The organism is Mesorhizobium sp. CA14 (assembly GCF_020165195.1).
In the GTDB taxonomy this organism is placed as follows: Bacteria; Pseudomonadota; Alphaproteobacteria; order Rhizobiales; family Rhizobiaceae; genus Mesorhizobium.
This window is the reverse complement of record NZ_JAIUHR010000019.1, coordinates 55,121-112,181: the sequence shown is the minus strand read 5'-3', so window position 1 is coordinate 112,181 and position 57,061 is coordinate 55,121. Positions and strand designations below refer to the sequence as shown.

Sequence of the window (57,061 nt, the reverse complement as noted above, 5' to 3'; positions counted from 1 at the left end):
AGCACCAGCAGGCCGCTGACCAGCACGGCGCCGGCGATCGCCAGACCCGCCAGCGTTTCCATCACCGGGCTGGTGGCGGCTTCCAGTGTCGCGATGTTGTTGGCGCGGGTTTCGACGTCCGAAACCGCCTTGTGCATGCGCTTGCGCATCGCGGCTTCCAGATTGAAGGATTTGACGACACGCACGCCGATCGCCGTCTCCTGCATCACATGCACGATCTGGCCGAGCGAGATGAATTCCATCGCCGCGATCTTGCGGACGCGCTTCAGGATGCGGTTGACACCGTAGATGGCAATCGGCCCGGCGACGAAGCAGATCAGCGACAGCGCCGGCTGTTGCCAGACCATGACCCCGACCAGGACGATCAATGTCACCAGGTCGCGCACATAGGAGGTGACGACGAGGTCGAGCACGCTGCGCGCGGCCTGCGCATTGTTGGTCATGCGGGCGATCAATTCGGCCGACGAGGTCGAATGGTAGAATTCAATGCCTTGCGCCAGGATGCGATCGTAGATCTTGCGCTGCCGGTCGGCGATGATGGCGTTGCCGACGCGGCTCATGAAATAGGCCTGGACGAAGCTGGCAAAACCCTTGAGCAGGAAGATCGCCGCGACGCCCGCCGCGATCAGGTTGACGCGGTCGAGCCTCTTGAAGACGACGAATTCGTTGGTGATCTCGCGCAGGATCCAGGCGCTGGCGCCGGTCATGGCGGCCACCACCAGCATCGACACGATCGCGGCGCCATAGCCGAATTTATGCTCGTGGAAGGATTCCCTCACCAGCCTCGCGATGAGGCGCTGGTTTTCCGTGGAGCGGAAGAAGCGAAACAACGGCCGATCCTGTCTCTGGCTTGCCAAGAATTTCGGATTCGCCACGAGGACGAGAGGCGGCTTATAGAGCGAGTTGCGGCGCGATGGAACCTTTCGGCTGCCGGGGAAAGAAAAGGCTGCGCCAGGCAGTCTTTTCAGCCACGATGAGTGCCGATTCTTGGGAAAAGGGTGACGACAGATGGATTTCGACCTCATCGTGCGCGGCGGCACGCTGCCGGACGGCAGGATTGCCGATATCGGCATTGCAGGGGAAACCATCCGGGCGATCGAACCGAACTTGCCGGGCTCTTCACCGACCGAGATCGACGCGCGCGGCAACCTGGTCTCGCCGCCCTTTGTTGATCCGCATTTCCATATGGACGCCACGCTGTCCTACGGCATTCCGCGCATCAATGCGTCCGGCACCCTGCTCGAAGGCATCGCGCTATGGGGCGAGCTGAAGCCGCTTTTGACGCATGAGGCCGTGCGCGAGCGCGCGCTCGCCTATTGCGACTGGGCCGTGTCGATGGGCCTGCTCGCCATCCGCAGCCATGTCGACGTCTGCGACGATCGGCTGCTCGCGGTGGAAGCCCTGCTCGACGTGAAGAAAACCGTCGCGCCCTATATCGACCTGCAGCTGGTCGCGTTTCCGCAGGACGGCCTCTATCGCTCGCCGACCGCGTTGAAGAATACCATTCGCGCGCTCGACATGGGTGTCGACATCGTCGGCGGCATCCCGCATTTCGAGCGCACCATGGCTGACGGCACGTGCTCGGTGACGGAGCTTTGCGAGATCGCCGCCAAACGCGGGCTGATGGTCGACATGCATTGCGACGAGACCGACGATCCGCTGTCGCGCCATATCGAGCAGCTGGCCTTCGAGACGCAACGGCTCGGCCTGCAGGGCAGGGTGGCCGGCTCGCACCTCACCTCCATGCATTCGATGGACAATTACTACGTCTCGAAGCTTTTGCCGCTCATCGCCGAGGCCGGCGTTTCGGCAATCCCCAACCCGCTGATCAACATCATGCTGCAGGGACGCCACGATACCTTCCCGAAACGGCGCGGCCTGACCCGGGTGAAGGAGATGCAGGCGCTCGGCATCCGCGTCGGCTGGGGCCAGGATTGCGTGCTTGACCCTTGGTATTCGCTGGGCACCGCCGACATGCTTGACGTCGCCTTCATGGGCCTGCATGTCGCGCAGATGTCGAGCCCGGCCGACATGGCGCGCTGCTTCGATATGGTGACCAATGTCAATGCCGCCATCATGGGGCTCGACCATCTGGGGCTGGCCGTCGGCAAGCGGGCGAGCCTGGTCGTGCTCGACGCGGGCAATGCGATCGAGGCCGTGCGTCTGCGTCCCGAACGTCTCTCCGTCATCGCCAGGGGCAAGGTAGTGGCCGAGCGGACGAAACAGGAAACGCGGCTGTCGATCGCGGGACGGCCGTCGCAGGTGAACCGGCGGCATAGGGCGGGCTAGAACCAGCCGATTTCCGTCGCTGGTCTTACCGGCTGGCCGATTTTCCCTCGTCAAACCGGCCGCTTGCCGCTAGGGAGCGGCATGGCTTCGCTCGCCCGCAATTTCACGATCAGGAACATGCTGCTCGCCGGCATCCTGTTGATGCTGGCTGGCGACTTCATGTTCGCGCTGAACGATGCGATGGGCAAATGGCTGGTCGCGAGCTTCTCCGTCGGGCAGGTGGTGTTGATCCGCTCGATCGGCGCCTTCGTCGTGCTCGGCCCGATGATCGCCAACCAGGGCACGGGCAGGCTGTTTCACATGGACCGGCCGCTTTTGCAGTTCCTGCGCGTCGTGGCCACCACCACCGATACCGGGCTTTTCTATGCCGCGGTCGTCTACCTGCCGCTCGCCGACGTGATGAGCTTCTACATGGCGGGGCCGATCTATGTCGCGGCGCTGTCGCACCTCCTGCTCGGCGAAAAGGTCGGCTGGCGCCGCTGGCTGGCGATCCTTGTCGGCTTCTGCGGCGTGCTGATCATCCTGAAGCCCTCTTCGGCGGCCTTCTCGCTGTCTTCGGCCTTCGCGCTGGTGGGCAGCATCGCCTTCGGCTTCGCCATCATCCTCGGCCGCCTGCTGCGCGGCACCAGCGATACGACTTTGGTCACCTGGCAGACGATCGGCACGCTGATTGTCGGCGGCCTGTTCACAATCGGCGCCTGGAACACTCCCTCGGCGCTCGATTTCGGCGCCATGCTTCTGCTCGGCGTCGTCTCCTGCGCCGCGCATCTGATGATCACAAGGGCGCTGAAGCTGGCGCCGGCGTCAACCTTGGCGCCGCTGCATTACAGCCTGCTCCTGTGGGCGGTGGTCTTCGGCCTGGTCTTCTTCGGCGATGTGCCCAGCCCGCGCATCCTTGTCGGTGCGGCCATCGTCGTGCTTGCCGGCATGTTCATCTTCCACCGCCAGAAGGTGGTGGAGACAGAGGTGCCGCCGGAGAACGTGCCGAAGGGCGTGAATTAGGATTCAGGCCTGCGTTCAGCCCTCTCGCACGGCGGCGAGATGCGGCGAAAATTCCGCCGTCTCCATCAATGCCTTGCAGCGGGCGAAGCGGCCGTCGGCATAGGCGCGGAAATCGTTGGCCGGATTATCGTTGGCGAGCTGGATCAGGCCCCAGAGCGTCCATAAGAGGTCGCACATCGCCTTGTAGATGACGACGCGGCCGCGCTCGGCCGGCCTCGCCTCGCCGCCGAAATAAGCGCGCATCAGTTCTTCGTCCTGGTCCGCATCGAACTTGCCCTCGACCGAGAGGTCGCCGAGATCCCACAGCGGATCGTTCATGCCGGAATATTCCCAGTCGACGATCCACATCCGCTCGCCGGTGTCGAGGAAGTTTTCGCACAGCGGATCGCAATGGCAGGCGGCGAGCGGGATAGGGTGCGCGGCAAGCGCCGCGCGCACCGCGCCTGCCTCGCGCACCACATCGTGATAGCCGGAAGGCAGCGCCACGTCCTTGGTCGACAAGACCTTCAGATAGTCGTCGATCATCGCGAAGAGTTCGAAGCGGAAGGGAAACATGGCGCCGGAAGAGTGGAGCTTCCGGAATGCCTGGCCCGCACGCGCGGGGCTGCCCGGCCGCGCCTTGAATTTCTCCGGCGACATCGTCTCGGCGCCGGCGATAAAGCGCGTCGCCATCAGGCCGGACGCGGGATCGGCATAAAGCACCTCGGGGCTGACTCCGGCCCTGGCCGCTTCGCGCGCCGCCACCGCCTCGTTTGCGCGGTTGATATATTCTTCCGTACCCTTGCCGGGAATACGCAGACACACTTCGCCGGCCCTGTAGACCTTGTTGGTCAGGCCGGCCAAACGCTCCAGCGGCCCGTCATAGCCTGCCAGCGCCGGAATGGTGGCCAACGCGGCGCGCGCCTCGTCCATCGTCATCCCCTTTACCATCACAGGATGTTTTATAGCGGAACGGTTCCACAGTTTTTGCCGCTTGGCTACCATTGCGGGTACGAATCGGCGCGGGAGCAGAAATGGCGGACGGCAAGCACAACAACGCGCTAAGCGCGGCCTATGCCGCCAAGCGGCCGGAGGAAGTGGCCGCGGTTTATGACAGTTGGGCCGAGACCTATGACGCCGACATGTCGGCATCCGGCTATCGCCACCCGACGATCTGCCTGGCGCTGCTTACCCGCCACCTGCCGCGCGGCGCCGAACCCTTGCTCGATGCCGGCGCCGGCACCGGCCTGATCGGCGAATGGCTGGCCATCACCGGCTATCCGAGGGTCGAGGCGCTCGACATCTCGCAAGGCATGCTGGACAAGGCCGGCGCCAAGGGCGTCTACACTGCGCTGCATCGCCTGGCGATGGGCGATGCTCTGCCGTTCGCCGACGGCACCTATGCCGGCATCGTCTCGGCCGGCGTCTTCACCTCCGGCCATGTCGGGGTCGAGGGCCTGGACGAGCTGATACGCATCTGCCGCCGAGGCGGCGTCATCGTGCTGACGGTGAAGAACACGTTGTGGGACGCCGGTTTCGCCGGGCGGATCGCCGAGCTGCAAGCGCGTGGGACGATAAGCCGCCTCGAAGAGACACGGCCTTATGCCTCTATGCCCGGCGAGGGTGACCCTGTGCCGAGCCGTTGTCTTGCGCTGCGCGTCAGCTGACCCGCGCTGCGCGGATCAGGCTTTTATCTTCGTCCCGGCCGGATCGTACAGCGCCTCGAGATGGATTTTTGCCGGCGTACGTTCCATCGCCACGACAAGCTCATAGTCGCCTGAGGCGAGGAACTCGTCGCTGACGCCGTCGGCATTGCGGACATAGCCATAGCCGATGTTCTTCTCCACCGTATAGCCGTAGCCGCCGCTGGTCAGGTAGCCGACGGGCTCGCCATTGCGCAGGATCGTCTCGCGCCCGACCAGCACGATTTCCGGGTCGCCAACCGTGAAGCCTGCAAAGCGTTTCGCCGGCGCCTTGCCGGCCGCTTTCTCCAGCGCACTCCGCCCGACGAAGTCGGTGTTCTTGCGAAGCTTCACCGCCCAGCCGAGGCCCGCTTCCAGGGGCGTGTCGTTCGGCGTGATGTCGGAACCCCAGGCGCGGTAGCCCTTTTCCAGCCTGAGCGACTCCAGCGCCCGGTAGCCGACCGGGCGGATGCCATGCGCCTTGCCCGCCGCCATCAGCGCATCGAAAACCTCGCCGGTAGCGGCGATCGGCACATGCAGCTCCCAGCCGAGCTCGCCGACATAGGTGACGCGCAGCGCCTTCACGCTATGGCCGGCAATCTGGATTTCGCGGGCATGGCCGAACGGGAAGGCGGCGTTCGAGACGTCGGCCTCCGTCACCGCCTGCAACACGTCGCGGGCGCGCGGTCCCATCAGCGACAGCGTGCCGGAATCCTCGGTGACGTCGGTCAGCCTGGCGTCGAGGCCGGAGCCGATATGGTCGTTTATCCAGGACAGGTCATGCGTGCGGAAGCCGGTGCCGGTGACGATGTAGAACCGGTCTTCGCCGAGTCGCGACACGGTGAGGTCCGCCTCGATGCCGCCGCGCGTGTTGAGAAGCTGCGTGTAGGTCAACCGGCCGACTGGCTTGTTGACGTCGTTGGCGCAGACCCAGTCGAGCGCCTTCAGCGCATCCCCACCGGTCAGCTCGTATTTGGCGAAGGAGGACTGGTCGAAGATGCCGACCTTCTCGCGCACATGACGGTGCTCGTCGCCGACCGGACCGAACCAGTTCTGGCGGCCCATCGAATAGACGTCCTCGGCGGCTGCGCCATCAGGCGCGAACCAGTTCGGCCGTTCCCAGCCGAGCTTGGAGCCGAACACGGCGCGATGCGTCTTCAGCCGCTCATAGAGCGGCGAGACGATGCGCGGCCGCCCGGACAGATATTCCTCATGCGGGAAGCCGATCGTGTAATGCTTGCCATAGGCTTCGAGCGTGCGGTCGCGGACCCAGTCGCGGTCGCGATGCAGGCTTGAAAAACGCCTTATGTCGACAACCCACAAGTCGAGCGGCGCCTCGCCGTCGACCACCCATTGCGCGAGCACCCAGCCGGCGCCGCCGCCCGACGCGATGCCGAAGGCGTTGAAGCCGGCGCCGACGAACATGTTGGAACATTCCGGCGCCACGCCGAGGATGAAATTGCCGTCCGGCGTGAAGCTTTCCGGTCCGTTGATCATCTGCTTGACGCCGGCGATTTGCAGAGCTGGAACGCGCGCGATCGCCTGCGTCATATGCTGTTCGAAATGATCGTAGTCGTTGTCGAACAGGCGGAATTCCCAGTCGTTGGGAACGTCGCCGCCGGGAAGTCCGGTCGCCCAGGCCTGCGGGTTCGGCTCATAGCCGCCCATCACCAGCCCGCCGACCTCTTCCTTGAAATACGTGCGGCGGTCGGGGTCGCGGATCGTCGGCGCATCGCTGGCAAGCCCTTCGATCTTCTCGGTGATGATGTATTGGTGCTTGACCGGCTGCAGCGGCACGTTGATGCCGGCCATCGCGCCGACCTGCCGCGCCCATTGCCCGGCGCAGTTCACCACTTTCTCGCAGGCGATGTCGCCTTTCGAAGTCTTCACCGCCGTGATGCGGCCGTCCTTCATCGTGAAGCCGGTGACGCGCACGTCCTCGAACAGTTTTGCGCCATGCATGCGCGCGCCCTTGGCCAGCGACTGAGCGATGTCTGAGGGGCTTGCCTGCCCGTCGGTCGGCAGCCACGAGGCGCCGACCAGGTCGCTGGTCTCCATCAGCGGCCACATGCGCTTCACCTCAGCCGGCGACAGAAGCTGCATGTCCATGCCGAAGCTTTTGGCCGTGGTCGCCAGCCGCTTGAACTCGGTCCAGCGGTCGGCGTTCGTCGCCAGCCGCAGGCACCCGGTCATCTTCCAGCCGGTCGCCAGGCCGGTCTCGGCCTCAAGCCCCTTGTAGAGCTCGACCGAATATTTGAGCACGCGCGTGATCGAGGCCGACGAGCGCAACTGCCCGACAAGGCCGGCGGCGTGCCAGGTCGAGCCGGAAGTCAGCTTGCCCTGCTCGAGCAGCACCACATCGGCCTTGTGGTCGCGCACCAGATGATAGGCGGTGGAACAGCCGATGATGCCGCCGCCGATGACGACGATTTCGGCATGGCTGGGCAAGGTCATGACTTGGTCCCGTATTTCGTCCGGTAGTTCTCCAGCGCCGCGTCGAGCCGGACGAGGTTTTCCTCGGTATAGGCGACATAGTCGATGCCGGGCGCGTCGAGATAAAGCTCGGAGACCATGCTCCACATCGCTTCGCGCAGCAGCGAGGCGCATTGCATGGCGGCATGCGAGCGGCGGATTTCGCCGTCCGGCTCCTTCATGAAATAGGCTGTCATGAAGGCGAAGGATTCGTCATCGCTCAAGCCGGCATTGGAGGCGGCGCCGGCAAGATCGAACATCGCGGTGTTGAAGCCGGCATATTCGAAGTCGATCAGCCACAGCCGCTTGCCGTCGTCGAGGATATTGGCCGGCAAAAGATCGTTGTGGCCGAAGACGATCGGCAGCAGCTTCTGCGCCCGCTCGAGTTCGTCGGCCAAAGCCAGATAGTGTGGCAGCTCGCTCCTCTTGCGGCTGCCGCCCTCCTCCAGCGTGCGTGCATAGTCGCGAATGACGTGGAACACCCAGAACATGAAGCCGGCGCCGGAGACATACTTCGGCATTTCGCGATGAAAGCCGCGCAGCAGCGCGGCCACGCGCCCGAGATTGGCGCGCACATCCTCTCCCAGGAAAGTCTTGGCGTCCAAGAATTCCGTCACCAGGATGCCGGGCTCGGCATAGTGCACGGCCGGCGCGAAGCTCGCTGCATGCGCGGCCCGCGCCGTCATCACCTCGCGCTCGCGAAAGACATGGTGGAACGGGAAGTCCTGGCCGAAACGCACGACATGCCGCCCGGCCGCATCGGTGACGACATAATTGGCGTTGCTGAGGCCGCCCGGCAGCGGCTCGATCTCGATGCTGCCGTTCCAGCACGGCAAGGCGCGGATGCGGTCTTCGGCACTCACGGCTTCGCTCCGGCCTCAGCCGGTCCCGGGGGACAACGACGATGGGACAAAATAAAAAAGCCTCGTCGGTGCGAGACGCCAGGATCGGTATCCCGCACCGCACCGACGAGCCCCTTGGCCAGGTATGATATCCCGGCATCCGCCCCCGCGGATTCGATAAAAGCTCGCGCCCGGCTGGTTCCAGGCGATCTGGTCACTAGGTTGCGGCTCTGCCATCACCCTCCCGCGGCAGTTCCGAGCCTGTCACAAGGTCAATGTCGTGCCAGCGCGGCAGCGCTGTCAATCCAAAAGCTGTGACCTTTTTTGGGTGTTTTGCCCGAAAATATAAGCGACTCCTTTCAAAGCGTTGCCAAAGCTTTAAAATCGGTCAAAATTCCCGGAAGCCTCGATGATCCATTCGAAACGGCACGGCGAAATCCTGCGGCTCCTCAACGAGGAGGGCACGATCACCATAGCCAGCCTTGCCGAGCGGCTCGGCGTCTCGCTGGAAACCGTGCGGCGCGACGTCAAGCCGCTCGCCGATGACGGCTCGGTGCTGAAGATGCACGGCGCCGTCGGCCTTTCCTCGATCGTGGGCGAGGCGCCGTTCGAGCGGCGCATGCGCGAGAATGCGGAAGCCAAGCGCCTGATCGCCAGGATGGTCGCGGCCACTATCCGCGATGGCGAGGCGATCATGCTCGACACCGGCACGACCACCTCCTTCCTGGCGCGAGAGCTGCTCGGCCATCGCCGGCTGACGGTGGTCACCAATTCCTCCGACATCGCCCGCACGCTGGCGACAGTGAACGGCAACAAAGTCTATATGGCCGGCGGCGAGCTGCGCAGCGATTCAGGCGCGGCTTTCGGCATTTCGGCGATCGAGTTCGTCAGCCGTTTTTCGGTCGATCATGCGGTGATCTCGATCGGCGCGGTCGATGCCGCCGCCGGCCTGACCGACTACGAGCTGGAGGAGGCGGAGTTCGCCCGCATGGTGCTGTCGCGCGGCCAGCGCTCGCTGGTCGTCACCGACCATACCAAGTTCGGCCGCCAGGGCCTGGTGCGGGTCTGCGGCTTCGACGGCTTTTCCGAGCTCGCCACCGACCAGCCGCCGCCGCCCGACATAACCACCGCGCTGAGCCATGCCGGCGCGCGCTTGACCATTGCGACGGCCTGACCGGGAGGGGAAGCAGCTACCCGAACACCAGCGATTGGTGCGCCGCAACCCCGGCCATCGCGCCGCCTGACACCGCGAAGGCGATGTTGTGCATCAAACGCGCGGCGTCTCCGGCCGCGAAGATGCCGGGCACCGATGTCTGCTGTTTGTCGTCGACGACGATCGCCCGGCCGAGCGGACCTTCGTTGAAGGCGCAGCCAAGCTGTTCGGCAAGCGGACTTGCCATCACGTTGCGCGGCGCGGTGAACAGCGCCCGCACGCTTGTACTGCGATTCCCGTCCAGCCTGACGACCAGACCGCCTGAGCCGTCGTCCTGCACTTCGCTCACCTTGGCGGGCTCGAACCGGATGTTGCGCTTCTCCAATATCCGCGCCTGGTCAGCGTCCGGTTCGAACAGCCCGTCGGCGAACAGCGTGACGTCGCCCCAGTCGGAGATCAGCTCTGCCTGGTGCAGCGACATCGGTCCGGTCGCCAGCACGCCGAGCGGCCCGCCAGCCACCTCGTAGCCGTGGCAATAGGGGCAATGCAGCACCGTCTTGCCCCAGTGCACGGCCAGTCCTGGAACGTCCGGGAGGATGTCCCGGACGCCGGTGGCGACCACCAGCCGCGTCGCGCCGAAACCCTCGCCATTGTCCATCTCGACCTCGAAGCCGGTGGCGGCGATTGCCGCTCGCTCGGCGCGGCCCTCGATCACCGTGACAGCGGGATAGGCGAGCAGTTGTGCCTTGGCCTCGCCGAGAATGTCCGACGGCGCCCGACCGTCCTGGCCGAAGAATCCATGCGAATGTTCCGCAAAACGGTTCCGCGGCTGCCCGGCATCGATCACCAGCACGTTGCGTCGCCCCCGCGCCGCATACATGGCGGCGGAGAGGCCGGCAAAGCTGCCGCCGACGACGATGACATCATACTGCATGGCTGGATACTCCAATCAGGTCGTAACGGCGGCGGAAATCGGCCGTCAGGTCGGCCAGCGTGATATGGCTGAGCCGCTCAATGAGCAGCCTTTCCGCCTCCAGGCGAAAATCGTCGAGCACGGCGATCACCGCCTGCTCGACCAGGCATCCGGGGCTTTCCGGCTCGGTGCTGAACGGCAACAGCGTCTCGCCGAGCGCTGCGCTGATCTCGGCCAGCGAAATCCTGTCCGGCGCGCGGCCGAGCTGCCATCCGCCGCCATGGCCGCGCGACGAGGTGACGATGCCGGCCTCGCGCAGCCCGGCGATGGTGCGGCGCACCACCACCGGATTGGTGTGGATGAAGCCGGCAAGCTCTTCAGAGGTCAGCGCCCGGTCCGGCGCGTCGGCCATGTGGACCAGGATATGCAGGGTCGAGGACAATCGGCTGTTGCGTTTCATGTAACTTAGTTAGTTACGATTCGCGAGGTTGTCAAGTTTGCACTTGCCCACTTCACAGCACCGCATTGGCCGGTGTTTAGTCCGGCCATGGCCTTCACCATCCGCCAATTGCAGTTTTTTGTCGCCGTCGCCGAGCTGGGCACCGTCTCGGGCGCCGCGCAGAACCTTTCGATTTCGCAATCCTCGGTCACCGAGGCGATCAAGGAATTGGAGAGCGACCTCGGCGTCGAGCTGTTCGAGCGCCATTCGCGCGGCCTCAACATCACCCACAAGGGCCACCAGTTCCTGCGCCACGCGACCAAGATCCTGGCCGATGTGTCGGATGCGCGCCGTTCTTTCTCCAGCGAGCAGGCCGCCGCCGGCGGGCGGCTGCAGCTCGGCGTCACCTCGCTGGTCGCCGGCTATGTTCTGTCCGATCTGCTCGCCCGTTACCGCCGCGCCTATCCCGGCGTCGAGGTGTCCGCCATCGAGGACAATGGCGACTATCTCGAGCACCTTCTGGTCGGCGGCAAGCTCGACATCGCCGTCATGGTCACGTCCAACTTGCGCGACCGCACCGCGCTGCAGTCGGAGATACTGGAAGTCTCGGCCTACAGGCTATGGATTCCGCTCAGCCACCGGCTCGTCAGCGCCGACATCATCTCTATCGGCGATATCGCCTCCGAACCGCTGATCATGCTCACCGTCGACGAAATCGAAGAAAACACCGGCAAGCTGCTGTCGGCGATCGGCGCCCGGCCGCATGTAGCCTTCCGCACGCGTTCGGTGGAAGCGGTGCGCAGCCTGGTCGCCACCGGCGCCGGCGTGGCGCTGCTGCCCGACCTTGTCTACCGGCCCTGGTCGCTGGAAGGCGACCGCATCGAATCGCGCGACATTTCCGGTTCGCTGCCGGTGGTCCAGGTCGGCACCGTCTGGCGCCGCGGCTCCGGCCTGCCGCAGGCCGCGCGCGACTTCATTGGCCTTGCGCAATCGCAGCGTATGACGCGGCAGCGGCTTTGAAATCTATCGGAAAAATCGATATCGACTTTCTGATAAATGAATTTGCGAAACCGGATTTTTCACAGCACCTTTCGCTCAGGGAACAAAGCCGCGCCCTGAGAGCGCTGCCCCTAGCAATGGGAGATCGATGATGAATGCATTCCTGAAGTCATGCACGGCGTTGACGGTTGCGCTGACCTTCTCGGGTCAGGCCATCGCCCAGGTCAAGGAGCTCGGCAAGGGCGAGGGCGAGGTCAACATCGTTGCCTGGCCGGGCTATATCGAGCGCGGCGAGACCGACAAGAACTACGACTGGGTTACGGCTTTCGAGAAGGAAAGCGGCTGCAAGGTCAATGTCAAGACCGCCAACACCTCGGACGAGATGGTCTCGCTGATGAACGAAGGCGGCTTCGACCTGGTCACCGCTTCGGGCGATGCTTCGCTGCGCCTCGTCGCCGGCAAGCGCGTGCAGCCGATCAACACCGATCTCATCCCGAGCTGGAAGACCGTCGACGAGCGGCTCAAGGACGCGCGCTGGTTCACCGTCGACAAGGTGCATTACGGCGTTCCCTATCAGTGGGGCCCGAACATCCTGATGTACAACACCGACGTCTTCAAGGAAGCGCCCAAGAGCTGGAATGTCGTCTTCGAGGAGATGAAGCTGCCCGACGGCAAGTCGAACAAGGGTCGCGTCCAGGCCTATGATGGTGCCATCCACATCGCCGACGCGGCCAACTATCTGATGTTCCACAAGCCGGAACTCGGCATCAAGGATCCCTACGAACTCAATGAGGACCAGTACAAGGCGGCGCTCGATCTCTTGCGCACGCAGCGCACGCTGGTCGGCCGCTATTGGCACGATGCCGCGATCCAGGTCGACGACTTCCAGAACGAAGGCGTGGTTGCTTCCGGCTCCTGGCCTTATCAGGTGAACACGCTGGTCGCCGCCAAGAAGCCGGTCGCCTCGACCGTGCCGCAGGAGGGCGTCACCGGTTGGGCCGACACCACCATGATGGAAGCCGACGCCGCCCATCCGAACTGCGCCTATATGTGGCTCGAGCATTCCCTGTCGCCGAAGGTCCAGGGCGACGTCTCGGCCTGGTTCGGCTCGCTGCCGGTCGTGCCCGCCGCCTGCAAGGGCAACGAGCTGCTCGGCGACGAAGGCTGCAAGACCAACGGCTACGAGAATTTCGACAAGATCAAGTTCTGGAAGACGCCGGTATCGAAATGCGCCAGCCAGAACGACCAGTGCGTTCCCTATTACCGCTGGGTGTCGGATTATATCGGCATCATCGGCGGACGGTGAGCTCCCTTACCCTCCTCCTTGTGGGGAGGGTCGACGCGAAGCGTCGGGGTGGGGGTCAGCATGGACGTTGGCGCTCCAACCACCCCCACCCGCGGCTTTGCCGCGACCTCCCCCATCGAGGGGGAGGTAGGGCGCCGTGCGAACTCGCCTTCGTTTAACCGGCAACTGAACTGACTGGGCCCATGACCTCTGCCGTTTCCTTCAAACAAGTCTCGCGCCATTTCGGCAGCGTGCGCGCGGTCGACGCGGTCGATCTCGACATCGCGCCTGGCGAATTCTTCGCCATGCTGGGACCATCCGGTTCCGGCAAAACGACGTGTCTCAGGCTGATTGCCGGCTTCGAGCAGCCGACGGCGGGCTCAATCTCGATCTTCGGCGAGCGCGCCGAGGGCGTTCCGCCCTACCGCCGCAACGTCAACACCGTGTTCCAGGATTACGCGCTGTTCCCGCATCTCAACGTGCTCGACAACGTGGCTTACGGCCTGATGGTCAAGGGCGTCGGCAGGACCGAGCGGCTGAAAGCTGCGGAGGAGGCGCTGTCGCTGGTGCGCCTGCCGGGCTATGGCGCGCGCCGTCCCGGCCAGCTCTCCGGCGGCCAGCGCCAGCGCGTCGCGCTCGCCCGCGCGCTGGTCAACCAGCCCAAGGTGCTTTTGCTCGACGAGCCGCTCGGCGCGCTCGACCTCAAGCTACGCGAGAACATGCAGGAGGAATTGAAGTCGCTGCAGAAGGTGCTCGGCATCACCTTCGTCTTCGTCACCCACGACCAGGGGGAGGCGCTGTCCATGGCCGACCGCGTCGCCGTCTTCAACGACGGCAGGATCATGCAGGTCGGCACGCCGGAGGATATCTACCAGCGCCCGAACACGCGCTTCGTCGCCGATTTCGTCGGCTCGTCCAACGTGCTGCCGCCGGATTTCGTCCAGCGCTATTCTGGCCAGCACCGCTGGGGAAGCCTGCGCCCGGAGTCGATCCGCGTTTCAAGCGCGGCAAGCGGAGACGGCGTTGCCGCCCGCCTGGTCGGCACGAATTATCTCGGCGCCACGACCAGGCTCGCGCTGGACGCTGAGGGGCTGAGACTGCATGCGGTGGTGCCGGCGGGAACGGCGCTGCCGGCGGAGGGTGAAGCGGTGGTGCTGACCTTCAACCGCGACAGCCTGCATCTGATGGACGAGCCGGCATGACCGTGCTTAGGACGATGGCCAATCGCGCGGAGGAGGCGCTCTACGGCGCCCCCCTATGTCCTGCCGGACATCTCCCCCTCAAGGGGGGAGATCAGCTGTTTCGGCGCCGGCTCCCTCTTTCCAGCGCCGACAATTGGCGAAACCAGCCGCGACATCCAATCTCCCCCCTTGAGGGGGAGATGTCCGGCAGGACAGAGAGGGGGGCGAAGGATCGCGGCCTCGGTTCGTACACGGTGGCGCCATGACCGTCGCCGCCCTCAATTCCAACCCCACACCCGCCATACTCCCCGGCAGCGGCGGCATGCGCGGCGCGTTCTCCGACCTCTTCTGGCGCCGCCCGAAACTCCTGCTGCTGCTCATGCTGCTGCCGCCGCTTCTATGGTTGGGCATTGTCTATATCGGCTCGCTCTTTGCGCTGCTCCTGCAAAGCTTCTTCTCGATCGACGAGTTCTCCGGCCTTATCAACCGTGAGTTCACGCTGAAGACCTATGGCGACCTCTTCCAGGCCGCCAATCTCGACATCATCCTGCGCACGGTGACGATGGCGGCGCTGGTCACGCTTGGTTCGGCGATCATCGCTTTCCCCATCGCCTATTATGCTGCGCGCTATGCGCGCGGCCGCTGGAAGGCGCTGTTCTATCTCGGCGTCATGCTGCCGCTGTGGTCGAGCTACCTGGTCAAGATCTACGCCTGGAAGCTGATCCTCGCCAAGGAAGGCATCCTCACCTGGCTGCTCGCCAAGCTGAACCTTCTGTGGCTGCTCGACGCCTGGCTGTCGCTGCCGATCGTCGGCGGCAACTCGCTGTCGGTCTCCTTCACCGGCACCTTCATCGTCTTCGTCTATGTCTGGCTGCCTTTCATGATCCTCCCCGTTCAGGCCGCGCTCGAGCGCGTGCCCGGCAATCTGGTCGAGGCTTCGTCCGATCTCGGCGCCTCGCCGGGACAGACCTTCCGCAACGTGCTGTTCCCGCTGGCGCTGCCCGGTATCGTCGCCGGGTCGATCTTCACCTTCTCGCTGACGCTCGGCGACTACATCATCCCGCAGATCATCGGCACCTCGCGGCTCTTCATCGGCCAGGCCGTCTATTCGCAGCAGGGCACCGCCGGCAACATTCCTTTGGCCGCCGCCTTCACCGTGGTGCCCATCGTCATCATGGGCTTCTATCTCTGGGGCGCCAAGCGCATGGGGGCTTTCGATGCGCTTTGACCGTGGTCAATCCGCTCCGCTCGGCCTGAAGATCGCCGCCGCCTGTGGCCTGCTCTTCCTGCACCTGCCGATCCTGCTGATCTTCGTCTACGCCTTCACGACGGAAGAGAAGAGTTTTGTGTGGCCGCCGCCGGGGCTCACCACGCAATGGTTCGCCGTCACCTGGAACCGCCCGGACGTCTGGGATGCGCTGTCGCTGTCGGTCCGCGTCGCCGCCATCTCCACGGCGATCGCGCTGGTGCTCGGCACGCTCTGCGCCGCGGCCGTCTCGCAGACGCGCTTCTTCGGCCGCGAGGCCATCTCTCTGCTGGTCATCCTGCCGATAGCGCTGCCCGGCATCATCACCGGCATCGCCCTGCGCTCGGCCTTCGCGCTCGCCGACATCCCGTTCTCGTTCTGGACCATAGTGCTCGGTCACGCGACCTTTTGTGTGGTCGTCGTCTACAACAATGCCGTCGCCCGCTTCCGCCGGACCTCGGGCTCGATGATCGAGGCCTCGATGGATCTCGGCGCCGACGGTTTCCAGACCTTTCAGCATGTCGTGCTGCCGAACATCGCGACCGCGCTCCTTGCGGGCGGGATGCTTGCCTTCGCGCTGTCCTTCGACGAGGTCATCGTCACCACCTTCACCGCCGGCCAGCAGCAGACCGTGCCGATCTGGATGCTGGAGGAGCTCATCCGCCCGCGCCAGCGCCCGGTCACCAATGTCGTGGCGATGGTCGTCGTGCTGGTGACGCTGCTGCCGATCCTCTTTGCCTATTACCTGACCCGCGACGGCGACCAGATCGCCGGGAGTGGAAAATGAAAAACAGCGAATAGGGAGTAGCGAATAGCGAATAGCGAATAGGGAAATCGATGGCCAAACCCTACTCGCTATTCGCTACTCCCTATTCGCTCCTGTTAAGGGAGAAATCCAATGGACACCCAAATGCTGATCGGCTCGAAATTCGAGAAGGGCACCGAAACCGAGGAGCCTATTCTCAATCCGAAGACCGGCGCGACCATCCTCAATCTGCCGGAGGCAAGTCCGGCTCAGATCGAAGCCGCTGTCAGTGCCGCCGAACAAGCGTTCGTCGGTTGGTCGCGCACGACGCCGGCGCAGCGCTCGGGCTACCTGCTCAAGATCGCCGACCGCATCGAGGCCGAAGCGAAGGAGTTCGCCGCGCTCGAGGCGCTGAATTGCGGCAAGCCGATCAACGCCGTGCTCAATGACGAGATTCCGGCGATCGTCGACTGCTATCGCTTCTTCGCCGGTGCGGTACGCTCGATGCCAGGTCAGGTCGCGGGCGAATACCTGCCTGGTCACACCTCGATGGTGCGGCGCGACCCGATCGGCATCGTCGCCTCCATCGCGCCCTGGAATTATCCGCTGATGATGATGGCCTGGAAGCTGGCGCCGGCGATCGGCGGCGGCAACACAGTGGTCTTCAAGCCGTCGGAGCAGACGCCGCTGACGACGCTGAAACTGGCGAGGATCCTTTCCGAGATCCTGCCCGAGGGCGTCGTCAATGTCGTGCTCGGCCGCGGCGACAGCGTCGGCAACACGCTGATCAACCATGCCAAGGTCAACATGATCTCGATCACCGGCGATGTCGCCACCGGCAAGAAGGTGCTGCAGGCGGCCGCCAAGTCGGTCAAGCGCACGCATCTGGAGCTGGGCGGCAAGGCGCCGGTCATCGTCTTCGACGACGCCGATCTCGGCGCCGTGGTCAACGGCCTGCGCGCCTTCGGCTACTACAATGCCGGCCAGGATTGCACCGCGGCCTGCCGCATCTATGCCGGTAAGAAGATCTACGACAAGCTGGTCGCCGACCTCTCTTCCGCCGTCTCGACCATCAAATACAACCAGCCGGACGACACCGAGAACGAGATCGGCCCGCTGATCTCGCGCCGGCAGCGCGACCGCGTGTCGAGCTTCGTCGAGCGCGCTTCCGAACTGAAGCATATCGAGATCACCACCGGCGGCAAGCCGGGCGAGGGCTCCGGCTTCTATTACCAGCCGACCGTCGTCGCCGGGGCGCTGCAGGAAGACGAGATCGTGCGCCGCGAGGTGTTCGGCCCGGTCGTCTCGGTCACCCGCTTCTCGGATGTCGACGAAGCGGTGAACTGGGCGAACGACAGCGATTACGGCCTGGCCTCGTCGGTGTGGACCAAGGACGTCTCGCGCGCCATGGCGACGGCCGCACGCCTGCAATATGGCTGCACCTGGATCAACACCCACTTCATGCTGACCAACGAAATGCCGCATGGCGGCCTGAAGCAATCCGGCTACGGCAAGGACATGTCGCTCTACGCGCTGGAAGACTACACCGCCGTTCGCCACGTGATGGTGGCGCACGGCTAGGCGCCTTTACCTTCCTCTTGTGGGAAGGTCGGATTGCCAGCCGGATTGCGAAGAGCAATTCGGAGGCAATCCGACCCCGGCGCGACGGTCCCCTGTGTCGGCGGAAGCAGCGTAAAAACTAAGCGGCCGTCCTGCCGATCTCCGATGTCGCGGGCTTGATGTTCTGGTTGACCCGGAAGACGTTGAGGGGATCATAGGTGCGCTTCACCTGGCTCAGCCGCTCGTAGTTTGCGCCATAGCTCGCCCGCACGCGTGCTTCTCCTTCGTCGTCCATCATGAAATTCACGTAGCCGCCTTCGCCATTATGGGGATGGATGCTCGCCCAGTAATTCTTGGCCCATTTGGTGAGGTCGGAGGCCTTGGCTGGATCGGGATCGATGCCGGCGATGACCATTGACCAGGTTGCGTCGCGCGCGTTCCATGCCGTCTCGTTCTTGCCGACGCGGCGAACGGCGCCGTCGATCGGGTAAAGATGCATGAGCGACAATTCGCTCGGCGCCGCGGCGGCCTGCGCGATATGGGTCGCGATGGCTTCATCGGGAAGCGACTTGACGAAATCGCCCTTCCAATACCATTGCAGGCCTTTCGGAAGCAGCGGATCGAACAACGCCTGCAAGGCAGGGAACGGCATGACGCCCATCCAGTTGAAGATCGGCGGCGGCAGATTGTCGAGCAGCGGCGCCATGGCCTTGCGGCCATCCTCCTCGGTGCCGTTGTAGCAGGAAATGATGGCGCAGGCGCGCTTGCCCCAATATTCGCGCGGGAAGGGATCGGTCGAGGGAACGGTTTTCAAGCCGACAAAGGCGCCAAGATCTTCCGGCGCCTCCGGCAGGTAGTCGCGATAGGTCTGCATCACGGCCAGGGCATCCTTGGCCTCCCAGAACACCGGGCCGCCGAAGATCATGTTCACAGGATGGGCCTGGAACAGGAAGCTGGTCACGACGCCGAAATTCCCGCCGCCGCCGCGCAGCGCCCAGAACAGGTCGGGGTTCTCGGCTTTGCTGGTTGTCACCACGCTGCCGTCGGCCAGCACCAGATCGGCTTCGACCAGATTGTCGATGGTGAGACCGTATCTGCGCGTGAGATAGCCCGTCCCTCCGCCGAGTGTTAGGCCGGCAACGCCCGTGGTCGAGACGATCCCGGACGGGACAGCCAGTCCGAAAGGATGGGTGGCATGGTCCACGTCGCCCGACGTGCAGCCGGGCGCGACCCTCACGGTGCGCGTTTTCGCATCGACATGGACACCCTTCATCGTCGACAGGTCGATGACAAGCCCGTTGTCGCATATCCCCAATCCGGCACCGTTGTGCCCACCGCCGCGCACGGCGATCAGCAGGTCGTTGTCGCGCGCATATTTCACAGCGGTGATCACGTCGGCGACATCGGCGCAGCGCGCAATCAGCAGCGGTCGCTTTTCGATCATGCCGTTATAGACCTTGCGGGCCTCGTCATACCCGGCATCGTCACGCAGGATCACCTCCCCGCGCAGGCTTTCACGCAGTTTTGCATGGGTTTCGTCGGTCATCGGTTTGCTCCCTTGATTGCGCCCATTGCCATACGGCGTCGGCGCGACGCATTTGTTGCTTCGTTATGCCGCCTCGACGGGCGGGTGCGTTGGATGATGCAGGAACAGCACGTTGCACCAATCCGGCGCGCGCCGCTTCGCCCGAAAGGACCAGCGGGGCATGGCCCGGGAGAGCCATGAACAAGGCAGCCAAGGCCGCCGGGACCTGGCCGTGCTCAGATGCTCGGTCCCTGGCTTTGTCGATCCGATGATGACGAGCGGCCACACTCCTCGCAGCCACTCGCCCCTTCGTGCTCGCCGGCGGCCTCTCAGTCCCGGCTCTTCGACTGTGCAGCTATTCCACGATCCGAAAGATCTGCCACTGGCTGGTGCCCGACACCACATAGGGCTCCAATTCCTTGCCCCATTTGGCATGCGCGTCGAGCTTGGCGATCTTGGCGAAGAACGCTTCCAACTGGGCCAGGCTTTCGACCTCGTGATGGGCCTCGATCGTCGCCTCTCGCGCGCCGATTGAACCGGTCATAAGCCGGAATTTCATGTCGGCGAGCCCGACCTGAGAGCCGATCTCACGCTCCCATTTGCGCATCAGCTCAAGCGCGGTCTGCTTGTGACCGAACTTGGCGTCGATCTGCCATCTGGCGCTGAACATGTTCTTTCTCCTCCCTGACTTGCGGTTAATTATTCGTCCCAGGCCTGCACGACGGTCTGCCGCGCGATCCGCCCGTTCTTCAGCTCCACCATCGCCGCGCAGTACACCTTCGTGCCGTCCGGATAGGCGCAGGCCTGCATGAATGCGAGGTTGTCCCCCTCGGCGACGGTGGTATCCACCTTGTGGGTCATCGCACGGCTGCAGATGTCGTCCCAGAAGGTGCTGATCGCCGCGCGGCCGCGGATCTCGCGCGGCTTGCTCGGCGGATTGTTGCGATCGATCACGCGCACCAGCGCATCGTCGGTGTAGAAGCTCGATAGCAGCTTGCCGTCACGGCCCTCGATCGCCTTCTTGATCGCGGCGCCGTCCACGTTTCCTGTCTTGGTCAGCATGTCATCCTCCATGTGCCCATCATCTTGGGCGGTTGATGTGCGAAAGTGCCGCCCGGCGCTTGGTGCCGGGCAGGAATTGTTTCATTGCGACTTGGCTTTGACCGCCGCGAACAGGTTGTCGGTCTGCTTCTTGAAGGTCGCCAGATCGACCTGGCTTCCGTTGAGCATCGTCGACCAGGGGCGCACGATCGCCGCCATCGCGATGGCTTCCTTGATCTCCTCGTCGCTCGCGCCGTTCGCCTTGGCCGCCAGCGTGTGGAAATAGATGCAGTATTGGCAGGGGATCTGCGAGGCGACCGCGAGCCCCATCAGCTCCTTGGTCTTGCCATTGAGAGCGGTGTTCGGATTGAGCTGCACGCCTTTGATTTCGGCCCAGGCGCCGGCGACCGCCACGTCGGGCAAGGTCTTGAACATGTCCGGCACCGTGCCGAGCGTGGCCTGGATGTCCTTGTAGGCGGCGGTGGCCGAAGCGTCTTCGGCCTCCGCCGGGGTGATGGCCAGCAATGCGCCCGCGGCAAATGCCAGCAGTCCGATCTTGAGATTCAGTCTCATCATTTCATCCTCCATTCGCAGTGCCTTCGTGGTTGCATCGCCTGGCCTGCATGGGAAGAATTGATACCTCTTAGGGCGCCTCGACCGCTTCGCCCGAAAGCGCCATGGCTCTCATGGCCCGTCCGGGCCAGCATGTCTGGCCGAGAATGCCGCTGCCGCCGCACGCGACGGCAGATCGAGCTTGAGCAGTATGTTGGCGACATGGCGCTTGACCGTGTGCTCGCTGAGGCTGAGTTCGGCCGCGATGGCCGCATTGCTCTTGCCGTCGGCGATCAGGCTCACCACCTCGCTTTCGCGAGCCGTCAGCGCCGTCGGCTCGGCCGGCTTGGGCTTGGGACGGCAGGCCGGCTCCAGATGCTGTTCGGCCGACACCTGCACCAGCGCCAGCGGCTCGTCCAACTCGTCGAGGCTGATGCGCCCGGCATCGGTGAAATGCAGCCCGGAACCCGCGGCCAGGTCTGCAACCAGTCGTGAGCAGAGGATGTGGCCGCGTTCGGCATGAGCGGCAAGCTGGATTGTCACACGCGCCGTCAGCCCCGCCGGCGGTCCGCGTACCTCGATCTCGCCGACATGCGCCCCTTGCGCGCTCGCCACGCCGATCTCCTGGGCCGCCTCGCGCAGCAGCGCCGCGCAGCGTATGGCCCGGGCCGGGCCGTCGAAGCGCGAGATCATCAGTTCGCCTTGCGTTCCGGCGACGCGCCCGCCATGGCGGCCGACCAGCAATCGCCAGTTCTCCTGGAAGCGCAGGCTGCGTTCGCTCCACAAGCGATCGCCGAGCCGCGCGGTGTCGTAGATGCGCGTGACCAGCAGCGCGGCGAGCACGCGCTCTACATCGGCCACTGCCGGTTCCCCGGTCAGGAATTCCTCGATCAGGTCGGCCACGCGGTCGACGTCGCCGGTCCAGATCGGGTGATCGCGTCCCGAGATCTCGACCAGCCGGGCGCCGGGGATCTTCCTGGCCAGGAAGCGGCTGGCGTCAGGGTCGACGCGGGCGTCGTTGCGGCGATGGATCAGGAATGTCGGCACCCTGATCGTCGCCAGCATGTCGCGCACGTCGATATCGGCGTTCATGCGGGCAAGGGCTGCCGCGGCGGTCGGGCTGGCCGACAGCCGCTCGAACCGGGCCCACCACTGGGTGAAGTGGGTGTCGTCCACCCGGCCGGGCGCGAAGTTCGGCAGGGTCGCACCGGTTCCCCAGGACGTTTCCGCCGTCTCGATGAAAGCTTCCAGCCGCTCCGGCGGCATCACCCATCTGTGGAAATGCGCATAGCCGCCATAAAGCACCAGGGCCCGCGTCCGCTGCGGATAGGTGGCGGCAAACAGCATCGCCATCGGCGCGCCTTCCGAGGCGCCGAGGATCGCCGCCCGGCCGCTGCCGGCGGCATCCATCACCGCGCGCACGTCGTCCATGCGCGTCTCGAGGCTGGGCAGGTGGCGAGTGTCGACACGGTCGGAGAGCCCGGTGCCGCGTTTGTCGAACAGGATCAGCCGCGAGAAGGCCGAGAGCCGCTTCAGCAGCCGGCTGTAGCCTTCGTCTTCCCAGTGCAGGTCGAGATTGGAGATGAAACCCGGTACGAAGACCAGATCGAACGATCCTTGGCCGACCACCTGATAGGCGATCCGCACATCCCCGCTCCGGGCGTATCTGGTCTCGATCGGCCTCACGAGTTCTTCCGCCCGGCCCGACGATTTCCAATCGTCGACCATAGCAGAGCCGCGCCGATACGGCAGCTTAAATTTTAGCAGAAAGAAATATAAGGCCGCCGGTCGCTACGCTATTTTCGCGAAGCGGCGATATCAGCCGGGAAGGCGGTGAGCCCAAGCTTCATGTCGGCCTCCGCAGGGCTGATCGGCCGCTTGATCTTGGCCGAGGCGGCGATCACGAGGTCATCGAAATTCTCGGTGCCGGCGTCGAGCATCTCGAAGAGCTGGCGCCGCATCCGGGGCTCCCAGAACTTGTTGATATGCTCGGCAACGCCGGCAATGCCTTCCTCGCGCGGCTTCGAATGGAAGAAGGCGGCGATCTGGTTGGCCATGCGCACCAGCTTTTCCGCGGTGCTGGTGACGTGTTCTTCGTCATGCGACATGCTTGGCAACTCCAGAAGTCACCCGTTCGGGGTGGGTGAAAATATCGAAATCGTCCCCGCGCACCAGCGCTACCAGCGTCATGCCGGCGGCGTCGGCCGTGCGGATGGCGAGCGCGGTCGGCGCCGAAACCGCCATGATGATCGAGGCGCCGATGGCGGCGGTCTTCTGCACCATCTCCACCGAGACGCGCGAGGTCACCACGACGGCGCCGCTCGCGCCGTCGATGCCGGCCTTGGCCAGCGCGCCGGCCAGCTTGTCCAGCGCATTGTGGCGGCCGACATCCTCGCGCGCCATCACGATGCCTTTGCCGGGAACGTAAAAGCCTGCGGCGTGCACCGCGCCGGTTTCAGCGTGCAGCGGCTGCTGCTTCGACAGCAGGCGGACGGCGCTTGTTATGTCTTCCGACTGAAGTGTGAGTCGCGACGCACCGACGGCGTCGACGGAGCGCATCGCCTCCTCGATGGATTCGATGCCGCACAAGCCGCAGCCGACCGGCCCGGCCAGCCTGCGCCGCCGCGCCTGGAAGCGCGTGTTGGCCTTGTCTTTCAGCCTGATCTGGATATCGATGCCGGCACCGAGATCCTCGACATCGATCGCCTCGATCTCTTTTGGGTCGGCGATGATGCCTTCGGTGAGCGAGAATCCGAGCGCGAAATCCTCGAAATCGGCGGGGCTCGCCATCATCACCGCATGCGTGGTGCCGGCAAAGGAGAACGCCACCGGCGTCTCTTCCGGCACCATGCGGTTCGCGGCCGCAGTGCCACCGGCGCGATGCGCCAGCCGCGAAATTTGCGTCGTGGCTTTGCGCCGCGCGGTCAAGAACTACTCCGCCGCCGCCAGCGGGGCGATGCGCCGGCTCTGCTTGGCCTGCTCGTTATAATCCTTCTGCCAGTCGGTCGGGCCGTTGGACGGCGCCACCTGCACGGCGGTGACCTTGTATTCCGGACAGTTGGTAGCCCAGTCGGAGAAGTCGGTGGTGATCACGTTGGCCTGTGTGTCGGGGTGGTGGAAGGTCGTGTAGACGACGCCTGGCGAGACGCGGTCGGTGATCAGCGCGCGCAGCGTCGTTTCGCCCGAACGGCTTGCGAGCCGCACCCAATCGCCATCGTGCACACCGCGGACTTCGGCGTCGTGCGGATGGATCTCCAGCCGGTCCTCGGCATGCCATGCGACGTTTTCGGTGCGCCTTGTCTGCGCGCCGACATTGTATTGCGACAGGATACGGCCGGTGGTGAGCAGCAGCGGATAGCGCGGACCGGTCCGCTCGTCCGTCGCCACATATTCGGTGCGGATGAACTTGCCCTTGCCGCGCACGAAGCCGTCGACATGCATGATCGGCGTGCCGAGCGGCGCCTTCTCGTTGCACGGCCACTGCACCGAGCCGACGCGGTCGAGCAGCTCGAACGAGACGCCGGCGAAGCTCGGCGTCGTCTGGGCGATCTCGTCCATGATCTGCGACGGATGGGTATAGTTCCAGTCGAGCCCGATGGCGCGGGCAAGCTCCTGCGTCGCTTCCCAGTCGGCATAGCGCGCCTTCGGCTCAATGACCTTGCGCACCATGTTGATGCGGCGCTCGGCATTGGTGAAGGTGCCGTCCTTCTCGAGGAAGGTCGAACCCGGCAGGAAGACGTGCGCGTAGTTCGCCGTCTCGTTGAGGAAGAGGTCGTGCACGACCACGCATTCCATCGCGGCGAGGCCGCCGGCGACATGCTTGGTGTCGGGATCGGACTGCAGGATGTCCTCGCCCTGGATGTAGATGCCCTTGAACGAACCGTCGACGGCGGCGTCCAGCATGTTGGGGATGCGCAGGCCCGGCTCGTCGTCCAGCTTCACGCCCCACAGGCTCTCATAGATGTCGCGCACCGCTTCGCCCGAGATGTGGCGGTAGCCCGGCAATTCATGCGGGAACGATCCCATGTCGCAGGAGCCCTGCACGTTGTTCTGCCCGCGCAGCGGGTTCACGCCGACGCCCTGCCGGCCGATATTGCCGGTGGCCATGGCAAGATTGGCGATGGCGATCACCGTGGTCGAGCCCTGGCTGTGCTCGGTCACGCCGAGGCCGTAATAGATCGCGCCGTTGCCGCCCTTGGCATAGAGGCGCGCGGCGCCCCGGATAGCTTCCGGGTCGACGCCAGACAGCTTGCCGACGGTCTCCGGGCTGTTTTCCGGCAGGGCGACGAAGGACGCCCAATCCTGGAATTCGGCCCAGTCGCAGCGTTCGCGCACGAAGGCTTCGTTATAGAGGCCCTCGGTAACGATGACATGCGCCAGCGCCGTCAGCACCGCCACGTTGGTGCCGGGCTTCAAGGGCAGGTGGTAGTCCGCCTCGACATGCGCCGATTTGACCATCTCGGTGCGGCGCGGATCGATCACGATCAGCTTGGCGCCCTGGCGCAGCCGCTTCTTCAGCCGCGAGGCGAAGACGGGATGGGCCGAAGCCGGATTGGCGCCGATGATGACGGCGACATCGGTGAACTCTACCGAATCGAAATCCTGCGTGCCGGCCGAGGTGCCGTAGGTCTGGCCGAGCCCGTAGCCGGTCGGCGAATGGCAGACGCGCGCGCAGGTGTCGACATTGTTGTTGCGGAAGCCTTGGCGCACCAGCTTCTGGACGAGATAGGTCTCCTCATTCGTGCAGCGCGAGGAGGTGATGCCGCCGATCGCGGTGCGACCATACTGATACTGGATGCGGCGGAATTCCTTCGCCGTATGGGCGATCGCCTCTTCCCAGCTCACTTCGCGCCACGGATCGGAAATCTTCTCGCGGATCATCGGCGACAGGATGCGGTCCTTGTGCGTGGCATAGCCATAGGCGAAACGGCCCTTGACGCAGGAATGGCCGTGGTTTGCCTTGCCGTCCTTGTAGGGCATCATGCGGATGACCTCGTGATCCTTCACCTCGGCCTTGAACGAGCAGCCGACGCCGCAATAGGCGCAGGTGGTGACGGCCGAGCGCTCCGGCATGCCCTTTTCGAGCACGGTCTTCTCGCGCAGCGCGTCCGTCGGGCAGGCCTGCACGCAGGCGCCGCAGGAGACGCATTCGGAAGCGATGAAATCCTCATGCATGCCGGCGACCATGCGCGATTCGAAGCCGCGGCCCTCGATCGTCAGCGCGAAGGTGCCCTGCACCTCTTCGCAGGCGCGCACGCAGCGCGAGCAGACGATGCACTGCGCCGGGTCGTAGGTGAAATAGGGATTGGATTCGTCGCGGGCGATATAGTCGACGGCCAATGAGCCGTGGCCGGGCGCGACGCCGCCCTCTTGCTTGACATGGTTGCGGCCTTCGACGCCGTAACGGTTCTCTGTCAGGCCGACCGACTTTGCCACCGCGTCGAACTCGCTGGCGCCGGTTCCGGCCTTCTCGTTCCAGCCCGTCGGATGGTCGGAGACATAAAGTTCCATGACGCCGCGGCGGATGGCGTCGAGCCGCTCGGACTGCGTGCGTACCACCATGCCTTCGCCGACCGGGGTCGTGCAGGAGGCCGGCGTGCCGCCGCGCCCTTCGATCTCGACCAGGCAGACGCGGCAGGAGCCGAAGGAGTCCAGCATGTCGGTGGCGCAGAGCTTCGGGATCTCGACGCCGCCTTCCATCGCCGCGCGCATGATCGAGGTGCCTTCCGGCACGGTGATGCTTTGCCCGTCGACGGTCAGGGTCACCTGCTTCGTCGCTTTCGACTCCGGCGTTCCGTAGTCGATCTCTTCGATGAGCGTCGGGAAGTCGGCCTTGATGTTCATCTGCCAGCTCCTATTCAGCAGCCACGCGCGCCGGCGCAGGCTTGAAATCCTCGGGGAAATGCGTGATCGAGCTCATCACCGGGTAGGGCGTGAAGCCGCCCAGCGCGCAAAGCGATCCGAATTTCATCGTGTTGCAGAGGTCGGTGACCAAAGCGAGGTTCTTCTCCGCCTCGATGCCCGCGGCGACCTTGTCCAGAACCTCCACGCCGCGCGTCGAGCCGATGCGGCAGGGCGTGCATTTGCCGCAGCTTTCGATGGCGCAGAACTCCATGGCGAAGCGCGCCTGCTTCAGCATGTCGGCGCTGTCGTCGAACACGGTGATGCCGGCATGGCCGATCAGCCCGTCGCGCTTGGCGAATTCCTCGTAGTCGAACGGCGTGTCGAACAAGGCGCGTGGGAAATAGGCGCCGAGCGGACCGCCGACCTGGACCGCCTTCACCGGACGCCCCGAAGCCGTGCCGCCGCCGATCTCGTCGACGATCTCGCCTAGCGTCAGGCCGAAGGCCGTCTCGAACAGCCCGCCATGCTTGACGTTGCCGGCGATCTGGATCGGGATCGTGCCGCGCGAGCGGCCCATACCGAAATCCTTGTAGTAGGCGGCGCCCTTGTCCATGATGACAGGCACCGACGCCAAGCTGATCACGTTGTTGATCACCGTCGGCTTGCCGAACAACCCTTGAATTGCCGGCAGCGGCGGCTTGGCGCGCACCACGCCGCGCTTGCCTTCCAGGCTGTTGAGCAGCGAGGTTTCCTCGCCGCAGACATAGGCTCCGGCACCGACGCGGATTTCCATGTCGAAAGCGTTGGGCGAGCCCAGCACGTTGACGCCCAGCACGCCCGCCTTGCGGGCGATAGCGACGGCCTTGTTCATCGTCGCCACCGCATGCGGATATTCCGAGCGGATATAGACGAAGCCCTTGGTCGCGCCGGTGGCGATGCCGGCGATCGCCATGCCTTCGATCAGCACGAAGGGATCGCCTTCCATGATCATGCGGTCGGCGAAGGTGGCGCTGTCGCCCTCATCGGCGTTGCAGACGATGTATTTCTGCGCGCCTGCCGTATCCAGCACCGTCTTCCACTTGATCCCGGTCGGGAAGCCGGCGCCGCCGCGGCCGCGCAAACCGGATTCGGTTACCTGTTTCACGATGTCCGTGGGCGCCATCGCCACTGCATTCTGCAGGCCATTCAGGCCGCCATGCGATTTGTAGCTGTCGAGTGAAAGCGGATCGATGACGCCACAGCGCGCGAAAGTCAGCCGCGTCTGCTTGGCGAAGAAGGGGATCTTGTCGGGCGCGCCCAGCCAGCGTTTGTGGTGGCCGCCCTTGAGAAAGCCGCTGTCGAACAGGCTCTTGACGTCGGACGGCTTGACCGGCCCATAGGCAACGCGGCCCTCGGCCGTGGCCACCTCGACCATCGGTTCCAGGAAATAGGCGCCGCGCGAGCCGTTGCGCACGATCTTGGCCTCGACGCCGCGCTCCTTGAGCTCCTTCTCGATTGCCCTGGCGACCTTTTCTGCGCCGAGCGCCAGCGCGCCGGAATCTGCCGGGATATAGATGCGCGGGATCATGAACGTACCTCCGCGACGATCTCTTCGATCTTCTCGTCATCGAGCCGGCCGATGACTTCGCCGTCGAGCATCGCCGACGGCGAGCAGGCGCAAAGCCCGAGGCAGTAGACCGGCTCCAGTGTAACCGAACCGTCGCGCGTGGTCTCGTGGAAATCGATGCCGAGCAACTGCTTGACCTTGGCTGCGACGGCCTCCGAGCCCATCGACTGGCAGGCCTCGGCCTGGCAGAGCTTCAGCACGTGCCGGCCGGCAGGCTTGGCGCGGAAATCGTGATAGAAGCTGACCACGCCGTGCACCTCGGCCCGCGACAGGTTCAGCCCATCGGCGATCACCGGCAGCGCGTCCTTCGGAACGTGGCCGAACTCTTCCTGTATGCTGTGCAGGATCGGCAGCAACGGGCCTTCGAGGCCCTTCATCTCGTCAATGATCGCCGCCGTGCGCGACGCGATCTCGGTACTTGCGGCCTGCATGCTCACGCAGCGCCCTCCCTGGTCGTGGCGGCCAATGTATGTCACCCCAGCATATAGAGCGGTTTCGGGGCAACGACATGCATAGGGCGCAATATCGCTAAGTCCTTACGAAATCAGAGGAAACCTCCGAAATCAATAAAGCGCTCTCGTCGCTCGATAGAAATTTTCTATCAAGATCCGGCGGCTCGCATTGTCTAACCTAGCGGTGAGCGCGGAAATCGTCCGCCAGCGCCATCGCCTCCCCCAGAAGCGCCTGCACCAGCGGCGTGTGCGGCTCGCGCGGCGCCGCCACCAGCCCGACCGTATGGCTGGCGTCCGGCTCGACGATCGGTATCGCCCGGATCGGCTCGGAAAAGCCAAACGTTTCCGCAAGGTTGAGCGGCATGATCGACGACCATTTACCGGTACGGATATGCGAGAAGAGCACGATCATCGAATTGGATTCCAGCGTCGGCCGCACCTGCACGCCGGCTTCCGCCAGATGCTGGTCGATGATGCGGCGGTTCTGCATATCCGGCGTCAGCAGGCAGAGCGGCAATTGGCTGATCTCCGACCATGTCACTTTGTCGCGGTCGGAATAGGGGTTTCCGACCGCCGTGATCAGCTGATAGCGCTCGTCATAGAGCGGCACGCTGGTCACGCGCCCGAGCGGCTCGTTGTCGAGATAGGTAATGCCGGCATCGACGTCGAAATTGCCGAGCAGCGACAGCACTTCGATCGATGTGCGCGACAGCACCGAGAAGGTGACGCCCGGATGCTTTTCGCGGAATGGCGTCGTCAGCCGCGCCACCATGGCCAGCGCCGTCGGTATCGCGGCGATGCGGATGCGCCCGGACAGGCCGTGGCGCGCCGCCCGCATCTCCTCGCGCATTGTGCGGGAATCGCCGACGATGCGGCGCGCCCAGCCCAGCACCTGCTTGCCTTCCGGCGTCAGGCCCTGGAAGCGCGAGCCGCGCAGCACCAGCATGACGCCGAGCTGCTCCTCGAGCTGCTTGATGCCGGCCGACAAGGTCGGCTGGGTGACGCCGCAGACCTCCGCGGCCCGGCCGAAATGCTCCTCCTTGGCGAGAGCGATGAAGAATTCCAGCTTGTCGATCATGCCATCCGATCCGCAGCGTTCGGCCCAAGGTCGGGGAAATCGCCTTGCTTCGCAAGACACACGCGCAATCGGGTCTCGTCCACATTTTTGAGCCGGCTATCTGTTTTCCCGCGCCGCGCGTGGCGCTATGTGGGGTAGGGCGGAGGCAAGGAGGGACAAGATGCTGAGCTGGTTTCGCAAGCTGTTGCCGCGCGAGGATCGCTTCTTCGATCTGTTCGAGCGGCATTCGCGCACCGTGGTCGGCGGCGCCGAGGCCCTCGAGCAGCTTCTTCAAGGCAAGGACATCGACCGCTGGTGCCAGAAGATCATCGATCTCGAAAACGAGGCTGACGGCATCACCGCCGAGGTCCTGCTTGCCGTCAGGCGCTCCTTCATCACTCCCTTCGACCGCGGCGATATCAAGGACCTGATCCAGTCGATGGATGATGCCATCGACATGATGCACAAGACCGTCAAGACGGTGAAATTGTTCGAGCTGAGGGAGTTCGATCCGCTGATGCGGGAAATGGGCGAGGTCATCGTCCAGGCCGCCCGACTGGTCGCGGAGGCGATCCCGCTGCTCGGCAAGGTGGGCGCCAACGCAGCGCGCCTTAACGCCATCGCCGAGGAGGTCATGCGCGTCGAGGGCCGCGCCGACGATCTGCACGAGCAGGGCCTGAAGGATCTGTTCAGGCATCACGGCCGCGGCGACGCCATGGCTTATCTGATCGGCTCGGAGATCTATGGCCAGCTGGAAAAGGTGGTCGACCGTTTCGAGGATGTCGCCAATGAGATCAGCGGCATCGTCATCGAGAACGTTTAGGCGATGGAAGCCACGATCGCTTTTCCCCTGCTGATCGGCCTCGTTGCCGTGGCGCTGTTCTTCGATTTCCTCAACGGCCTGCACGATGCCGCCAACTCGATCGCGACCATCGTCTCCACCCGGGTTCTCAGGCCGCATTACGCGGTGTTCTGGGCGGCGTTCTTCAATTTCATCGCCTTCCTGTTCTTCGGTCTGCATGTCGCCGAGACTGTGGGAAAAGGCATCATCGATGCCAGCATCGTCACCCCGGCGGTGATTTTCTCGGCACTTGTCGGCGCCATCGTCTGGAACATCGTCACCTGGGTCGCCGGCATTCCGTCGAGCAGCTCGCATGCGCTGATCGGCGGGCTGGTCGGCGCCGGCGTCGCCAAGGCCGGAACCGGCGCCATCGTCTGGTCCGGGCTCGGCAAGACGGTCGCGGCCATCGTGCTCTCGCCGGCGACGGGATTCGTGCTGGCGCTTGTCCTCGTCCTCATCGTCTCCTGGCTGTTCGTGCGCCAGACGCCGTTCGCGGTCGACAACAGCTTTCGCGTGCTGCAGTTCTTTTCCGCCTCACTCTATTCGCTGGGGCATGGCGGCAACGACGCGCAGAAGACCATGGGCATCATCGCCGTGCTGCTCTTTTCGCAAGGCGCGCTCGGCCCGACTTTCTATGTGCCGCTTTGGGTGGTGCTGACCTGCCAGTCGGCGCTGGCGCTGGGCACGCTGCTCGGCGGCTGGCGCATCGTCCACACGATGGGATCGAAGATCACGCGGCTGAACCCGATGCAGGGTTTTTGCGCCGAGACCGGCGGCGCCATAACGCTTTTCGCTGCCACCTGGCTCGGTGTCCCGGTCTCGACGACGCACACCATCACAGGCGCCATCATCGGCGTGGGCGCCGCCCGCCGCGTCTCCGCCGTGCGCTGGGGCATCGCCGGCAACATCGTCGTCGCCTGGGTGATCACCTTGCCGGCGACGGCTGCGATCTCGGCATTGACCTATCTCGCTGCAAGGCTGGCCGGATGACGAGAACCCGGACCCCGCCTGAGAGTGGGCGCTATTTGCCCACCAGGTTCAGGATGTTGCCGTCGGGATCCTTGAACCAGGCCACCTTCATGCCGGAGCCGACGTGAATGTCGCCTTCGAGCGACAGGCCGGGCATATCATAGTGCTCGAAGCTGACGCCCTTCGACCGTAGCGATTTGACGATCGGCTCGATCCGGTCGCCTACCGCCCAGGTTGCGGCCGTCGCCTTGTTGGTGCCGGCAAATTGCGAATGGTAGACGTTGATAAGTGTGTCGCCGCTCTTATAGACGATCAGCTCGCCATCCATGTCGTCCACTTGGCTGAGGCCCAGAGTACCCTCGTAGAACGCCCTTGCCTTGGCGATGTCCTTCACCGCGAGATTGGCTGTCACATTGCTGTTTTCGAGCATGACCGTCTCCTTCTCCGGTTGTCGTGATGGCAGTGGAGATAGCGCGGGCGCGCCGTTTGGCTATGACCGGGTCTGCGCCGCGGCCGTGGCCAAATCCGACATCATCCTCCGCTTTACCGGGGCACGCCGGGCGAGCCGTTGCGCCACGGCTTGGTTCTGCCGGGAAACTGCACTATCTGGAACGCCAAACGCCGAGGAAAGATCATGACCGTTACCAAGGAATCCGTCATCGAGCGCCTGAAGACGGTGAACGGGCCGGACTTCACCGGCAATATCGTCGATCTCGGCATGGTGTCGGAGATATTCATTGCCGATTCCAAGGTGTTCTTCTCGATCACCGTTCCCGCCGCGCGCGCCCAGGAGCTGGAGCCGTTGCGCGCCGCCGCCGAGCGCGCGGTGAAGGCCATCCCCGGCGTCGCCAGCGCCGTCGTCGCGCTGACGGCGGAGAAGAAGGGCGGCGGCATGGAAGCGCCGGTTCCGCCGCGCCCGGCTCCTCCGCGGCCCGCCGCTCCGCAGCCTGCGCCGCCGCGCCCCGCGCCGCATGCACCCGCCTCGCAGAGCCATGGCAAGCGCGGCGTGCCCGGCATCGACGCCATCATCGCCGTCGCCTCCGGCAAGGGCGGCGTCGGCAAGTCGACCACCGCGGTCAACCTGGCGCTCGGCCTTGCCGCCAACGGGCTGAAGGTCGGCGTGCTCGATGCCGACATCTACGGCCCGTCCATGCCGCGGTTGCTCAACATCCACGGCCGGCCGCAGACCGTCGACGGCAAGGTGCTGAAGCCGATGCAGAATTACGGCCTCAAGGTGATGTCGATGGGCTTCCTCGTCGATGAGGAGACGCCGATGATCTGGCGCGGCCCGATGGTGATGTCGGCGCTGACGCAAATGCTGCGCGAGGTCGAATGGGGTCCGCTCGACGTGCTGGTGGTCGACATGCCGCCCGGCACCGGCGATGCCCAGCTCACCATGGCCCAGCAGGTACCGCTCGCCGGCGCCGTCATCGTCTCGACACCGCAGGATCTGGCGCTGATCGACGCCCGCAAGGGCCTCAACATGTTCAAGAAGGTCGACGTGCCGCTGCTCGGCATCGTCGAGAATATGAGCTATTTCCTCGCTCCCGACACCGGCAAGCGCTACGACATTTTCGGCCATGGCGGCGCGCGGCGCGAGGCCGAGCGTCTCGGCGTCACCTTCCTCGGCGAGGTGCCGCTGGAAATGGGCATCCGCGAAAGCTCGGACGCCGGCGCTCCGGTCGTCGCCTCGAAGCCGGAGGGCGCCGAGGCGAAGATCTATCGCGATATCGCAAGCAAGGTCTGGGATCGGGTCCAGGAGGAGCGAAGCGCTGCCGAAGCCGCGGTGCCAAGCATCGTGTTCGAATAATTCTCGGTCACGCGCCGACCTTCTCGCCGAATGTCGAGAAGAACTGCCCCGCCAATTTCTTCGATGTCGACTCGATCAGCCGGCTGCCGAGTTGCGCGATCTTGCCCCCGACCTCGGCCTTGGCGGCGTATTTGAGCATTGTCGAGTCCGCCCCGTCGGCAGTCAGCGTGACGTCGGCGCCGCCCTTGGCGAAACCGGCAACGCCGCCCTTGCCTTCGCCCTGGATGGTGTAGGAATGCGGCGGCTTGAGGTTTTTCAGCGTGACTTCGCCGTTGAAAGTCGCCTTGATCGGCCCGATCTTCAGCACCACGGTCGCCGCCATCCCCGTGTCCGAATTCTTCTCGAGGTGCTGGCAGCCGGGAATCGCCACTTTCAGGATCTCCGGATCGTTGAGGGCTTCCCACACTTTTTCGATGGGTGCGGCGATCCGCTCCTCGCCTTCGATCACCAAAGCCATCAAGACCTCCCGGATTGCTGATGCCGGTTGGTCGTAGCGCGCGGCCCGAAACAAGTCTATCGCACCAAAGTCCGGGTTCCGGCTGCGCCTGCCTCTTGCCTGCATGGACGCATTGTCCTATCGATTTGTCATACAAATACGGAGACCACCATGGCAGGCGCCCCCACCAAGAAGAAGAAATTTCGCTCGCAGGAGTGGTTCGACAATCCCGACAATCCGGGCATGACGGCGCTCTATCTCGAGCGCTACCTCAATTACGGCCTGACGCGCGCCGAGCTGATGTCGGGCAAGCCGCTGATCGGCATCGCGCAGACCGGTTCCGATCTTTCGCCCTGCAATCGGCATCACCTCGAGCTCGCCAAACGCGTGCGCGAAGGCATCGTCTCGATGGGCGGCATTCCCTTCGAGTTCCCGTGCCACCCGATCCAGGAGACCGGCAAACGCCCCACCGCCGCGCTCGACCGCAACCTTGCCTATCTCAGCCTAGTCGAGGTGCTCTACGGCTATCCGCTCGACGGCGTCGTGCTGACCGTCGGTTGCGATAAGACCACGCCGGCGCTGCTGATGGCGGCGGCTACCGTCAACATTCCGGCGATCGCGCTGTCGGTCGGCCCGATGCTCAATGGCTGGCACAAGGGCAAGCGCACCGGCTCTGGCACCATCGTCTGGGAATCCCGGCAAAGGCTCTCGGCCGGCGAGATCAACTATGACGAGTTCATGGACATCGTCGCCTCCTCGGCGCCGTCGACCGGCTATTGCAACACCATGGGCACCGCCACCACGATGAACTCGCTGGCCGAGGCGCTCGGCATGCAGCTGCCGGGCTCTGCCGCCATTCCCGCACCTTATCGCGAGCGCGGCCAGATTTCCTACGAGACGGGCAAGCGCATCGTCGAGATGGTGCATGAGGATCTGAAGCCGTCCGATATCATGACGCGCGAGGCGTTCGAGAACGCCATCGTCGTCAACTCTGCCATCGGCGGCTCCACCAACGCGCCGATCCACCTCAACGCCATCGCCCGTCATCTCGGCGTGCCGCTCGACAATGACGACTGGCAGAAGATCGGCCTCGACATCCCGCTGCTGGTCAATCTGCAGCCGACGGGCGAGTATCTCGGCGAGGATTATCACCATGCCGGCGGCGTGCCGGCGGTCGTCGCCGAATTGATGAAGGCCGGACTGCTGCCGCATCCCGGTGCGATCACCGCCAACGGCAGGACGATGGGCGACAATTGCAAGGATGCCGTCAACGAGAATCACGACGTGATCCGCAGCGCCGACAAGCCGCTCAAGGCCAATGCCGGCTTCATCAATCTGAAGGGCAATCTGTTCGATTCCGCCATCATGAAGACCAGCGGCATCTCGCCCGAATTCCGTGAGCGCTACCTCTCAAACCCGAACGACCCCGAGGCCTTCGAGGGCAACGCCATGGTCTTCGACGGGCCGGAGGATTATCACGCCCGGATCGACGATCCGGCGCAGGGCATCGACGAGCACACGATCCTGTTCATGCGCGGCGCCGGTCCGGTCGGCTATCCGGGCGGCGCCGAGGTGGTCAACATGCAGCCGCCGGCCTACCTCATCAAGAAGGGCATCCACGCTCTTGCCTGCATCGGTGACGGCCGCCAGTCCGGCACGTCGGGCTCCCCGTCGATCCTCAATGCTTCGCCCGAAGCCGCGATCGGCGGCGGGCTGGCGCTGCTCAAGAGCGGCGACCGCGTCCGCATCGACCTGAGGAAGGGCACGGCCAATATCCTCGTCAGCGACGAGGAGATCGCCAAGCGGCGCGCCGCGCTGCAGGCCAATGGCGGCTATCACTATCCCCAACACCAGACGCCTTGGCAGGAGATCCAGCGCGGTATGGTCGACCAGTTCTCGGCCGGCATGGTGCTGAAACCGGCGGTGAAATACCAGGACGTCGCCCATACTAGCGGCGTGCCGCGCGACAATCATTGAGCCTATATTCGGCCAATCAAAAGGGCGGCTTGCCGACGGCGGGCCGCCTTTTTTGTGGCCCTTGTTTCATATCCAAAGAACCCACAGATAAGCTCGACCTCGGCAGCTCACGAAGGGACAGATTATCGTGGCGAAACGGCGTTCTTCCCTCGGCTTTCTCGGCATGTTCGGCCGCTCCGGCGATCTGCGCCAGCTCGACGACGCGTTGCGTGCGGCCGACCTGCATCCGGCCCTGGTGCCCGAGGGTGTGAAGCTTACCATCGTCAATCTGATGAACGACCGCTGGCCGGATGAGCCGCCGGCAGGCGCCTATCAATCCGTGGCGCAGCTCTGCGGCTATTGCGTCGCCGGGCCACAGGTGTTCGAGCAGGCCAACGGCCGCGAGCCGACCTTGGAGGTCGAGCGCCGCATCGAGGCGGCGCTTGAGGCGGGCGACAGTTTCGATGCGCAGATCGTGCTGATGACGCTGCACGCCAAGCTGATCAACCCAGCGGTGGTTGAGCGATACGGACTGAGTGTGGAGTGAACCGCTGGATGGTATGCGTTGATAATTCAGGTGAGGCCGGCCTGCAAACGATGCCTTCCGAGAACCGGAGCGGAGCGTACTTAAAGTACGTGAGCACCGGAAGCACAGGAAGGCATCGTTTGCAGGCCGGCCTCACCTGAATATTAGCCGCCCATCTTGTTGCGCGGCAATTTGATCATCTCGCCGAAGCGGGCGCGCAATTTGTCGTCGAGCAGGCGCGAGACGTGGCGCGGGAAACGCTCGGCAAGCACGCGCTTCTTCTCCGCGATCGCCCGCGACAGGATGTCGGGCCGGCCCTTTTCGTTCCATTCCTTGGGCGAGAAACGGTCGCCGACGGCGGGATAGAAATATTCCGTCTGCATCAGCTTCAGTGTCTGATCGTTGCCGAGATAATGGCCGGGACCCTTGAGGCAGACCTCGGCGATCGTGTCGATCGACAGCGCGTCGTCGGTCACTTCGATGCCGCGCACGCAGCGCAGGCAGTGGCCGAGCATGTCGTTGTCGATGATCAGGCTTTCAAGGCAGAAGCCGAGCAGCGAGGCATGCATGCCCGCCGATTCATAAACGAGATTGAGGCCGGAGAGACCCGCCATCACATTGGTGATGCCCTTCTCGTAGCCGGCCTGGATGTCGGGCAGCTTCGAGTCCGACATGCCGGCAGCCGAGCCGCCGGGCAGGTCGTAATATTGCGCCATCTGCGCGCAGGCCGCGGTCAGCATTGCTTGCTCCGGCGAGCCGCCCGACATGGCGCCGGTCCTGAGGTCGGAAACGAACGGCCAGGTGCCGAAGATCGCAGGATGTCCAGGCTTGATGGCATTGACATAGACCAGGCCCATCAGCACTTCCGCCACCGCCTGCACGACGGCGCCGGCAATCGCGGCAGGTGCCGTGGCGCCCGCCTGGCCGGCGGAGAGCAGCAGGATCGGAATGCCGCCTTCGACGCAGGCCTCCAGCACGCCGCAGGCGTCCTCGGCGAACTTCATCGGCGGCACGACGAAGCAGTTCGAGTTCGACACGAACGGCCGCGCCCGGAAATTCTCCTCGCCGCCGGCGATCGCATAGAGCATTTCCAGCGCCGGCTTGACGTTCTCGCGCACGGTGAACGAGGTGCCGACATGCTTGGATGTCCCCATCACGCAGGCATAGAGCGTGTTGAAGTCCATATCGAGCGGGTCTGGAATGTCGCGCGGCACCATGGTGCGCTGGAAGAAATGGATGTTGTCCAGCCCGTCGACGAGACGGGCGGCGTCGTAGAGATCCTGCAGCAGCGATTCGCGATATTCGCGCTTCTCGACATCGACCAGATGCACCGCCGCGCCCGCCGTGCCGTAGTGCACGCGTTTGCCCTGGATCAGCATGTCGTGCTTCGGATCCTGGCCGTAGAGCGTGAAGTTGCGCGCGGCTTGTCTGATGGTATCCAGCACCAAGGCGCGCGGCAGCCGGACGCGGCCGTCGTCGCCATAGGTGGCGCCGACCCGGGTCAGCGCTTCGATGCAGGACGGGATGGCATTGGCGAAGCCGACCGTCTCCAGGAGCGTCAGCACCGCTTCGTGGACGCGTTCCTTGTCGTTCTGGCTCAATGGGCCATAGCTGCCGCCTTCAAGCCCCGGCCGCACCGGACGGATGTCGTCGGCCAAGGGCGCCGCCCGCATCGCGCGGCGCGCTTCGCGCCCGCCGGAACGCCGCGAACGCTGGTCCGACGACGATTCCTGCTTCTCGAGAGCCACTGACATGGAAGCACTCCACCTTTTGTCTTTATCTGCGAGGCGAGCGCGGCGGTTGGTCCACCATCGGCCTGCCTCGTCCCCTTCTGGCTCCGACTATGCCGCCGGCATTGGCACAGCCTATGGGCCAAGCAATCCCGTCGAATATGCCAGAATGCTAAAGCGGCAAATATGCGCCCAAACAGAAAGAGCCGGCGCGGCGCCGGCTCTTGTTCAGGAGATCTGTGGCGATCAGGCGGCCGCGGGCCTGCGGCCGGCGGCGGTGGCAAGTTCGCGGATGCCTGGCTCGATATGCTGCAGCGAGATCGAGGAGATGCCCAAGCGCATGAAACGAGAGGGCTTTTCGCTGCGGTCGAAGAACCGGTCGCCGGGTTCGATGATGACGCTGCGCGACGCGGCGGCTTCCGCCAGGCCGCGTGAATCCGTACCCCGCGGCCCTTCCAGCCAGAGCGATGTGCCGCCCGCCGAGTCGGTCGAGCGCCACTCTGGCAGGAAAGCGGAAATCGCATGGACCAGACGCTTGCGCCGCTCGTCAAATGCGGCGGAAAGCCTGCGCACCAGCGCCTCGTGGTGGCCGAGCGACAGGAACAGCGCAACGGCGCGCTGGTTGTTCGCCGGCGGGTGCCTCAGCATGAAGCGGCGCAGCGCGCGAAGCTCGGCGATCAGCCCGGCCGAGGCGACGATGTAGCCGAGCCGCAAGCCGGGAGCCAGCGTCTTCGACATCGAGCCGACATAGATGACGCGGCCCGAGCGGTCGAGGCTCTTCAGCGCCTGCTGCGGCGCCTCGTCCAGCAGCTGGCTGTCATAGCCGTCCTCGATGATGATCTGGTTGTTGCGGTTGGCGCGCGCCAGAAGATCCTGCCGCCGCTCCGCCGACAAGGGCACCATGGTCGGGCAGTGGTGGCTCGGCGTGACGAAGACGAAGCCGGAATCGCTGGGGATCGACGAGGTCACGATGCCCGACTGGTCGACCGGAACCGGCTGGATATCGGCGCCGGCCAGCCGGAAGATCGAGCGGGCATCGGGATAACCGGGATCTTCCATCGCCACTTTCGAGCCCTTGGTCATCAGCAGCGTGGCGAGCATATAAAGCGCGTTCTGCGCGCCCAGCGTCACGATGATCTCGTCCGGATTGGCGAAGATGCCGCGTCGCGGCAGGAGCCTGGCCTGGATCTGCTCGATCAGCAGCGGATCGTCGCGGTCCACCATGTCGGATGCCCAGTTGCGGATCTCGAGCACTGCCAGCGCCATGCGGTTGCACTCGCGCCATTCGGCGGTCGGAAACAGCGCCGGGTCGAACTGGCCGTAGACGAACGGGTAGGAGGACTTGATCCAGTTGTCGTGCTTGGCCGGCGGCGGCATGTCGCTTGCGGCGATCTGCCGGCGCGCCTTCCAGTCGATCTCGTTCTGCTGGTCGGGCGCCTTCTGGTGCGGCTTGGCGGGGGTGGCCAGAACGTCCGGATTGACAAAATGGCCGCGCCGCTCGCGCGCCACCAGGAAGCCCTGGTCGACCAGCTGCTGGAAGGCGAGCACCACCGTGCCGCGGGCAACCCCGAGTTTTTCCGCGAGAATTCGGCATGACGGGAGCGGCATCGAGGCGGCGATCTGTCGGTCGAGAATGGCCGCGACGATCGCTTGGCGGATCTGCGCCTGGAGGGTTTGGCCGGATTCAGCCGAAATCCGGAACAGGCCGGACCATATGGCCGTGTCATTGCGCTGTGGCATGGGAAATCTTCCTCGGACGGCCAGCTGTTTTCACTTGGCTGGACCAGTGGAGTGTATGGGTGGCATAAGGGGTTGCGCCAATCAATTTTTCTGATCGCTGGGATTTATGCCAGTGATCTATCAAGCGCGACGCGAAGCGTCGTCGCCGCGCGTTTAAGGCGCGATACGCAGCATCCAAGCGCGATGCGCAGCATCGTCGCGGCACTGTCCAAGGCGCGATGCGACAGCATCGTCGCCCTCCGCCCAGCGCCCTCCGCAACAAAATTCCCGCACTCACCATCCAACACCACCCCTCATCAAAGCGTGATGCAGTGCGGCAAAGCCGCGCTTGAACGAAATGGAAATCGGCTCAATAGAATGACGCGCCGACATGCGCCGGAAACATCCGGCCTGTTAAAATGGTCTAAAAACCCGCCAGGAGCCTGCCAGTGGACCAGTCATCCTTCGACAAGCAACTTGCCGCCTTGCGCGATCAGCGCGCGGCGGCCAAGGGCTCGATGCGCGAGGCTTTCGCCGCCGATCCCAAGCGCTTCGAGACATTCTCAGCCACCGATGCCGACCTTTTGCTCGACTGGTCGAAATGTGCCGTCGACGCAGATACGATGACGATGCTGGAGAAGCTCGCGGATGCGGCCGATCTCGCGGGACGCCGCGCCGCCATGTTCGAAGGCAAGAAGATCAACATCACCGAGAACCGCGCCGTACTGCACACCGCGCTGCGCAACCTGACCGGCAAGAGCGTGATCGTCGACGGCCAGGACACGAAAGCCGATGTGATCGCCGTGCTCGACGCCATGGGCGCCTTCGCCGACGCCGTCCGCTCCGGCAAGGCCGCCGGCGCCACCGGCAAGAAGATCACCGACATCGTCAACATCGGCATCGGCGGCTCGGACCTCGGCCCGGCGATGGTGACGCTGGCGCTCGCGCCCTATCATGACGGGCCGCGCGCGCATTTCGTCTCCAATGTCGACGGCGCCCATATCCATGACACGCTGAAGGGTTTGTCTGCTGAGACGACCCTGTTCATCATTGCCTCCAAGACCTTCACGACCGTCGAGACGATGACGAATGCGCAGACCGCGCGCGATTGGGTTCAGAAGGCGTTGGGCAAGGAAGCGGTCGGCAAGCATTTCGCCGCCGTCTCGACCGCCCTCGACCTGGTCGCGAAGTTCGGCATCGAGCAGGACCGTGTCTTCGGCTTCTGGGACTGGGTCGGCGGCCGCTATTCGGTCTGGAGCGCCATCGGCCTGCCGGTTATGATTTCCGTCGGCTCGCGCAACTTCCGCGCCTTCCTCGACGGCGCGCATGAGATGGACGAGCATTTCCGCTCGGCGCCGATGCAGAAGAACCTTCCGGCGCTTCTGGGGCTGATCGGCTGGTGGCATCGCGTCGTCTGCAATTATCCGGCCCGCGCCGTCATCCCTTACGACCAGCGCCTGTCGCGCCTGCCGGCCTATCTGCAGCAGCTCGATATGGAATCGAACGGCAAGAGCGTCACGCTGGACGGCGCCGCGGCCGCCACGCCGACCGGCCCGCTGGTCTGGGGCGAGCCCGGCACCAACGGCCAGCATGCCTTCTTCCAGCTGTTGCATCAGGGCACCGACTTCATTCCCGTCGAGTTCCTCGCCGCGGCGATAGGTCATGAGCCCGAGCTGAAACACCAGCATGATCTCTTGCTCGCCAACTGCCTGGCGCAGTCGGAGGCCTTCATGAAGGGCCGCACACTGGAAGAGGCGCGCGCGCAGATGCTGGCCAAGGGCATGAAGCCGGCCGATGTCGACCGCATCGCGCCGCATCGTGTCTTCTCCGGCAACCGCCCGTCGCTCACCATTCTCTACCGCAAGCTCGATCCGCGCACATTGGGCCGAATCATCGCGCTCTATGAGCATCGCGTCTTCGTCGAAGGCACGCTGTTCAACATCAATTCCTTCGACCAATGGGGCGTCGAACTCGGCAAGGAACTGGCGACGGGCCTGCTGCCTGTCGTTGAAGGCAAGGAGACTGCCGCAAAACGCGACGCCTCGACTGCCGGACTGGTGGCTCATATCCACCAACTGCGCGGCGTGGAGTAAACGGATTGGCGGATATCAAGGGAATATTGTTCGACAAGGACGGCACGCTTGTCGACTTCAACGCAACCTGGCTCGGCATAGCCGACTTCATGGCGATGGACGCCGCCGAGGGCGACCGCTGGAAAGCCGACCGGCTGCTTGCCGCCGCCGGCTTCGACTTCGTCACGAAACGCTTCAAGCCGGATTCGATCTTCGCCTCCGGTTCGAACATGGACGTCGTCGAGCTCTGGTTCCCGCGTCTGTCCGACGAGGATCAACTGCACGCCGTTTCCCGCTTCAACGAGATCACTTCGGCGCAAGGGTCGGCCATGGCGGTCGCGCTGCCGGGCGTAGTCGACTCGTTGCGGACCTTGCATAACCGGTCCTACCGGATGGGCGTCGCCACCAACGATTCCACCAGCGGCGCCGAAAAGACGCTCGCTACGCTCGGCATCGCGCAGCTCTTCGATGCCGCCTTCGGATACGACGCCGTGGCCAACTCCAAGCCGGCGCCCGACACGGTCGTCGCTTTCTGCGACCTGACCGGATTGAAGGCGAGTGAGATAGCCATGGTCGGCGACAACCGCCATGACCTGGAGATGGCGCGCGCCGGCGGCTGTGGCCTGGCGGTGGGCGTGCTCTCCGGAACCGGCACGCGCGATTCGCTGGCGCCGATGGCGGACGTCGTTCTGGACTCGGTCGCCGACCTGCCGGATTTCCTTGCCGCACGGGTGAACGTGCCGGCTGGTTAGACCGGTCGCGGTCTCAGGAAACGCCTCAATCCGGCATTCTCCGATGCGACTGCTTCTTGGCCCGATTGCCGCAGCTGTTCATCTCGCACCATCGTCGCGAACCGTTTTTCGTGCGATCTATGAAAAGCCAGCGGCAGTCGTGCGGCGGGCATTGTTTGAGACGCAATAATTCGTCGCCGCGAAGCAAATCGAGGGCCGACCACGCGATTGCCCCGGTGATGCGGTTGGCACCTCGAAAATGCAACGACACCGGCAATCCAGCGAGCGCGGCGGTTCTGAGTGCCTCGGCTGCGTATTTTCGAATGGTGTCGAGCGCGGCAGCAGGAGGTTCGCCGCCGTGAGCGATTGCCGAGCCGGCGTCGTTTACAGCGCGGCGAAGGGCGAGAACGTCTTTGACCAGAGCCTTGTGGTCGGCCGAAGGAAGGGCGAAATCATCGTCGATCAGGCCGCTTTGCCTCGACCATGCCAGAATGTCCGCCGCCGTCGCGAGATGGTCGACCTCCCGCTCGGTGCCCCGCCGACTGATCGTGTTGGCGAGGTCAAGCGCCAGGTTGCCGGCGATACGATGGGGAAATGACATCGGCGACGGCCTTCATTTCCTCGCCGGGTTGGCGCTGTTGCGTCCAAACAACGCCAATCCTGCCGCTACCAGCAACAGCGCGGCGCCGCCAATCTCGGCCGCTTCGACCTTTTCGCCGAAGAGCCAAACGCCCACGGCCAGGGCAACGATGGGCGAGATGAAGGCATAGAGCCCGGCGCGGGCGGTGCCCCATCGTTCAAGCAGGCGCAGATAGATCGTGTAGGCTACGATGGTTCCGAGGAGGGATAGGAACAACAGGCTAGCCGCAGCCGGAGCGACATCGATCCTTCCTGGCAGCGTCGCCGAAACCTCGCCCAAAAGAAACGAGACGACGATCAGCGCCGCGCCACCGAGAATGGCGTGGATCGCAGTGAGCGTCAGGGGCTTGATCGGGCCGATCAGCGGCCGCGCAATAACGCTCCCCGCGCAATAGCACGCCGTGCCGGCCACGATAGCGGCAATTCCCAATCCGTTTCCGGATTCCTGCTCGACAAGGCGCGTCCAGAAGAGGCCAACGAGACCCGTGCAGCCGAGCGCCAGCGCCAGGCCGTGGCGCCAGGTAGGCCGCTCTTCTCCGAGCAGGACCGCCAAGCCAAACAGAAGCACCGGAACCAACGCTAAATTGACCAAGCCGGACAGGCCGGACGGGACCGTTTGCATTCCCCAGAACAGCAGTCCATAGGTTCCGGCATTCGTCAGCAGGGCCGATATGATGACTCGCATCGACCGGCCATCCGCGAAGGCCCATAGGGCTCCCTGTGTCCAAAATGCCAGGATTCCCGCAGTCAGCAGATAACGCAGTCCAGCCAGAAGAATCGGGGGGACGCCCGCATCCAGGCCGATCTTGACGGCCGCCCAGGTCAGCCCCCAGATCAGCGCCATAAGGCCGAATAGGGCGAGGTTGCTCATGGCGGCGACCTCAGCGCAGATCCTGATCGTCGACGAGGATGCGGTGAATCTCGATGCGCTCGGGCAGTTCGATCAGAAATTCGGCGTCGCGATCGAGATGATGGACTTTGATCGGGTCGCCCTTGGTGAAAGCGGTCATCGCCTCGATGTCGGGCCAGTAGGAGATTGTCGTGAACCAGGTCTCGTCTTCCCGGTCCTCGCGAAAGAGCTGGACGCCGAGCGCAACCTGCTGAAGCGGAGGAATGCCTTCTGCCTTCAAATAAGGCTCGTAGCTGTTCGCGACGTCGCGGCGGGTGCGGCCGCGCCAGATGCGTGCGATGGTTGGTTTCGTCGCCATGTTTGTCTCCTTAGGTTCTGGGTTCGCGGAGCACCGTGCTTACGGCAGCGCTCGCGAGAGGAAGTCGCGCACCAGCCGCAGGGCTTCCTCGAAATGCGTTTCCAACAGCCAATGCCCGGCATCATCGAGGATGTGGAGTTCAGCATCCGGGAGATCGCGTCGATAGGCGAGCGCCGACTGCTCGGGCATGTAGCCGTCCTGCGGCCCCCAGACGATCAGCGTCGGCGGTCGGTGCTCGCGCAGATAGGATTGGTATCGCGGGAACCATTCGACGTTCTGCTCGAGCCTTTCCATCAGCCGGACCGACACCGCTTTCCGGATCGGTGTGTTCATCAGCGGCCAATGCAGCTTCCACAGATCGGGAGGGACGCGGTTGGCGACTTCTTCCGAGACCTCGCCGATGAACTCCTTGCGGAATCCCTCCTCGCTGGCCGCCTCCTCGAGCGGACGGTGCCTCTCCGCCGATTTGTCCGCCCACCAAGCTTTGATCGTGTCGTATTTCGGCCCGAGTACGTCCTCGTAGATGTCACCGTTCTGGATGACTAGGCCCGCGACCCTGTCCGGATGCGCCATCGCGTGACGGAGGCCGATCTGAGAACCGTAATCGTGAAGCCAGAGCGCATAACGCTCTAGGTGTAGCGCATCGGCAACGTCAGCGAGAACATTGGCATAGGCATTAAAATCATAGTCGAACTCCGCGAGGTCCGGTGTGTCACTGTAGCCAAATCCAGGCCAGTCGAATGCTATTGTTCGCCAGCGATCGGCCAGGCCAGGCATCAGGCGTCTGAACTGGTAAGACGAGCACGGGTAGCCATGTGGCAAAAGAAGGACGGGAGCATCGGGCGACCCTGCTTCCCGCAGAAATATCGTGTGGCCGCCGATTTTCGATCGACGGTGACTTGTATCGTGGATTTCCATGACTTCTCCGTTTTTCGTTCTATCCGCTAGAACTGGTAAAACGGGTTTAGCTGGTTCCTGTTCCGAGCTTTGCTCTCGGAACCATGAATAAGAAAGTGCTGAATGACCCGTGGCCCGATATGCGGCGAGGGGCGATTGCTGGACTCCTTAGTCGCCCTTTGTCGGGACAAAGGCGAACACCGCGCTGGGCCTGGGCTCGCTGCCGCCGTTTCCGCCGACATCCGGCACGTGATATTCTCCGAGCAGGCAAAGCCGCAGTCTGGGCAGCCAGGCGCGGCCGGGATCGCCGACCAGCACATCGATGCCGGCAGTGAGGCAGCGATCGAGGAACGGCATCATCCGCTGTCCGACATCCTGTGCGTAAAAAACGTCGCCAGCGAGCACCAGGTCGACCGCCGGCGGCGGGCCGTCGGTGACGTCCTCGTCGCGTATCTCGATGGCGACGCCGTTAGCTTCCGCATTGAGGCGGAGCGCCACCACGCCGTTGCCGTCGATCTCCGCCGCGATCACCGCGCGCGCCCCGGCTTTTGCCGCGGCGATGCCGACCAACCCGGACCCGGCGCCGAGGTCGAGCACGCGTTTGCCGGCAACGATCGATGGCCTGTCGAGGACATAGCGCGCCAGCACGGCGCCGCCGGCCCAGGCATAGGCCCAATAAGGCGGCTGTGGCTCGGCCGCGACCCCGCCACTGTCGTCATCTGGTTCGAGCAGCCGGCGCAGGCCGCTGCCGGGATGCGCCTGATAAAGCCGGACCTCCGGCACTGACGGCACCGGCACCAGCCGCATGTTCGCCTTGATGAAGTCCGCCGGATCGAGCCGCTTGCCTCGCTCCCGCGTCTTGCCGGCGGAATAATCGCTCAAGCCTGGTCCCGCAGCGCGCGCCGCAGGATCTTGCCGACTGGCGTTTTCGGCAGCTCGGTGCGGAACTCGATAAATCTCGGCCGCTTGTAGCCGGTCAGGTTCTCGCGGCAGTAGACCATCAGCGTCTCGACGGTGAGCGCCGGGTCCTTCTTGACCACGAACAATTTAGGCACCTCGCCCGAATGCTCGTCCGGCACGCCGATCGCCGCCACTTCCAGCACGCCGGGGTGATGCGCCACCACCTCTTCCAATTCGTTCGGGTAGACGTTGAAACCGGAGACGAGGATCATGTCCTTCTTGCGGTCGACGATCTTGGTGTAGCCGCGCTCGTCCATGAGGCCCATGTCGCCGGATTTGAAGAAGCCGTCCTTGGTCATCACCTTGGCGGTCTCGTCGGGCCGGTTCCAGTAGCCGGCCATCACCTGCGGGCCGCGAATGCAGATTTCGCCGATTTCGCCGAGCGGCACGTTGTTGCCGTCATCGTCGCGGATGGCGATTTCTGTCGAAGGCAGCGGCAGGCCGATCGTGCCGGTGAAATCGGCCGAACTGAATTTGTTGGCGGTCGCCACCGGCGAGGTTTCGGACAGTCCGTAGCCTTCGCTCACCGGGCAGCCGGTCAGCGCCTTCCAGCGTTCGGCGACGCCCTTCTGAACCGCCATGCCACCGCCCAGCGTCAGGATCAGCGGCTTGAAGTCCAGCTTGCGGAAATCCTCATTGTTGAGCAGCGCGTTGAACAGCGTGTTGAGGCCGGGAAAGATGTGCATCGGGTATTTCGCCAATTCCTTGACAAAGCCCGAGATGTCGCGCGGGTTGGGGATCAGCACGTTCTGCGCGCCCTGCTGCATGCCCATCAGCGCGTTCACCGTCAGCGCGAAGATGTGATAGAGCGGCAGCGCGCAGATGAAGTTGAGATGCGCCGGCTTTGGCTTCACCGTATAGGCGTCCTCCACCCACAGCGAATTTTGCGCGACATTCGACAGCACGTTGCGGTGCAGCAGCACAGCGCCCTTCGAGACGCCGGTGGTGCCGCCCGTATATTGCAGGAAGGCGATGTCGTCGCCGGAGATCGTGGGTGGCTTGAAGGCGATGCTCGATCCGGTCTTGAGCACGGCGTTGAATTTGACATGGCCGGGCAGCGACCATGCCGGAACCATCTTCTTCACCCGCCGCACCACGAGGTTGACGATGGCGCCCTTAAGTCCGCCCAGCATGTCGCCCATGGCGGCAACGATGACGTGCTTGACTGGCGTCCTGGCGATCACCGCCTGCAGCGTGCCGGCGAAGTTTTCGAGGATGACGATCGCCTGCGCGCCGGAATCCTTCAACTGGTGTTCCAGTTCGCGCGGCGTGTAGAGCGGGTTGACGTTCACCACGGTGTAGCCGGCGCGCAATATGCCCATCATCGCCACCGGATATTGCAGCACGTTCGGCATCATCAGCGCCACGCGCGCGCCCTTCTCCAGACCTCTCGCCTGCAGATAGGCGCCGAACGCGGCCGACAGTCGTTCGACCTCGGCATAGGTGATCGACTTGCCCATGCACACGAAAGCCGGCCGCCTGGCGAATTGCTTGCAGGCGCCGACGAGGAACTCGCCGATGGACTTGTAGGGCAGGGCGCCGATCTCGGCCGGCATGTTCTTCGGATAGCTTTTCAGCCACGGCTTTTGCGGCAGGCCGACGGTGAGCTCGGTGATCGCCTTCGGCAAGCCCTTCGAGGCAGGCCTGGCGGTGGCTAGCCTGTCCACTTTCGCGGCTGCGGCCTTGGTCTTTGCCGCCGCGGGTTTGGCACTGGCCGGCTTTGCGGCTGCCTTCGTGGGCGCTGCCTTGGCAGCCGTCTTCCTCTTTGGCGCGGCAGCCGCTTTCACGGCCTTGGGCGCATCGCTTTCGGCGGCGGCCTTGGCCTTTGCTTTCGCCGGGGCTGTCGTCTTGGCTGCTTTTGCCACCTGTCTCTCCCTGTCGCCTTCGATCTCGGCGCCCGCTTCCAGGGAAGCGTCCTCCACGCCGTCGCGGATTTTCCGGGAAATCCCACCCATCATCTATGTATTGCCTCTATCGGCGACCGTGCAAGCCTTGCCCCTGCGGCATCCGGGGAAAGATTTGCCGTCGAAATCTGTGCTTTGCTCGCCTCCCGCATCGTGCCTGGGCGGCGGGCGATCCCGGGCAGGCATGCCTCGCGCCGCCATTTCGAAAGGCGGTCGATCAATAAAAAATTGCCATCGTTAACAATGTCGTGAGCAGAAAAAACTACTCGTTTTTTCTGCGATCCGAGCAAAGAATAGATTCTTTTCCTGCTTCCCATGGGGTACGCAAACGAGGTGTTCCAAAGGCGAAGAAACGGTGCTTATATGCGCCCTTCGCGAGCCTGATAGAGGGGCTTGAGAGAACATCAGGGAGTGCTCAATGAAAAAGACAATGACTTTTGCAGCCGCGTTGCTGGCTGCAAGCGTCCTCAGCGGCATGGCCAGTGCCAAGACGCTCGTTTATTGCTCGGAAGCGTCGCCGGCCAATTTCGATCCCGGTACGACGACCGGCGGTAACGACTTCGACGCGTCTTCGCGCACCGTCTATTCGCGACTGGTCGAATTCAAGCACGGTGGCACCGAGATCGAGCCCGGTCTTGCCGACAAGTGGGAGATTTCCGACGATGGCCTGGTCTATACTTTCCATCTGCATCCGGGCGTGAAGTTCCAGACCACCGACTATTTCAAGCCGACGCGCGACCTCAACGCCGATGACGTCGTCTTCTCCTTCGATCGCCAGTTCAACAAGCAGAATCCGTGGAACGGCGACAAGTATCTGCCGAACCTCACCTGGGACTATTACACCGGCATGGACATGCCGAAATATGTCGCCAAGTGGGAGAAGGTCGATGACCTCACCGTCAAGCTGACGCTGACCGAGCCGAACGCGCCGATGCTGGCCAATCTCGGCATGGATTTCGCTTCGATCGTATCGAAGGAATATGCCGACCAGCTCCAGAAGGACGGCAAGATGGCCGACTTCTCGACCAAGCCGGTCGGCACCGGTCCGTTCCAGTTCGTCGACTACCAGCTGGATTCGGTCATCCGCTACGCGGCCAATCCCGACTACTTCAAGGGCAAGGAAAAGATCGACGATCTCGTCTTCGCCATCACGCCTGACGCGACCGCCCGCATTCAGAAGGTGCTGGCCGGCGAATGCGATGTGGCTCCCTATCCGAATCCGGCCGACATCGCCACCATCAAGGCCAACAAGGACGTTACCCTGCTCGACCAGGCCGGCCTTAACATCGGCTATATGAGCTACAACACCACCATCCCGCCGCTCGACAAGCCGGAAGTGCGCCATGCGCTCAACCAGGCCATCGACCGGGAGGCTTTGATCAAGTCGCTGTTCCAGGATGCCGGCGCCACGCCTGCCGAAAACCTGATCCCGCCGACCATGTGGTCGTGGAACAAGGACGTGAAGACCGACACCTACAATCCGGAAGCGGCCAAGAAAGTGCTGGCCGATGCCGGGCTGAAGGAGATCCAGCTTTGGGCTTCCGACCGCGTCCGTCCTTACAACCCGAACTTCCAGCGCGCCGCCGAGCTGATCCAGGCCGACTGGGCCAAGGTCGGCGTCAAGGCCAACATCGTCAACTACGAGTGGACGAAATATCGTGAGGAAGGCAAGAAGAAGGATCGGCCAGGCGCCTTCCAGATTGGCTGGACCGGCGACAACGGCGATCCGGACAACTTCTTCGCCACGCTCTTCGCCTGCTCCGCCATCGGCGTCTCGAACTACTCCAGCTGGTGCGACAAGGACTTCGAAGACCTGATCCAGAAGGCCAAGAAGACCAGCGACCAGGCCGAGCGCACCAAGCTCTATGAGCAGGCGCAGGTGATCTTCGCCAAGCAAGCGCCCGCATTCCTTCTGGCTCACAGCCAGGTCTACGCGGTCGTTCGCAACAATGTCACCGGTTTCAAGATGGACCCGCTCGGCATTCACCGTTTCGACGGCGTTGACAAGTCCGAGTAATATTGCGAACGGGGCGGCGCAACGTCCAGCGCCGCCCCATTCCATTTGATATGCTCCGATACCTTCTCAACAAAATCGCCCTCCTGATCCCGACCCTGGTCGGCATCACCATCTGCGCCTTCGCCTTTGTCCGGCTGCTGCCGGGCGATCCGATCCTCGCCATGGCCGGCGAGCATGGCGTCGCCCCCGCCCGCTACGAAGAGCTCAAGGAACAGTTCGGCTACAATCTGCCGATCTGGGAGCAGTATGCGCGCTATGTCGGTGAGGTCGCCACCGGCGATTTCGGCGTTTCCATCTCGTCCAAGCGCCCGGTTCTCGAGGAGTTCAAGACGCTCTTCCCGGCGACGCTGGAACTGTCCTTCTTCGCCATGATCTTCGCCATGGTGCTCGGCATCCCGGCCGGCATCTTCGCCGCCGTCAAGCGCGGCTCATGGTTCGATCAATCGCTGATGGGCACCGCGCTTGTCGGCTATTCGATGCCGATCTTCTGGTGGGGCCTGCTGCTCATCATCTTCTTTTCCGGCTATCTCGGCTGGACGCCGGTCTCGGGCCGCATCGGCCTGCAGTTCTTCTTCAAGCCGATCACCGGCTTCATGACCATCGACAGCCTCCTCCATGGCAAATGGGATGCGTTCCGCTCTGCGCTCAGCCATCTCGTCCTGCCGGCGATCGTGCTCGGCACCATTCCGCTGGCGGTGATCGCGCGCCAGACGCGCTCGGCCATGCTCGAGGTGCTGGGCGAGGACTATGTCCGCACCGCGCGCGCCAAGGGCCTTTCGGCGGCGCGCGTCATCGGCGTGCACGCGCTGCGCAACGCGTTGATTCCCGTCGTCACCACCATTGGCCTGCAGGTCGGCACGCTGCTCGCCGGCGCCATTCTCACCGAGACTATCTTCGCTTGGCCTGGCATCGGCAAATGGATGGTCGATTCCATCTTCAAGCGCGACTATGTCGTCGTGCAGTCGGGTCTGCTTTTGATCGCCCTCATCGTCATGGCGGTGAACCTCATCGTCGATGTGCTCTATGCCGTCATCAACCCACGCATCAGGGCGGCATAAATGACCCAGACCGAAATCGCCCCGATGGCCGCCGGCAGCCCGGATCGCCTCACCGGCCTCAAGACCTTCTGGCACTATTTCTCGGTGAACCGCGGCGCCGTCATCGGCCTGTTCGTGTTCATCCTGTTGGTGCTCGCCGCGCTTTTCGCGCCGCTGCTCGCGCCTTATGCGCCCGACGTCCAGGATAAGACCGCGTTTCTCAGGCCACCGGCCTGGCAGGCTGGCGGCTCGACGCAATATCTGCTCGGCACCGATCCGGTCGGCCGCGACATCCTTTCGCGCCTGCTCTACGGCGCGCGCTTCTCGCTGCTCATCGGCGCGGTGGTGGTTACGCTGGCTCTCACCGGCGGCATCACGCTCGGCCTTTTGGCCGGCTATTTCCGCGGCTGGGTCGACGTCGCGATCATGCGCGTCATGGACCTGATCCTGGCCTTTCCGTCGCTGCTCCTGGCGCTGGTTCTTGTCACCATCCTCGGCCCCGGCCTGTTCAACGCCATGCTGGCGATCGCGCTGGTGCTGCAGCCGCATTTCGCCCGCCTGGTGCGCGCCGCCGTCATGGCCGAGAAGAGCCGCGAATATGTCGTTGCGGCGAAGGTCGCCGGCGCCGGCCATCTGCGGCTGATGCTCGCCACCATCCTGCCCAACTGCCTGGCGCCGCTCATCGTGCAGGGCACGCTGTCCTTCTCAAACGCCATCCTGGAAGCCGCCGCTCTTGGCTTCCTCGGCCTTGGCGCGCAGCCGCCGACGCCGGAATGGGGCACGATGCTTGCCTCGGCGCGCGAATTCATCCTGCGCGCCTGGTGGGTGGTGACCTTCCCGGGTCTCGCCATCCTCATCACCGTGCTCGCCATCAACCTGATCGGTGACGGCCTGCGCGACGCCCTCGATCCCAAGCTCAGGAGGTCGTGATGGCGCTGCTCGACATCCAGAACCTCGTCGTCGAATTCCAGACCGCGTCCGGCCCGTTCCGCGCCGTCGACGGCGTCTCGCTCCATGTCGACGAGCGCGAGGTGCTCGCCATTGTCGGCGAATCCGGCTCCGGCAAGTCGGTGTCGATGCTGGCCGTGATGGGCCTCTTGCCCTGGACGGCCACCGTCACCGCCGATCACATGACCTTCAACGGGCGCGACCTTTTGAAGATCAGCCCGGCCGACCGCCGCAAGATCATCGGCAAGGACATTGCCATGATCTTCCAGGAGCCGATCGCCAGCCTCAACCCGTGCTTCACCGTCGGCTTCCAGATCGAGGAAGTGCTGCGCTTCCATATGGGCATGGACAAGGCCCAGCGCCGGGCCCGCGCCATCGAGCTTTTCAAGCAGGTCGGCATTCCCGAACCGGAGGAGCGGCTGAATTCCTTCCCGCACCAGATGTCGGGCGGCCAGTGCCAGCGCGTCATGATCGCCATGGCGATCGCCTGCAATCCGAAGCTGTTGATCGCCGACGAGCCGACCACCGCGCTCGACGTCACCATCCAGAAGCAGATCCTCGACCTGCTGGTCTCGCTGCAGGCCAAATACGGCATGGGCCTGATCATGATCACCCACAATATGGGCGTGGTGGCCGAAACCGCCGACCGCGTCATCGTCCAGTACAAGGGCCGCAAGATGGAAGAGGCCGACGTGCTGTCGCTCTTTGAATCGCCGAAGAGCAACTACACGCGCGCGCTGCTCTCCGCGCTGCCGGAGAACGCCGTCGGCGATCGGCTGCCGACCGTGTCCGACATGCTGTTCGAGCCCGCGCCTTCAGGAGCCGGCGCATGACCAAGGTCGTCGAAGGCAAGAACATCAAGCGCGACTATCATGTCGGCGGCGGCCTGTTCCGCGGCGCGCGCACCGTGCATGCGGTGAAGGGCGTCTCCTTCAGCGTCGAGAAGGGCAAGACGCTGGCGATCGTCGGCGAGAGCGGCTGCGGCAAGTCCACGCTCGCCCGCATCATCACGCTGATCGATCCAGCCACCTCCGGCGAGCTCTTCATCGACGGCAGCAAGGTCGATATCGCCAGGGACGGGCTCACCAAGGAAATGCGCCGCAAGGTGCAGATCGTCTTCCAGAACCCCTATGGCTCCCTCAATCCGCGCCAGAAGATCGGCGACGTGCTCGGCGAGCCGCTGCTCATCAACACCGACAAGCCGGCCGATGAACGGCGCGATCTCGCGATGAAGATGCTGAAGAAGGTCGGGCTTGGACCGGAGCACTATAACCGCTACCCGCACATGTTCTCGGGCGGCCAACGGCAGCGCATCGCCATCGCCCGCGCTCTGATGCTGAACCCGAGCCTCCTGGTGCTGGACGAGCCGGTCTCGGCGCTCGACCTCTCCGTGCAGGCGCAGGTGCTGAACCTGCTTGCCGACCTGCAGGACGAGTTCCAGCTGACCTATGTCTTCATCAGCCACGACTTGTCGGTGGTACGCTACATCGCCGACGACGTGATGGTCATGTATTTCGGCGAAGCGGTCGAATACGGTCCGCGCGACGAGGTCTTCTCCGATCCCAAGCACGCCTACACCAAGACGCTGTTCGCCGCGACGCCGCGCGCCGACATCGCCAGCATCAAGGCGAGGCTGGCGAAGAAGAAGGCTGCTTAAGCCCGGAATTCGTCATCCTCGGTCTGCGCCGCGTCGCTTCGCTCCTTGCTCCGCCCGTGGATGACGACGCCGAGCTAATTGCGCTCCGCCTACGACAGCTTGGCGACAATCGCCCGCAGCGCTTCCCCAAACCGGCGCACTTCCTCGACCGTGTTGTAATGCACCAGCGAGGCGCGAATGGCGCCGCTGTCCATCGACAGGTTTAGCCGCTTCATCAGCCGCGGCGCATACATGTGGCCGTCGCGGATACCGATCTGCATGGCGGCCATCTCCTCGACGATCCGCTGCGGCGGCAGCTTGCCGATGTTGAAGCAGAAGGTCGGCACGCGCTCGTGGATGTGCGCCTCGTCTGCGACGCCGTAGATGGTGGCATTGCAATCCTTCAGCACCTTCAGCATCTCGCGCGCCAGCATCACCTCGTAGTCGCGGATGGCGTTCATGCCGGCGACGATGTTGTCGCGGCGCGAGCGGTTGTTTTCGGGCAGGAAATTGCGGCCGACCGATTCCAGGTAGCGCACCGCCGCGTCCATGCCGGAGACATTCTCATAGATGAAGGTGCCGGCCTCGACCTTGTAGGGCGGCTCGTCGGGAATGAAGTCCTCGCGGAAGGTCGGCAGCCGCTTCAGCGTTTCGAAGCGGCCCCACAGGAAGCCCATATGTGGTGAGAAATTCTTGTAGCCGGAGCAGACGAGATAGTCGCAGCCCCAGGCCTGCACGTCGATCAGCCCGTGCGGCCCGTAATGCACGCTGTCGAGGAACACTTCCGCGCCGGCCGCATGCGCGATCCTGGCGACCGAAGCGACATCGACGATCGAGCCGATGGAATGCGCGGTCACCGTGCAGGCGACGAGCCGGGTGCGCTCCGACATCAGCGGCTGGAGGTCGTCGACATGCAGATTGCCGTCCTCGCGCATGCGCCACCATTTGAACTTGGCGCCGGCGGATTCCAGCGCCAGCCATGTGGCGATGTTGGCGTCGTGATCCATATCGGTGACGACGATCTCGTTGCGTTCCCCATCTTTCGAAAGCATCTGGCCGATGCCGAGGCTGACAAGGCGGATGAACGAGGTGGCGTTCATGCCGAAGCAGATTTCGGACGGACTATAGGCATTGATCAGCAGCGCGACGCTTGTCCGTGCGTCGGCGACCGACTGGTCGACCGTGACGCTGCGGCCGTAGCGGCCGCCGCGCTGCACATTGTGTCCCACCAGATGGTTGGTCACAGCGTCGAGCACGCTTTGCGGAATCTGCGCGCCGGCGGCGTTGTCCATGAAGATGAAGTCGCCGGCTTGGCCAAGCGCCGGAAACATGGCGCGGATTTTCTCGACCGGGAACGAGGCGGCGCCCTCCTGCGCGTTCGAAACATGGTGCTGGTTCACGAGGCGTCTCCTTCGGGTCATCGATTTCAAGTCGGGATCAGTGCGCAGACCGGGCCTTGCCGCGCTCTTCGAGGTAGCCGACCAGCCGCACCAGCGGCCACAGGAAGGCGAGATAGATGATCGCGGCGCCGATCAGTGGCGTCGGGTTGGCCATCAGCGCCTGCGCGTCGGTGGCCTGCTTCAAAAGGTCCGGCATCGCCACGACGGAGGCGAGCGCGGTGTCCTTGAACACCGAAACGCAGTTGCTGGTCAGCGGCGGGATGACGACGCGGATCGCCTGCGGCAACACCACCTTGCGCATGGCGACCCAGAAGGGCAGGCCGAGCGCCGCCGCCGCCTCGAACTGCCCTTTCGGGATGTTCTGGATGCCGGCGCGGCAGACTTCCGCCGTGAAGGCCGCGAGCACCAGCGACAGCGCGAGCGCCGCCGACACGAAGGACGACAGGCGGATGCCGACGAAGGGCAGGGCGTAATAGATCAGGATCAGCACCACCAGGATCGGCAGCGCGCGGAACATGTCGATATAGAGCGTCGCCAGCCGTCTCAACGGCTTCGGCGCGTAGAGCCGCACCAGGCAGATCGCGAGGCCTGCAACGGTGCCGAAGAAGATGGCCGCCAAGCCGAGCAGGATGGTGTTGCCCAGTCCGCGGATCAGGATCGGAAAGGATCGGACCAGGATGCCCCAGTTGAAGAAGGTGTCGATCAGTTCCATCGGCTCACCATCAAGGCAATGCCAAGCCCACCGCCTTCGCGGGCCTGAAGGGTGGAAGCGGGGGCGCCGGCTTGCCCGGCGCCCCCGCGGCGATAGTTCGCTGGCTTATTGTGGGATGGGACCGGGCGTCACGGTGCTGGTGCCGGCTTCCGGATCGACGCCGAACCACTTCTTGTGGATAGCGGCCATGGTGCCGTCCTTCTTCATCGCAGTGATCGTGTCATTCACCTTCTCGAGCAGCGGATGGCCCTTCTTGGTCATCATCGCGAAGCGTTCGCCGGTCGGGATGCGCACTAGGATCTTCAGCGCCGGCATCTGCTTGATGGCGAACAGGAAGCCGGCGAGCTCGCCGGCGCCGCCGTCGATGCGGCCGTTCTGCACGTCGAGCAAAAGGTCCTGCTGGGCGTTGTAGCTCTTGGTCTCGGCGACGCCGAGCTTGGCGGCGTTTTCCTTCATATAGGCTTCGCCAGTCGAACCGGCGATGACGCCGATGGTCTTGCCCTTGAGGTCGTCGAGCGACTTGATGGCGGAATCCGCCTTGCCGACGATCGTGCCGTCGCTGTCGTAATAGGGCTGCGTAAAGCCCTGGTTCTGCAGCCGCTCCTTGGTCACCGAGATCGAGGACACGGCGAAGTCGATGCGGCCCGAAGCGGTCGCCGCGAACAGCGCCTGGAAGCCGAGGTCCTGGAACTCGACATCGGCGCCGATGCGCTTGGCGACGTCGTTGGCAACGTCGATCTCAAACCCCTCGAAGCCGCCGGAATCGGTCTTGTATTCCCATGGCGGGTTGGCCGGATAGGCGCCCACCATGATCTTGTCGGCAAAGGCGGGCGCCGCGAAGGCCACGCCTGCGGCGATCACCACCCCAATCAGTCCTAGACGTTTCAACATTGTGCTTCCCTCTGGTTCGGCCACGTCGAAAGTGACTCATTTCCTCTTCCGCTTCTTCCGGCGCCCAACTCCCAGGGCGTCGCAGGCGAGGCGGTGCCTGAAATCAGGATGCGCGGCGATGCCGCGAACCGATATGCTCCTCGAGCCTCGCAATCAGT

At 64.1% G+C, this 57,061-nt stretch carries 53 protein-coding genes (2 of these 53 cut by a window edge); 22 read left to right on the top strand and 31 right to left on the bottom strand.

The window, feature by feature from the left end; genetic code table 11:
• Positions 1-830: the beginning of an ABC transporter ATP-binding protein gene (locus LB565_RS19745; protein ID WP_224586864.1), read on the bottom strand. It extends 925 nt beyond the left edge of the window; the window shows 830 of its 1,755 coding nt (coding positions 1-830); the start codon lies at positions 828-830; its stop codon lies off the left edge, out of view.
• A 178-nt stretch (positions 831-1,008) separates the two neighbouring features.
• On the opposite strand from LB565_RS19745, the gene LB565_RS19740 reads away from it, so the two are divergent.
• Positions 1,009-2,289 (top strand): amidohydrolase family protein, encoded by a 1,281-nt coding sequence (locus LB565_RS19740; RefSeq protein WP_224586863.1) that lies wholly within the window; start codon positions 1,009-1,011, stop codon positions 2,287-2,289.
• An 81-nt stretch (positions 2,290-2,370) separates the two neighbouring features.
• Positions 2,371-3,291, top strand: coding sequence for a DMT family transporter (locus tag LB565_RS19735; RefSeq protein ID WP_224586862.1), 921 nt, complete (start codon positions 2,371-2,373; stop codon positions 3,289-3,291).
• Positions 3,292-3,306: 15 nt separating this feature from the next.
• Here LB565_RS19735 and LB565_RS19730 read toward each other — a convergent pair whose 3' ends face one another.
• A complete protein-coding gene (locus LB565_RS19730) occupies positions 3,307-4,209 on the bottom strand; it encodes a phosphotransferase family protein (RefSeq protein WP_224586861.1) in 903 nt (300 codons plus the stop codon).
• A 95-nt stretch (positions 4,210-4,304) separates the two neighbouring features.
• On the opposite strand from LB565_RS19730, the gene LB565_RS19725 reads away from it, so the two are divergent.
• The gene (locus LB565_RS19725; protein ID WP_224586860.1) at positions 4,305-4,937 is read left to right on the top strand and encodes a class I SAM-dependent DNA methyltransferase; all 633 of its coding nucleotides are present in this window, start codon (positions 4,305-4,307) and stop codon (positions 4,935-4,937) included.
• Between the two features lie 15 nt (positions 4,938-4,952).
• Here LB565_RS19725 and LB565_RS19720 read toward each other — a convergent pair whose 3' ends face one another.
• Both LB565_RS19720 and LB565_RS19715 read right to left on the bottom strand, forming a co-directional pair.
• The gene (locus LB565_RS19720) at positions 4,953-7,406 is read right to left on the bottom strand and encodes an FAD-dependent oxidoreductase (protein WP_224586859.1); all 2,454 of its coding nucleotides are present in this window, start codon (positions 7,404-7,406) and stop codon (positions 4,953-4,955) included.
• On the bottom strand, positions 7,403-8,287 hold the full coding sequence (locus tag LB565_RS19715; protein WP_224586857.1) for a phosphotransferase: 885 nt from the start codon (positions 8,285-8,287) through the stop codon (positions 7,403-7,405). The genes LB565_RS19720 and LB565_RS19715 overlap by 4 nt, the downstream gene beginning before the upstream one ends.
• Before the next feature lie 388 nt (positions 8,288-8,675).
• Here LB565_RS19715 and LB565_RS19710 point away from each other — a divergent pair, with 388 nt between their 5' ends.
• Positions 8,676-9,440, top strand: a complete 765-nt coding sequence (locus LB565_RS19710; RefSeq protein WP_224586855.1) for a DeoR/GlpR family DNA-binding transcription regulator — start codon at positions 8,676-8,678, stop codon at positions 9,438-9,440.
• 16 nt (positions 9,441-9,456) lie between these two features.
• On the opposite strand, the gene LB565_RS19705 is transcribed toward LB565_RS19710, so the two are convergent.
• Complete coding sequence (locus tag LB565_RS19705) at positions 9,457-10,353, bottom strand: NAD(P)/FAD-dependent oxidoreductase (RefSeq protein ID WP_224586853.1); 897 nt, start codon at positions 10,351-10,353, stop codon at positions 9,457-9,459.
• The gene (locus tag LB565_RS19700) at positions 10,343-10,792 is read right to left on the bottom strand and encodes an RrF2 family transcriptional regulator (RefSeq protein ID WP_224586851.1); all 450 of its coding nucleotides are present in this window, start codon (positions 10,790-10,792) and stop codon (positions 10,343-10,345) included. Before LB565_RS19700 ends, LB565_RS19705 begins: the two co-directional genes overlap by 11 nt.
• Before the next feature lie 87 nt (positions 10,793-10,879).
• Between LB565_RS19700 and LB565_RS19695 the strand changes: the two genes are divergently transcribed.
• From LB565_RS19695 to LB565_RS19670, 6 genes are all read left to right on the top strand, one after another.
• The gene (locus LB565_RS19695; RefSeq protein ID WP_224586849.1) at positions 10,880-11,791 is read left to right on the top strand and encodes a LysR substrate-binding domain-containing protein; all 912 of its coding nucleotides are present in this window, start codon (positions 10,880-10,882) and stop codon (positions 11,789-11,791) included.
• A 130-nt stretch (positions 11,792-11,921) separates the two neighbouring features.
• Complete coding sequence (locus LB565_RS19690) at positions 11,922-13,076, top strand: ABC transporter substrate-binding protein (protein ID WP_224586846.1); 1,155 nt, start codon at positions 11,922-11,924, stop codon at positions 13,074-13,076.
• Between the two features lie 182 nt (positions 13,077-13,258).
• Positions 13,259-14,257 (top strand): ABC transporter ATP-binding protein, encoded by a 999-nt coding sequence (locus LB565_RS19685; protein WP_224586844.1) that lies wholly within the window; start codon positions 13,259-13,261, stop codon positions 14,255-14,257.
• A gap of 301 nt (positions 14,258-14,558) precedes the next feature.
• The gene (locus LB565_RS19680; RefSeq protein WP_224586868.1) at positions 14,559-15,464 is read left to right on the top strand and encodes an ABC transporter permease; all 906 of its coding nucleotides are present in this window, start codon (positions 14,559-14,561) and stop codon (positions 15,462-15,464) included.
• Positions 15,454-16,269 (top strand): ABC transporter permease, encoded by an 816-nt coding sequence (locus LB565_RS19675; RefSeq protein ID WP_224586842.1) that lies wholly within the window; start codon positions 15,454-15,456, stop codon positions 16,267-16,269. Before LB565_RS19680 ends, LB565_RS19675 begins: the two co-directional genes overlap by 11 nt.
• Before the next feature lie 111 nt (positions 16,270-16,380).
• Positions 16,381-17,808, top strand: coding sequence for a gamma-aminobutyraldehyde dehydrogenase (locus LB565_RS19670; protein ID WP_224586840.1), 1,428 nt, complete (start codon positions 16,381-16,383; stop codon positions 17,806-17,808).
• Positions 17,809-17,926: 118 nt separating this feature from the next.
• On the opposite strand, the gene LB565_RS19665 is transcribed toward LB565_RS19670, so the two are convergent.
• The 11 genes from LB565_RS19665 to LB565_RS19615 form a co-directional block, all read right to left on the bottom strand.
• Entirely contained in the window at positions 17,927-19,333 is a 1,407-nt protein-coding gene (locus LB565_RS19665) for an FAD-binding oxidoreductase (protein ID WP_224586838.1), read from the bottom strand.
• A gap of 334 nt (positions 19,334-19,667) precedes the next feature.
• The gene (locus LB565_RS19660; RefSeq protein WP_224586836.1) at positions 19,668-19,982 is read right to left on the bottom strand and encodes a hypothetical protein; all 315 of its coding nucleotides are present in this window, start codon (positions 19,980-19,982) and stop codon (positions 19,668-19,670) included.
• A gap of 29 nt (positions 19,983-20,011) precedes the next feature.
• Positions 20,012-20,374 carry a nuclear transport factor 2 family protein gene (locus LB565_RS19655; protein WP_224586834.1) on the bottom strand — a complete coding sequence of 121 codons (363 nt, stop codon included), beginning with the start codon at positions 20,372-20,374 and terminating at the stop codon, positions 20,012-20,014.
• An 81-nt stretch (positions 20,375-20,455) separates the two neighbouring features.
• Positions 20,456-20,929: a carboxymuconolactone decarboxylase family protein gene (locus LB565_RS19650; RefSeq protein WP_224586833.1), complete on the bottom strand. Its 474-nt coding sequence runs from the start codon at positions 20,927-20,929 to the stop codon at positions 20,456-20,458.
• Positions 20,930-21,037: 108 nt separating this feature from the next.
• On the bottom strand, positions 21,038-22,591 hold the full coding sequence (locus tag LB565_RS19645) for an alpha/beta fold hydrolase (protein WP_224586831.1): 1,554 nt from the start codon (positions 22,589-22,591) through the stop codon (positions 21,038-21,040).
• A gap of 110 nt (positions 22,592-22,701) precedes the next feature.
• Positions 22,702-23,013, bottom strand: a complete 312-nt coding sequence (locus tag LB565_RS19640) for a formate dehydrogenase subunit delta (RefSeq protein ID WP_224586828.1) — start codon at positions 23,011-23,013, stop codon at positions 22,702-22,704.
• A complete protein-coding gene (fdhD, locus tag LB565_RS19635) occupies positions 23,003-23,833 on the bottom strand; it encodes a formate dehydrogenase accessory sulfurtransferase FdhD (protein WP_224586826.1) in 831 nt (276 codons plus the stop codon). The genes LB565_RS19640 and fdhD overlap by 11 nt, the downstream gene beginning before the upstream one ends.
• A 3-nt stretch (positions 23,834-23,836) precedes the next feature.
• Positions 23,837-26,749 (bottom strand): formate dehydrogenase subunit alpha, encoded by a 2,913-nt coding sequence (gene fdhF / locus LB565_RS19630; RefSeq protein WP_224586824.1) that lies wholly within the window; start codon positions 26,747-26,749, stop codon positions 23,837-23,839.
• A gap of 10 nt (positions 26,750-26,759) precedes the next feature.
• Positions 26,760-28,316, bottom strand: coding sequence for a formate dehydrogenase beta subunit (locus LB565_RS19625; RefSeq protein WP_224586823.1), 1,557 nt, complete (start codon positions 28,314-28,316; stop codon positions 26,760-26,762).
• The gene (locus LB565_RS19620) at positions 28,313-28,792 is read right to left on the bottom strand and encodes a formate dehydrogenase subunit gamma (protein WP_224586821.1); all 480 of its coding nucleotides are present in this window, start codon (positions 28,790-28,792) and stop codon (positions 28,313-28,315) included. Before LB565_RS19620 ends, LB565_RS19625 begins: the two co-directional genes overlap by 4 nt.
• Positions 28,793-28,985: 193 nt before the next feature.
• Positions 28,986-29,885: a LysR family transcriptional regulator gene (locus LB565_RS19615; RefSeq protein ID WP_224586819.1), complete on the bottom strand. Its 900-nt coding sequence runs from the start codon at positions 29,883-29,885 to the stop codon at positions 28,986-28,988.
• A 160-nt stretch (positions 29,886-30,045) separates the two neighbouring features.
• Here LB565_RS19615 and LB565_RS19610 point away from each other — a divergent pair, with 160 nt between their 5' ends.
• Together LB565_RS19610 and LB565_RS19605 are read left to right on the top strand one after the other, a co-directional pair.
• Positions 30,046-30,687, top strand: a complete 642-nt coding sequence (locus LB565_RS19610) for a DUF47 domain-containing protein (protein ID WP_224586817.1) — start codon at positions 30,046-30,048, stop codon at positions 30,685-30,687.
• 3 nt (positions 30,688-30,690) lie between these two features.
• The gene (locus LB565_RS19605; RefSeq protein ID WP_224586815.1) at positions 30,691-31,695 is read left to right on the top strand and encodes an inorganic phosphate transporter; all 1,005 of its coding nucleotides are present in this window, start codon (positions 30,691-30,693) and stop codon (positions 31,693-31,695) included.
• A 31-nt stretch (positions 31,696-31,726) separates the two neighbouring features.
• On the opposite strand, the gene LB565_RS19600 is transcribed toward LB565_RS19605, so the two are convergent.
• Positions 31,727-32,104 carry a VOC family protein gene (locus LB565_RS19600; protein WP_224586813.1) on the bottom strand — a complete coding sequence of 126 codons (378 nt, stop codon included), beginning with the start codon at positions 32,102-32,104 and terminating at the stop codon, positions 31,727-31,729.
• A 204-nt stretch (positions 32,105-32,308) separates the two neighbouring features.
• Here LB565_RS19600 and LB565_RS19595 point away from each other — a divergent pair, with 204 nt between their 5' ends.
• Positions 32,309-33,484, top strand: a complete 1,176-nt coding sequence (locus LB565_RS19595) for an Mrp/NBP35 family ATP-binding protein (RefSeq protein ID WP_224586811.1) — start codon at positions 32,309-32,311, stop codon at positions 33,482-33,484.
• A 7-nt stretch (positions 33,485-33,491) separates the two neighbouring features.
• On the opposite strand, the gene LB565_RS19590 is transcribed toward LB565_RS19595, so the two are convergent.
• Positions 33,492-33,941, bottom strand: coding sequence for an SRPBCC family protein (locus tag LB565_RS19590; RefSeq protein ID WP_224586809.1), 450 nt, complete (start codon positions 33,939-33,941; stop codon positions 33,492-33,494).
• A 150-nt stretch (positions 33,942-34,091) separates the two neighbouring features.
• On the opposite strand from LB565_RS19590, the gene LB565_RS19585 reads away from it, so the two are divergent.
• Together LB565_RS19585 and LB565_RS19580 are read left to right on the top strand one after the other, a co-directional pair.
• Positions 34,092-35,897, top strand: a complete 1,806-nt coding sequence (locus LB565_RS19585; RefSeq protein ID WP_224586807.1) for an IlvD/Edd family dehydratase — start codon at positions 34,092-34,094, stop codon at positions 35,895-35,897.
• Positions 35,898-36,024: 127 nt separating this feature from the next.
• Positions 36,025-36,423, top strand: coding sequence for a hypothetical protein (locus LB565_RS19580; RefSeq protein ID WP_224586805.1), 399 nt, complete (start codon positions 36,025-36,027; stop codon positions 36,421-36,423).
• Between the two features lie 143 nt (positions 36,424-36,566).
• On the opposite strand, the gene LB565_RS19575 is transcribed toward LB565_RS19580, so the two are convergent.
• Together LB565_RS19575 and LB565_RS19570 are read right to left on the bottom strand one after the other, a co-directional pair.
• Complete coding sequence (locus tag LB565_RS19575; protein ID WP_224586803.1) at positions 36,567-38,156, bottom strand: trimethylamine methyltransferase family protein; 1,590 nt, start codon at positions 38,154-38,156, stop codon at positions 36,567-36,569.
• A gap of 222 nt (positions 38,157-38,378) precedes the next feature.
• Positions 38,379-39,872, bottom strand: coding sequence for a PLP-dependent aminotransferase family protein (locus LB565_RS19570; protein ID WP_140815004.1), 1,494 nt, complete (start codon positions 39,870-39,872; stop codon positions 38,379-38,381).
• A gap of 428 nt (positions 39,873-40,300) precedes the next feature.
• On the opposite strand from LB565_RS19570, the gene pgi reads away from it, so the two are divergent.
• Together pgi and LB565_RS19560 are read left to right on the top strand one after the other, a co-directional pair.
• On the top strand, positions 40,301-41,944 hold the full coding sequence (pgi, locus tag LB565_RS19565; protein ID WP_318012174.1) for a glucose-6-phosphate isomerase: 1,644 nt from the start codon (positions 40,301-40,303) through the stop codon (positions 41,942-41,944).
• A 5-nt stretch (positions 41,945-41,949) separates the two neighbouring features.
• A complete protein-coding gene (locus LB565_RS19560) occupies positions 41,950-42,675 on the top strand; it encodes an HAD family hydrolase (RefSeq protein ID WP_224586801.1) in 726 nt (241 codons plus the stop codon).
• A gap of 25 nt (positions 42,676-42,700) precedes the next feature.
• Here LB565_RS19560 and LB565_RS19555 read toward each other — a convergent pair whose 3' ends face one another.
• From LB565_RS19555 to LB565_RS19530, 6 genes are all read right to left on the bottom strand, one after another.
• Entirely contained in the window at positions 42,701-43,255 is a 555-nt protein-coding gene (locus tag LB565_RS19555; RefSeq protein ID WP_224586799.1) for a CGNR zinc finger domain-containing protein, read from the bottom strand.
• Between the two features lie 12 nt (positions 43,256-43,267).
• The gene (locus LB565_RS19550) at positions 43,268-44,164 is read right to left on the bottom strand and encodes a DMT family transporter (protein WP_224586796.1); all 897 of its coding nucleotides are present in this window, start codon (positions 44,162-44,164) and stop codon (positions 43,268-43,270) included.
• Between the two features lie 10 nt (positions 44,165-44,174).
• On the bottom strand, positions 44,175-44,501 hold the full coding sequence (locus LB565_RS19545; protein ID WP_224586794.1) for an antibiotic biosynthesis monooxygenase family protein: 327 nt from the start codon (positions 44,499-44,501) through the stop codon (positions 44,175-44,177).
• A 39-nt stretch (positions 44,502-44,540) separates the two neighbouring features.
• On the bottom strand, positions 44,541-45,419 hold the full coding sequence (locus LB565_RS19540; protein WP_224586793.1) for an alpha/beta fold hydrolase: 879 nt from the start codon (positions 45,417-45,419) through the stop codon (positions 44,541-44,543).
• Positions 45,420-45,566: 147 nt separating this feature from the next.
• Positions 45,567-46,205: a class I SAM-dependent methyltransferase gene (locus tag LB565_RS19535; protein ID WP_411970673.1), complete on the bottom strand. Its 639-nt coding sequence runs from the start codon at positions 46,203-46,205 to the stop codon at positions 45,567-45,569.
• A 71-nt stretch (positions 46,206-46,276) separates the two neighbouring features.
• On the bottom strand, positions 46,277-48,223 hold the full coding sequence (locus LB565_RS19530) for a long-chain fatty acid--CoA ligase (RefSeq protein WP_224586866.1): 1,947 nt from the start codon (positions 48,221-48,223) through the stop codon (positions 46,277-46,279).
• A 457-nt stretch (positions 48,224-48,680) separates the two neighbouring features.
• On the opposite strand from LB565_RS19530, the gene LB565_RS19525 reads away from it, so the two are divergent.
• The 5 genes from LB565_RS19525 to LB565_RS19505 are packed head-to-tail and all read left to right on the top strand — an operon-like array spanning position 48,681 to position 53,921.
• The gene (locus tag LB565_RS19525; protein ID WP_224514240.1) at positions 48,681-50,279 is read left to right on the top strand and encodes an ABC transporter substrate-binding protein; all 1,599 of its coding nucleotides are present in this window, start codon (positions 48,681-48,683) and stop codon (positions 50,277-50,279) included.
• Between the two features lie 50 nt (positions 50,280-50,329).
• Entirely contained in the window at positions 50,330-51,337 is a 1,008-nt protein-coding gene (locus tag LB565_RS19520; protein WP_224586789.1) for an ABC transporter permease subunit, read from the top strand.
• Complete coding sequence (locus LB565_RS19515; protein WP_126079684.1) at positions 51,338-52,246, top strand: ABC transporter permease subunit; 909 nt, start codon at positions 51,338-51,340, stop codon at positions 52,244-52,246.
• Positions 52,246-53,097 (top strand): ABC transporter ATP-binding protein, encoded by an 852-nt coding sequence (locus LB565_RS19510; protein WP_224586787.1) that lies wholly within the window; start codon positions 52,246-52,248, stop codon positions 53,095-53,097. Before LB565_RS19515 ends, LB565_RS19510 begins: the two co-directional genes overlap by 1 nt.
• Positions 53,094-53,921: a dipeptide ABC transporter ATP-binding protein gene (locus tag LB565_RS19505; RefSeq protein WP_224586785.1), complete on the top strand. Its 828-nt coding sequence runs from the start codon at positions 53,094-53,096 to the stop codon at positions 53,919-53,921. Before LB565_RS19510 ends, LB565_RS19505 begins: the two co-directional genes overlap by 4 nt.
• A gap of 89 nt (positions 53,922-54,010) precedes the next feature.
• Here LB565_RS19505 and LB565_RS19500 read toward each other — a convergent pair whose 3' ends face one another.
• The 4 genes from LB565_RS19500 to LB565_RS19485 form a co-directional block, all read right to left on the bottom strand.
• Complete coding sequence (locus tag LB565_RS19500) at positions 54,011-55,300, bottom strand: cysteine desulfurase-like protein (RefSeq protein ID WP_224586783.1); 1,290 nt, start codon at positions 55,298-55,300, stop codon at positions 54,011-54,013.
• Positions 55,301-55,337: 37 nt separating this feature from the next.
• Entirely contained in the window at positions 55,338-56,012 is a 675-nt protein-coding gene (locus LB565_RS19495; protein ID WP_224586781.1) for an amino acid ABC transporter permease, read from the bottom strand.
• A gap of 105 nt (positions 56,013-56,117) precedes the next feature.
• Positions 56,118-56,903, bottom strand: coding sequence for a substrate-binding periplasmic protein (locus tag LB565_RS19490; protein WP_224586779.1), 786 nt, complete (start codon positions 56,901-56,903; stop codon positions 56,118-56,120).
• A 103-nt stretch (positions 56,904-57,006) separates the two neighbouring features.
• A protein-coding gene (locus tag LB565_RS19485) for an aminotransferase class V-fold PLP-dependent enzyme (protein WP_224586777.1) crosses the window boundary here: on the bottom strand, positions 57,007-57,061 show its 3' portion. 1,085 nt of this gene lie beyond the right edge of the window; 55 of the gene's 1,140 nt are visible here — the last part of the coding sequence; the start codon falls outside the window, past its right edge — the gene reads right to left on this strand; it ends in the stop codon at positions 57,007-57,009.

Bases quoted from the DNA above. Each gene is read 5' to 3' on its own strand.
- LB565_RS19710 (WP_224586855.1), top strand. From the start codon at position 8,676: ATGATCCATTCGAAACGGCACGGCGAAATCCTGCGGCTCCTCAACGAG.
- LB565_RS19720 (WP_224586859.1), bottom strand. From the start codon at position 7,406: ATGACCTTGCCCAGCCATGCCGAAATCGTCGTCATCGGCGGCGGCATC.
- LB565_RS19585 (WP_224586807.1), top strand. From the start codon at position 34,092: ATGGCAGGCGCCCCCACCAAGAAGAAGAAATTTCGCTCGCAGGAGTGG.
- LB565_RS19685 (WP_224586844.1), top strand. From the start codon at position 13,259: ATGACCTCTGCCGTTTCCTTCAAACAAGTCTCGCGCCATTTCGGCAGC.
- LB565_RS19690 (WP_224586846.1), top strand. From the start codon at position 11,922: ATGAATGCATTCCTGAAGTCATGCACGGCGTTGACGGTTGCGCTGACC.
- LB565_RS19695 (WP_224586849.1), top strand. From the start codon at position 10,880: ATGGCCTTCACCATCCGCCAATTGCAGTTTTTTGTCGCCGTCGCCGAG.
- LB565_RS19600 (WP_224586813.1), bottom strand. From the start codon at position 32,104: ATGCTCGAAAACAGCAATGTGACAGCCAATCTCGCGGTGAAGGACATC.
- LB565_RS19540 (WP_224586793.1), bottom strand. From the start codon at position 45,419: ATGGAAATCCACGATACAAGTCACCGTCGATCGAAAATCGGCGGCCAC.
- LB565_RS19545 (WP_224586794.1), bottom strand. From the start codon at position 44,501: ATGGCGACGAAACCAACCATCGCACGCATCTGGCGCGGCCGCACCCGC.
- LB565_RS19505 (WP_224586785.1), top strand. From the start codon at position 53,094: ATGACCAAGGTCGTCGAAGGCAAGAACATCAAGCGCGACTATCATGTC.
- LB565_RS19640 (WP_224586828.1), bottom strand. From the start codon at position 23,013: ATGTCGCATGACGAAGAACACGTCACCAGCACCGCGGAAAAGCTGGTG.
- LB565_RS19595 (WP_224586811.1), top strand. From the start codon at position 32,309: ATGACCGTTACCAAGGAATCCGTCATCGAGCGCCTGAAGACGGTGAAC.
- LB565_RS19705 (WP_224586853.1), bottom strand. From the start codon at position 10,353: ATGCAGTATGATGTCATCGTCGTCGGCGGCAGCTTTGCCGGCCTCTCC.
- LB565_RS19515 (WP_126079684.1), top strand. From the start codon at position 51,338: ATGACCCAGACCGAAATCGCCCCGATGGCCGCCGGCAGCCCGGATCGC.
- LB565_RS19575 (WP_224586803.1), bottom strand. From the start codon at position 38,156: ATGTCAGTGGCTCTCGAGAAGCAGGAATCGTCGTCGGACCAGCGTTCG.
- LB565_RS19700 (WP_224586851.1), bottom strand. From the start codon at position 10,792: ATGAAACGCAACAGCCGATTGTCCTCGACCCTGCATATCCTGGTCCAC.
- LB565_RS19655 (WP_224586834.1), bottom strand. From the start codon at position 20,374: ATGCTGACCAAGACAGGAAACGTGGACGGCGCCGCGATCAAGAAGGCG.
- LB565_RS19495 (WP_224586781.1), bottom strand. From the start codon at position 56,012: ATGGAACTGATCGACACCTTCTTCAACTGGGGCATCCTGGTCCGATCC.
- LB565_RS19625 (WP_224586823.1), bottom strand. From the start codon at position 28,316: ATGATCCCGCGCATCTATATCCCGGCAGATTCCGGCGCGCTGGCGCTC.
- LB565_RS19660 (WP_224586836.1), bottom strand. From the start codon at position 19,982: ATGTTCAGCGCCAGATGGCAGATCGACGCCAAGTTCGGTCACAAGCAG.
- fdhF (WP_224586824.1), bottom strand. From the start codon at position 26,749: ATGAACATCAAGGCCGACTTCCCGACGCTCATCGAAGAGATCGACTAC.
- LB565_RS19680 (WP_224586868.1), top strand. From the start codon at position 14,559: ATGCGCGGCGCGTTCTCCGACCTCTTCTGGCGCCGCCCGAAACTCCTG.
- LB565_RS19615 (WP_224586819.1), bottom strand. From the start codon at position 29,885: ATGATCGACAAGCTGGAATTCTTCATCGCTCTCGCCAAGGAGGAGCAT.
- LB565_RS19675 (WP_224586842.1), top strand. From the start codon at position 15,454: ATGCGCTTTGACCGTGGTCAATCCGCTCCGCTCGGCCTGAAGATCGCC.
- LB565_RS19550 (WP_224586796.1), bottom strand. From the start codon at position 44,164: ATGAGCAACCTCGCCCTATTCGGCCTTATGGCGCTGATCTGGGGGCTG.
- LB565_RS19525 (WP_224514240.1), top strand. From the start codon at position 48,681: ATGAAAAAGACAATGACTTTTGCAGCCGCGTTGCTGGCTGCAAGCGTC.
- LB565_RS19590 (WP_224586809.1), bottom strand. From the start codon at position 33,941: ATGGCTTTGGTGATCGAAGGCGAGGAGCGGATCGCCGCACCCATCGAA.
- LB565_RS19650 (WP_224586833.1), bottom strand. From the start codon at position 20,929: ATGATGAGACTGAATCTCAAGATCGGACTGCTGGCATTTGCCGCGGGC.
- LB565_RS19735 (WP_224586862.1), top strand. From the start codon at position 2,371: ATGGCTTCGCTCGCCCGCAATTTCACGATCAGGAACATGCTGCTCGCC.
- LB565_RS19740 (WP_224586863.1), top strand. From the start codon at position 1,009: ATGGATTTCGACCTCATCGTGCGCGGCGGCACGCTGCCGGACGGCAGG.
- LB565_RS19610 (WP_224586817.1), top strand. From the start codon at position 30,046: ATGCTGAGCTGGTTTCGCAAGCTGTTGCCGCGCGAGGATCGCTTCTTC.
- LB565_RS19490 (WP_224586779.1), bottom strand. From the start codon at position 56,903: ATGTTGAAACGTCTAGGACTGATTGGGGTGGTGATCGCCGCAGGCGTG.
- LB565_RS19665 (WP_224586838.1), bottom strand. From the start codon at position 19,333: ATGACCGACGAAACCCATGCAAAACTGCGTGAAAGCCTGCGCGGGGAG.
- LB565_RS19535 (WP_411970673.1), bottom strand. From the start codon at position 46,205: ATGCGGCTGGTGCCGGTGCCGTCAGTGCCGGAGGTCCGGCTTTATCAG.
- LB565_RS19725 (WP_224586860.1), top strand. From the start codon at position 4,305: ATGGCGGACGGCAAGCACAACAACGCGCTAAGCGCGGCCTATGCCGCC.
- LB565_RS19605 (WP_224586815.1), top strand. From the start codon at position 30,691: ATGGAAGCCACGATCGCTTTTCCCCTGCTGATCGGCCTCGTTGCCGTG.
- LB565_RS19670 (WP_224586840.1), top strand. From the start codon at position 16,381: ATGGACACCCAAATGCTGATCGGCTCGAAATTCGAGAAGGGCACCGAA.
- LB565_RS19510 (WP_224586787.1), top strand. From the start codon at position 52,246: ATGGCGCTGCTCGACATCCAGAACCTCGTCGTCGAATTCCAGACCGCG.
- LB565_RS19520 (WP_224586789.1), top strand. From the start codon at position 50,330: ATGCTCCGATACCTTCTCAACAAAATCGCCCTCCTGATCCCGACCCTG.
- LB565_RS19555 (WP_224586799.1), bottom strand. From the start codon at position 43,255: ATGTCATTTCCCCATCGTATCGCCGGCAACCTGGCGCTTGACCTCGCC.
- LB565_RS19570 (WP_140815004.1), bottom strand. From the start codon at position 39,872: ATGCCACAGCGCAATGACACGGCCATATGGTCCGGCCTGTTCCGGATT.
- LB565_RS19730 (WP_224586861.1), bottom strand. From the start codon at position 4,209: ATGACGATGGACGAGGCGCGCGCCGCGTTGGCCACCATTCCGGCGCTG.